Below are 44070 nucleotides of genomic sequence, written 5' to 3'. Positions count from 1 at the left end.
CGGCGCCGGGGAGCTGGCGCGGGAGGGGCGGGGCGGTCAGCCGCGCTGGTCGGCGACGTCCGCTGCGCTCGGGGTGTCGCCGCTGTCCAGGGCGCGGGTGGTCTCCCAGGCGTCGCGGACGATGCCGGTCAGGTCGGTGTGCACCGGGGCCCAGCCGAGGTCGGCGCGGATCCGGTCGCTGCTGGCCACCAGCTGGGCCGGGTCACCGGCCCGCCGCTGGCCGACGACCACCGGCACCGGGTGTCCGGTGACCTCGCGGACGGCGTCGACCACCTGCTGCACGGAGAACCCGGTGCCGTTGCCCAGGTTGTAGACCCGGTGCTCGCCCGGCGCGGGGGCGGGCAGCGCGAGCAGGTGCGCGGCGGCCAGGTCGTGCACGTGCACGTAGTCGCGGATGCAGGTGCCGTCCGGGGTCGGGTAGTCCTGGCCGAAGACGGTCAGCGACTCCCGGGTGCCGGCGGCGACCTGCAGGGCCAGCGGGATCAGGTGCGTCTCGGTGGCGTGCCGCTCGCCGAGGCCGTACGCGGCGCCCGCGACGTTGAAGTAGCGCAGGCTGACCGCGGCGAAGCCGTGGGCCACGGCGTAGGAGGTCAGCATGTGGTCCACGGCGAGCTTGCTGGCGCCGTAGGTGTTGGTCGGCCGGGTGGGCGCGTCCTCCCGGATGGGCACCGACTCGGGCTCGCCGTAGGTGGCCGCGGTGGAGGAGAACACGATGCGCCGGCAGTCGACCGCCCGCATGGCCTCCAGCAGCGCCAGCGAGCCGCCCACGTTGGTGTGCCAGTAGTCCTCCGGCTCGCGCTGGGACACCCCCACCAGGCTCTTCGCCGCGAAGTGCAGCACCGCCTCCGGGCGCACCTCGGCCAGCACCGGGGAGGAGTCGTGCAGCCCCGCCTGCACGAAGCGCGCGCCGTCGGGCACGGCGTCGGCGTGACCGGTGGAGCAGTCGTCCAGCACGGTCACCTCGTGGCCGGCCTCGAGCAGGGCAGCGGTGACTACGCTGCCGATGTAGCCGGCACCACCGGCGACGAGTACGCGCATGGCCGTGAGCGTAGAGAGCGCACCCGGGTTCCGGCGCAGCGCATCGCAGCACCAGCCAGGAGGAGACGATCGCCGTGGTGAGCCCCCGTCCCGCCGTCCAGGCGCTGCCGACCTACCGGCCGGGGCGCAACCCGGCCGACCTGGCCCGAGAGATCGGCGTCGCCCGCGCGGTGAAGCTGGCCAGCAACGAGGTGTCGTTCCCGCCGCTGCCGGCCGTGCTGCAGGCGGTGACCAGCACGATGGCCGAGTCCAACCGGTACCCGGACAACGCGGCGGTGGTGCTCACCGGCGCGCTCGCCGAGCGGTACGGCGTCGACCCCGAGCAGGTGGTGATCGGCTCGGGCGCGGTGACGCTGTGCCAGCAGCTGGCCCAGTCCTTCGCCGACCCGGGCACGAGCATGGCGTTCGCCTGGCGGTCGTTCGAGATGTACCCGCTGCTGGCCCAGGTCGCCGGCGCGCGCGACGTGCGGGTGCCGCTGGTGCCCGGCCGCCCCGGCGGCCCGGCCGACACCCACGACCTGACCGCGCTGGCCGCCGCGGTCGACGACACCACCCGGGTGGTGTTCGTCTGCAACCCCAACAACCCCACCGGGACGGCGGTCCGGGGGCCTGCGCTGGAGCGCTTCCTGGACGCCGTCCCGACCAGCACGCTGGTGGTGCTGGACGAGGCCTACCGGGAGTTCGTCACCGATCCCGAGGTGCCCGACGGCGTGGACGTGATGCGCGGGCGGCCCAACGTGGCGGTGCTGCGCACGTTCAGCAAGGCGTGGGGGCTGGCCGGGCTGCGGGTGGGCTACCTGCTGGCCGAGGACCCCGCGGTGGCCGAGGCCGTGCGCAAGACCAACGTGCCGTTCAGCGTCTCGCTGGTCGCCCAGGCCGCGGCCGTCGCCGCGCTGGACAGCGAGGACGAGGTGCGGGCCCGGTGCGCCACGGTCACCGCCGAGCGCGCCCGGCTCACCGGCGAGCTGCGTGCCCGCGGGCTGGTGGTCGAGGACAGCCAGGCCAACTTCGTGTGGCTGCCGCTGGGGGAGCGGAGCGCCGAGGTGGCCGCGGAACTGGAGGCCCGGGCGGTGATCACCCGGCCGTTCCCGGGCGAGGGCGTGCGGGTGACCGTCGGCTCCGCCGAGGAGGACGACGTCTTCCTCGGCGCGTTGGACGACGTGCTGAGCAGCCGAGACCTGCTGCCTGCCGGAGCCTGACCGGTGGGCGGGGAGGTGCGTGGTTCGATGGCGGGCGTGCCTGCTCCCCGCGTGCTCTCCGGCATCCAGCCGACCGCCGACTCGTTCACCCTCGGGAACTACCTCGGTGCGCTCCGCCAGTGGGTGAGCATGCAGGACGACCACGACGCCTTCTACTGCGTCGTGGACCTGCACGCGATCACCGTCGAGCAGGACCCGGCCGTGCTGCGTCGCCGCACGCTCGTGGCCGCCGCGCAGCTGATCGCACTGGGCGTGGACCCGGCCAGCAGCACGCTGTTCGTGCAGAGCCACGTGCCCGAGCACGCGCAGCTCGGCTGGGTGATGCAGTGCCTGACCGGCTTCGGCGAGGCCAGCCGGATGACCCAGTTCAAGGACAAGAGCCAGCGCCAGGGCGCCGGGAGCACGAGCGTCGGGCTGTTCACCTACCCGGTCCTGCAGGCGGCCGACATCCTGCTGTACCAGGCCGAGCGCGTGCCGGTGGGTGAGGACCAGCGCCAGCACGTGGAGCTGACCCGCGACCTGGCCACCCGGTTCAACGGCCGGTACGGCGCGACCTTCACGTTGCCCGAGGCCTACATCCCGCCGGGCGCGGCCAAGGTGCTGGACCTGCAGACGCCGGAGAAGCAGATGAGCAAGAGCCTGCCGCCGTCGGGTGGCGTGTTCCTGCTCGACGACCCGAAGGTCACCGCGAAGAAGATCCGCTCCGCGGTCACCGACACCGGCCGCGAGGTCGTGGCCGACCCGGTCGGCAAGCCCGGGGTCACCAACCTGCTGGCGATCCACTCGGCGCTGTCCGGCCGCAGCACCGCCGAGCTGGAGGAGCACTTCACCGGCCGCGGCTACGGCGACCTGAAGAAGGAGCTGGCCGAGGTGGTCACCGACCACCTGGCGCCGGTGCAGGCGCGCACCACCGAGCTGCTCGCCGACACCGCGGAGCTGGAGCGGGTGCTCGCCGCGGGTGCCGCTCGGGCCCGAGAGGTGGCCGCGCCTGTCCTGGCCGACGTCTACGCCAAGGTGGGGTTCCTCCCACCGGCGGGGAGCGGTGCGTGAACGACGACACCTTCGTGCACCGGGCGGTCGACCCGGGTGAGCTGGCGGACAGGGCGGGGTCCGGGGGCAGGGCGGGAGACAGGGCGGGGGACACCGTCGTCGTCGGCGTGGTGGTGCCGGTGCCCGAGCCGTGGGCTCAGCTGCTGGTCGACTGGCGGGCCAAGGTGGGCGACCCGCAGGCCAGCATGGTGCCGCCGCACGTGACGCTGCTGCCGCCCACGGCGGTGCCGGTCGCCGAGCGGACGGCGGTGACCGAGCACCTGTGCCGGGTGGCCGCGGCGCACCCCGCCTTCGACGTGCACCTGGCCGGGACGGGCACCTTCCGGCCGATCTCGGAGGTGGTGTTCGTGGCCGTCGCGCTGGGCATCGCCGACTGCGAGCTCATCGCCGCCGACGTGCGCAGCGGCCCGCTGGAGCGCTCCTTGAACTTCCCCTACCACCCGCACGTGACCGTGGCCCAGGACGTGCCGACCGACATGCTGGACCTGGCGTACGCCGGGCTGTCGGAGGTGCAGGCCGAGTTCCGGGTCGACCACTTCCAGGAGTTCGAGCAGCGCCCCGGCGGTGAGTGGACGATCGCGCGCCGGTACCCGCTGACCGGCCCGCCCCGCTGAGCGGCGCCCGCGAGGGCCCCGCAGACTCGTCCCGGTGACCACACCCAGGACCGCGCCCCCGGCGTCGGACGGCGGCAACGTGATCACCCGTGCCGTCGCGGCCGGCACCGGGCTGGTGCACGCCGGACGGCGCCGCTCCCGCGCCTTCGACCACCTGGTGCACGCCGGTGGCCACTACAACCGCGCACAGGCCGACATGCTCGCCGCCGGCGTCACCTACTACGTGTTCCTCGCGCTGTTCCCGGTGCTCCTGCTGCTGGCCGCCGTCGCCGGGTTCGTGCTGTCCGGTGACCAACTCCTGCAGGCCCAGCTCACCCAGGCGGTGCGCGAGGCGGTGCCCGGCAGCACCGGGGTCTCCCTCGCCGAAGAGGTGGCGAGCGCGATCGACAGCCGCGGCCTGGTCGGGGTGATCGGCCTGGTGGGCTTCCTGCTGGTGGGCCTGGGCGCCATGGACAAGGTGCGCACCGGGATGGACGTCATCTGGCGCGGCCGGCCGGACCCGCCGGACTTCCTGCTCGACCGGGTCAAGGACCTCGGCGCGCTGCTCGGGTTCGGTGCGGCCGGGGCGCTGAGCATCGCGCTGACCGCGGCGACCACCGCGGCGTCGTCCCGGGTGCTGGCGGCGCTGGGGCTGGCCGACGTCTCCTGGCTGCCCTACGTGACCGCCGGTCTCGGCCTGCTACTGGCCCTCGCCGGGGACACCTTCGTGTTCCTGTGGCTGCTCAAGGGCGTGCCGGCGACGCCGTTCGGCTTCCGGGAGCTGTTGCCCGGCGCCCTGTTCGGCGCGGTGGGCTTCGAGGTGCTCAAGGCCGTGGGCGCCTACTACCTGGGGATCATCGGTGACAACGTCACCGCGCAGACCCTCGGCGGGTTCGTCGGCCTCGTCGTGTGGATCAACGTCGTCGCCCGGTTCGCCTTCTTCACCGCCTCCTGGACGGCGACCATCCCGCGGATCGAGGCGGCGCTGGAGCCGATCCGCGCCGACCGGCCGCAGCGGGTGGAGGTGCCGGTGCCCGCCGCCCGGGAGCCGCGGACGGCCTCGGTGCGGCTGGTGCGCACGGTGGCCGTGCTGGTCGGCGGGGGAGCCCTGGTCGGTGCGGCCGGCGCCCGGCTGCTGCCCGCCCTGCTGCGCCGGCGCGGCCGCCGCCCCGGCAGCTGACTCCCCCCACGTCTCTGCACAGAGAGCGCAAGCAGTGCGCTTTCTGTACAGAAAGTGCGGACCTCGGCTCTGTGCGCAGAGAGTGGAGGGGGGAAGGCGCTGCTCGTCGGTCAGGGGCGCGGCGGGCCGCTGCCCGGCGGCTGCCGCACCAGCGCCCGGCGCCGCCCGACCACGGTGGCCGCCACGATCGCCAGCGCGCCCACGCCCAGCCCGATCGGCACCAGCGGCGACTCGCCCCGGTCCGGCTGCGCCGCGGCGGCCGGGGTGGGGGCCGCCTGCCGGTCGGCCTCCCGGGAGGTGAGCACGCCGTCCTGGCCCGGGGTGGCCGACGGCACGGGTGCCGCGGTGGCCGTGCTGACCTCGCCCGGCTCGACCAGCCGGCCCACCCCGCCGCCGGCCGGGGTGGCGAAGCCCCAGTCCAGCAGCAGCTCGGCCTGGGTGGTGGTCGGCACCGGGGAGCGCTCGGCCTGCATGAGGCTGACCACCAGGCGCCGCCCGTCCCGCTCGGCAGCGGCCACGAAGGTGTGCCGTGCGGCGTCGGTGAAGCCGTTCTTGGCCCCGATCGTGCCGGGGTACTCGGTGAGCAGCGCGTCCTGGTTCTGGATCTGGTAGCCGGTGGTGATGCCCTCGACGCCCGGCATCTGCGCGGTCGGCGTCTGCATGATGGCCACGATCGCCGGGTCGAGGGCGAGCTGCCGCATGATCAGGGCCAGGTCGTACGGCGAGGACGACTGCCCGGCGACGTCCAGGCCCGAGGGTGTCCCGGCGACGGTGTCCAGGGCGCCGATCCGCTCCGCGGTGGCGTTCATCGCGGCGAGTGTGGGGGTGACCCCGCCGGCGGCCCGGGCCAGCGCGTTGGCGGCGTCGTTGCCCGACTGCATGACCATCGCCTGGAAGAGCAGCTGCACCGGGTACGCGCCGCCGCGCACCAGCCCGACCCGGCTGCCCTCGACGGCCTCGTCCTCGGTGGTGCCCTGCACGACCAGGGCCGGGTCGAGCTGGGGGTGCAGGGTGAGCAGCGTGAGGGTCTTGAGCGTGCTGGCCGGGTAGTAGCGGCCGTGCGGGTCCTGCGCGGCGAGCACCTCCCCGGTGCCGGCGTCGGCGACCAGCCAGCCGTGGGCGTCGATGCCCGGCGGCAGCGGCGGCGCCCCGGGCACGACCACCAGCCCCCGGGTGTCCAGCCCCGCCCCGCCCACGGTGCTGCCGTCCGGCGCGCTGCCCTGCGGGACGGCGGCCGGCGGCGCGGTGGGCGTGGGCGCCGCCGGGTCGACGGTCGGCCGTGCGGCGGCCTCGGCGAGCACCGGTGCGGCGTGGGCCGGCCACAGCGGCAGCGGACCGGCCACCAGCAGGCCGGCTGCCAGGGCCGCGACCAGCGGACGGACCAGGACCGACGGCGCGCGCATGGGTGCCCACGCTATCCGCGCCGCTGCCCGCGCGCGTGCCCGCGGCGGCGGTGTGTGGTGGGCGTTGCCTGTTGGCAACGATCGGGTCTCGGTCCTTGCCCGAGCTCCGATCCACGCCCCCGGCGCGGTTAGCGTGCCGGAGTCGCCGCGGGCGCGCCCCGACGGGCGCGCGACGGCGGACCAGCGTCGACAGACGAACCACACCCGGGCACGGCCGGCGTCCAGCCGCCGTCGCCCGTTGAGAGAGGAGACCCGTCGTGCGCCGAGTGCGTGGGATGAAGGCTGCAGCGCTGCTGCTGGCCGGCAGCGTGGCCCTGGCCGGCTGTGCCAGCGACAGCGACGACGCCGGGAGCGGCGCGAGCGGCTCCGCCGAGAGCGGTGACCTGAAGATCGGGCTCGCCTACGACACCGGCGGCCGGGGCGACAAGTCCTTCAACGACTCGGCCTACGCCGGCGTCGAGGCAGCGATCGCCGACGTCGGCGGCACGGTGCAGGAGGCCTCGCCCAACGCCGACGCCTCCGACCGCGCCGACCTGCTGACCCAGCTGGCCGACCAGGGCTACAACCCGGTCATCGCCGTGGGGTTCGCCTACAGCGACGTGATCGGCGAGGTCGCCGAGCAGTACCCGGACGTGACCTTCGCCCAGGTCGACGGCTCGGTCGACGACGCCGGCAACCCGGACAACATGACCGGCCTGCTGTTCGCGGCCAACCAGGGTTCCTTCCTCGGTGGCGTCGCGGCCGCGCTGAAGAGCGAGACCGGCCAGGTCGGCTTCGTCGGCGGCGTCGAGACCCCGCTGATCCAGAGCTTCCAGGCGGGGTACGAGGCCGGCGCCAAGGCGGTCAAGCCGGACATCGTCGTCACCTCGCAGTACATCTCCCCGGCCGGTGACTTCTCCGGGTTCAACGACCCGGCCCGCGGCCAGATCGTGGCCCAGGGCATCTACGACGGCGGTGCCGACATCGTCTACGCCGCCGCCGGCGGTTCCGGCATCGGTGTCTTCCAGGCCGCCGTGGCCTCCGGCAAGCGGGCCATCGGGGTCGACTCCGACCAGTACGAGTCGGTCGACGACCCGGCGCTCCAGCCGGTGATCATGACCTCGGTGCTGAAGCGGGTCGACCTCGCCGTCCAGGCGTTCATCACCGACTTCGCCGACGGCTCCGTCGAGGGCGGCACCGACGTGGTCAACGACCTCTCCACCGACGGCGTCGGCCTGGCCACCTCCGGTGGCTTCATCGAGGACATCCAGTCCCAGATCGACGACTACAAGCAGCAGATCATCGACGGGGAGATCACCGTCCCCGAGTGACGGCCCGTCGCTGCGACGGGTCGGTCGATCGGCGGGTCCGGGCGGTGTGCACCACGCCCGGGCCCGCCGTTCTGCGTGTGTACCGTCAGCGCGTCCCGCAGCCCCCGAAGGAGATCGAGTGACCGACCCGGCCCCCCTGGCAGTCGAGCTGCGCGGCATCACGAAGCGGTTCCCGGGCGTGGTCGCCAACCGCGACATCGAGCTGCGGGTGCGCCGCGGCGAGGTGCACGCGATCGTGGGCGAGAACGGCGCCGGCAAGTCGACGCTGATGAAGACGCTCTACGGCATGCACCGGCCCGACGAGGGCCAGATCCTGCTGGACGGCCGCGAGGTGTCGTTCAAGAGCCCCGGCGACGCGATCGCCGCCGGCATCGGGATGGTGCACCAGCACTTCATGCTCGCCGACAACCTGACCGTGCTGGAGAACGTGGTGCTGGGCGCGGAGCGGTCGCACGGCATCGGCGCCGGTGCCCGCCGCCGGATCAGCGAGATCTCCGAGGCGTACGCGCTCGGCCTGGACCCCGACGACCTGGTCGAGGACCTCGGCGTCGGGGACCGGCAGCGGGTGGAGATCGCCAAGGTGCTCTACCGCGGCGCCACCACGCTCATCCTGGACGAGCCGACCGCGGTGCTCGTGCCGCAGGAGGTCGACGAGCTGTTCGGCAACCTCGCCGAGCTCAAGCGCGAGGGCCTGACGGTCATCTTCATCTCGCACAAGCTGGACGAGGTGCGCAAGGTCGCCGACGCGATCACCGTCATCCGCCGCGGCACCACCGTCGGCACCGCCGACCCGGCGACGACCACGGCCAAGCAGCTGGCCGAGCTGATGGTCGGCGCCGAGCTGCCCACCCCGCAGACCCGCGCCTCCACCGTCCGGGACACCCCGGTGCTGGAGCTCCTCGGGGTCACGGTGGCCTCGCCGGGCGGCCGGCCGGCCGTCGACGACGTCACGCTCACCGTGCGCGAGGGCGAGGTCGTCGGCATCGCCGGCGTCGAGGGCAACGGCCAGGCCGAGCTGGTCGACGCGGTCATGGGCCTGCGACCGCTGGCCGCGGGCACCATCCGGCTCGGCGGCGAGGACGTCACCGCCTGGACCACCCGGCGCCGCCGCGAGGGCGGCGTGGGCTTCATCCCGGAGGACCGGCACCGGCAGGGCATGCTGCTCGACGCGCCGCTCTGGGAGAACCGCATCCTCGGCCACCAGACCCGGCCGCCGGCCGCCAGCCGACGCGGCCGGGGCCTGTTCATCGACCGCAAGGCCGCCCGGGCCGACACCGCCCGGATCATGAGCGAGTACGACGTGCGCGCCCCCGGACCGGACACCCCGGCGGTGGCCCTGTCCGGCGGCAACCAGCAGAAGCTGATCGTCGGCCGGGAGATGAGCGCGCACCCGCGGGTGCTCATCGCCGCCCACCCGACCCGCGGCGTCGACGTCGGCGCGCAGTCGGTGATCTGGGAGCTGCTCAAGGACGCCCGGGCCGAGGGCATGGGCATCGTGCTGATCTCCGCCGACCTGGACGAGCTGATCGGCCTGTCCGACACCCTGCACGTGATGCTGCGCGGCGCCGTCGTCGCCACGCTGGACCCGGCGCAGGTCACGCCCGAGCAACTCGGCGGGCACATGACCGGCGCCGTCGCCGGGACCGGTGCCCGATGAGCGCGCTGCGCCGCGTCGGGCAGGGCCTGCTGGCCCCCGCCCTCGCCGTGGTGGCCGCCGTGCTGATCTCCGGGCTGGTCATCGCCGCGATCGGTGAGGACCCGTTCCGCGCGCTGGAGGTCATGCTCGACTTCGGGGACACCCCGCAGCAGCAGGTCACCGCCATCGTCGTCGTGCTCAACCGGGCGGTGCCGCTGTTCCTGGCCGGGCTCGCCGTGGCCGTCGCCTTCCGGATGGGCCTGTTCAACATCGGCGTCGAGGGCCAGTACCGGATGGCCACCATCCTGTCCGCCGCCGCCGGCGCCGCGGTCTCGCTGCCCGCCCCGCTGCACGTGCTGTTCATCGTCGTCGTCGCGATGCTGGTCGGCGCGCTCTGGGCCGGCATCGTGGCCGTGCTGAAGGTGACCCGCGGGGTCAGCGAGGTGATCAGCTCGATCATGCTCAACTTCATCGCCGTCGGCTCCGCGTCCTTCCTGCTCACCGGGCCGCTGCGGGGCAGCGAGGAGGGCGCCTCCATCGTCACCACGAAGGAGATCGGCGAGTCGGGCTGGATGCCCAGCCTGAACGGGGTGCTCGACGTCCTCGGCCTGGAGAACCCGCCCCGCCAGCTGTACGGCTTCCTGCTGGTGGCCGTCGTCGTCGGCGTGGTGGTCGCAGTGCTGCTCAAGCGCACGCGGTTCGGCTTCGACCTGCGGGCCAGCGGCCTGTCGCCGTCGGCCGCGTCGGCCAGCGGTGTCGACGCCCGCGCCATGGTGGTCAAGACGATGCTCATCTCCGGTGCGATCGCGGGGATGATCGGCCTGCCCGACCTGCTGGGCAACGACCACCAGTACGGCACGGAGTTCACCTCCGGGCTCGGCTTCCTGGGCATCGCGGTGGCGCTGCTGGGCCGCAACAACCCGGTGGGCATCGCCTTCGGCGCGCTGCTGTTCGCCTTCCTGGACCGGGCCTCGGTGCCCCTGCAGCTGGCCCAGATCCCGTCCTCGGTGGTCACGATCATCCAGGGCACGATCGTGCTCTCGGTGGTCATCGCCAACGAGCTGGCCCGGCGGCTGGCCCGCCGGCAGGCCGAGGGCGGTGCTGCCCCGGCGGTCTCGCCCCCGACGTCGGGTGACGGCAGCACCGGCGGCGGACCCGGTGGCGGTGGGCCCGGTGGCGGGCCCGGCGGCGGCGGCGCCCCACCGGACGGGGCCGGCGGTGGGCTGGGCGCCGACGCAGGGTCGACCGGCACGCGACAGGGAGCACCGGCATGAGCACGTCCACGCACGCCGCCCCGACGGCGACCCGCCGCGGGCCCTTCGCCGAGCTGTTCCTCGGTGGCGGCCGCGCCCGGCGGGTGACCTGGCTGCTGGTCGGCGTCATCGTGCTGGTCTCCGCGGTGCGGGTGATCAGCGGCGAGCAGGCGCTGACGTCGTCCTCCACGTTCGCCGCGGCCCTGCTGCTCACCGTGCCGCTGGCGCTCGCCGGGCTCGGTGGGCTCTTCGCCGAGCGCGCCGGCGTGATCAACATCGGCCTGGACGGGATGATGATCCTGGGCACCTGGGGCGCCGGCTACGGCGGCTACCAGTGGGGCTGGGGCGGGGCGCTGGCCGTCGGCATCCTGATGGGCGCGCTCGGTGGGCTGCTGCACGCGGTGGCCACGGTGGGCTTCGGCGTCGACCACACCATCTCCGGCGTGGCGATCAACATCCTCGCCGCCGGCGTCGTGCGGTTCCTGTCCGAGTCGCTGTACACCGACAACCCCGCCGGGGGCGGGCCCACCCAGTCCCCGGCGCTGAGCAGCCGCCCACCGACGGTGTCGCTGCCGGTGCTGTCGTCCGGGCCGGACCTGCTGGGCGACCTGGAGGCCAAGCGGTGGTTCCTGCTCTCCGACGTCGCCGGCCTGCTGCGCGGGCTGACCAACGACGTCGGCGTGCTGACCATCGTCGCGGTGCTGCTCATCCCGCTGACCTTCCTGCTGCTGTGGCGCACCGCCTTCGGGCTGCGGCTGCGCTCCTGCGGGGAGAACCCGGCGGCCGCGGACTCCCTCGGCGTGCCGGTGTACCGGCTCAAGTACCTCGCCGTGATCGTCTCCGGCGCGCTGGCCGGCATGGGCGGGGTCTTCCTGGTCTTCATCGCCAACATCTACCGCGAAGGCCAGACCAACGGCCGGGGCTACATCGGCCTGGCCGCGCTGATCTTCGGCAACTGGCGGCCCGGGGGCCTGGCCGCGGGCGCGGGCCTGTTCGGCTTCTCCGACGCCCTGCAGCTGCGCAGCCGCACCGCCGTCGTCGCGCTGCTGCTGCTGGTCGCGGTGCTGCTGGCCGGGGTGGCCGCCTACCAGGCCTACCGGGGGCGCGTGCTGCAGGCGGGGCTGGCCGGGGCGTTCGCCGTCGCCTCGCTCGTGGCCTACGTGCTCATCGACGAGCTGCCCCCGGGCATCGTCTCCTTCACCCCCCACCTGACCACGCTGCTGGTGCTGTCGCTGGCCTCGCAACGGCTGCGACCACCCAAGGCCGACGGCCTGGTCTACCGACGAGGAGAGCACTAGTGGACGTCGACTGGGACGCCCTGCGGACCGCTGCCCGCGAGGCCATGACGCACGCCTACGCCCCCTACTCGTCCTTCCCGGTCGGCGTGGCCGGCCTGGTGGACGACGGCCGGGTGGTCACCGGCTGCAACGTGGAGAACGCCAGCTACGGCCTCGGCCTGTGCGCCGAGTGCGGCATGGTGAGCGACCTGGCCCGCAGCGGCGGCGGCCGGCTGGTGGCCGTGGCCTGCGTCGGCGGGGACGGCCGGCCGCTGATGCCCTGCGGGCGCTGCCGGCAGCTGCTGTGGGAGCACGGCGGCGCCACCATGCTCATCGAGACCGTCTCGCTGGGCATCGTGCCGATGAGCGAGGTGCTGCCCGACGCCTTCGGCCCCGAGGACCTCCTGGCGGCTGCCGCCACGCGGCCTGCCGGGGACACGGCCGCGGCCGGGCGGGAGGCCTGATGGACGCCATCGACGTCATCCGCGCCAAGCGGGACGGCGACCGGCTCAGCGCCGAGCAGATCCGCTGGGTGATCGCCGCCTACACCGACGGCCGGGTGCCCGACGAGCAGATGAGCGCCCTGCTGATGGCGGTCTTCTTCCGCGGCATGGACGGCGACGAGCTCGCCGTCTGGACGCAGTCGATGATCGACTCGGGTGTCCGCAAGGACCTCTCCTCCCTCGGCCGGCCCACCGCCGACAAGCACTCCACCGGCGGCGTCGGTGACAAGATCACGCTGCCGCTGGCGCCGCTGGTCGCGGCCTGCGGCGTGGCCGTGCCGCAGCTGTCCGGCCGGGGGCTGGGCCACACCGGCGGCACGCTGGACAAGCTGGAGGCGATCCCCGGCTGGCGGGCCTCGCTCACCGACGCCGAGTACATCGGCCAGCTGCGCGACGTCGGCGCGGTGATCTGCGCCGCCGGCAACGACCTGGCTCCGGCGGACAAGCTGCTCTACGCGCTGCGCGACGTCACCGGCACCGTGGAGTCGATCCCGCTGATCGCCAGCTCGATCATGAGCAAGAAGATCGCCGAGGGCGCCGACGCGCTGGTGCTGGACGTGAAGACCGGCTCCGGGGCGTTCATGCGCGACACCGACGACGCCCGCACGCTGGCCCGCACCATGGTCGGGCTGGGCACGGCCGCCGGGGTGCGCACCGTCGCGCTGGTGACCGCGATGGACCGCCCGCTCGGCCGGGCCGCCGGCAACGCCGTGGAGGTCGCCGAGTCGGTGGAGGTGCTGGCCGGCGGTGGCCCGGCCGACGTGGTGGAGCTGACCCTCGCTCTGGCCCGGGAGATGCTGGCCGGGGTGGGTCGCTCCGACGTCGACCCGGCCGAGGTGCTGGCATCGGGCCGGGCCATGGACGCGTGGCGGGCGATGATCGCCGCCCAGGGCGGCGACCCGGACGCGGCGCTGCCGCAGCCGCGGGAGCGGCACGTGGTCACCGCGCCGGCCACCGGCACGCTGACCCGGCTGGACGCCTACGCGGTCGGGGTGGCCGCCTGGCGCCTGGGCGCGGGCCGGGCGCGCAAGGAGGACCCGGTGTCGGCGTCCGCCGGTGTGGTCTGGCACGCCGGGGTGGGGGAGCAGGTCACCGCCGGGCAGCCCCTGCTGGAGCTGCACACCGACGACGCCGCGCGCCTGCCCCGGGCGCTGGAGGCCCTGGAGGGCGCGGTGGGCGTGGACACCGACGACGTCCTGCTGCCCCTGGTGCTGGAGCGGATCACCGCCTGAAGGAGGGCCCCCGGCCCCCGCCACGCGCGAGCTCGCGGCGGGACCCTGCCGGGGGCCACAGCGAGGGCGTGGACACTGTGACCTCATGACCAGCACGTCGACCTCCGTCGCCCCGGGCCGCAGCCAGCCGCTGGACGACGATGCCGCGATCAGCATCCGGGGTCTGGTGAAGCGCTACGGCGAGCGGCCCGCCGTCGACGGGCTGGACCTGGACATCCGCCGGGGCGAGATCTTCGCGCTGCTCGGGCCGAACGGCGCCGGCAAGACCACCACGGTGGAGATCTGCGAGGGCCACCGCGACCGGGACGGCGGCGAGGTGCGGGTGCTGGGTGTCGACCCGGCCGTCGGCGGCCGGGCGTGGAAGGCGGGCATCGGCATCGTGCTGCAGAGCGGCGCGGGCGACTCGGCGCTCAGCTGCCTGGAGCTGCTCGGCGCCCAGGCCGCCTACTACGCCGACCCGCGGGACCCCGCGGAGGTGCTGGAGCTGGTCGGGCTGGGTGACAAGGCCGGGGCCCGCGGCCGCACCCTGTCCGGCGGCCAGCGCCGCCGGCTCGACGTGGCCCTGGGGATCGTCGGCCGGCCCGCCATGCTGTTCCTGGACGAGCCGACCACCGGCTTCGACCCCGAGGCGCGCCGCCGCTTCTGGGAGCTGATCCGTTCGCTGCGCGACCTCGGCACCACGATCCTGCTCACCACGCACTACCTGGACGAGGCCGAGGCGCTGGCCGACCGGGTCGGGGTGATCACCCGCGGCCGGCTGGTCGAGGTCGCCGTACCGGCTGAGCTGGGCGGCCGGGGACGGGCGCCGGCGGTGGTCCGCTGGAGCGAGGACGGCCGGCGCCGGTCGGCGGACACCGCCACCCCGACGGCGTTCGTGCTGGACCTGGCCGCCCGCCTGGGCGGGGAGGTGCCCGAGCTGTCGGTCGCCCGGCCGACCCTGGAGGACGTGTACCTGACCATGATCGCCGAACCCGCCGCCGAGGAGGTGCCGGCATGAGCGCGCTGCAGCAGCACCCGGCGCTGCCGTCGCTGGGGTCGGTCTACCGCACCCGCGCCGGCGTGGAGGTCAAGGAGTTCTTCCGGCAGCGGGAGTCGGTGGTCTTCACCGTCTTCTTCCCGGTGGTGCTGCTGCTCGGCCTGGGCGCGGTGCTCGACTACGACATCGGCTACGGCGTGACGTTCCCGCAGTACTTCATGGCCGGCGTGGTCACCGCGGGCGTGGTCGGCTCCAGCCTGCAGAACATGGCCATCCACATCGCCGGCGAGCGGTCCGACGGCACGCTCAAGGGCCTGGCCGGCACGCCGATGCCGCCGAGCGCCTACTTCGTGGGCAAGATCGTGCAGGTCCTCGCCGTCACGGTGGTGACCGTCGGCGTCCTGCTGGCGGTGGGGGTGCTGGTCTACGGCATCGACCTGCCCTCGGGCACGCAGTGGCTCACCTTCACCTGGGTCGTGCTGCTCGGGGCGGCGGCCTGCACGCTGGTCGGCATCGCCGTGTCCAGCCTGGCCCGCAGCGGCCGGTCCGCCTCGGCGATGATCACGCCGCTGGCGCTGATGCTGGAGTTCATCTCGGGGGTGTTCATCCAGTTCTCCCAGGTGCCCACCTGGCTGCAGACCGTCGCCTCGCTGTTCCCGGTGAAGTGGATGGCCCAGGGCCTGCGCTCGGTGTTCCTGCCCGCGGAGCTGGCCGCCGAGGAGCCGGCCGGCACCTGGGAGCTGGGCCGGGTCGCCCTCGTCCTGGGCCTGTGGTGCGTGCTGGGCCTGGTGCTCTGCGTGCGCACCTTCCGCTGGGTCGACCGCGCCGACCGCTGACGCCGCCGACCGGCAGCGTCGATCAGCTGAGCTGATCACCGTCCCGCCAAGCTCACCAGCGTTGGTGCACCTGGCCGGACATAGCTGAGCCCGGCCGCCCCGCGCCGGCAACGGGTCCCCGATCGAGTGGGGGCCCGGAGGGTCCCCCGAGGAGGCGGACACGCTCGCCGCCGCCGCGGGAGGGCTCCTGGCCGCGGTCGGAGTCCGGAGGACGACAATCGGACAATGCCCGCCCCACTCACGCACGAGTCGATCGCCCGCGCCCCCAAGGTCCTGCTGCACGACCACCTGGACGGCGGTGTGCGCCCCAGCACGATCCTCGAGCTGGCGGACGAGGCCGGCTACCGCGACCTGCCCGCGTCGGACGCCGACGCACTGGGCCGCTGGTTCCGCGAGTCGGCCGACTCGGGCTCGCTGGTGCGCTACCTGGAGACGTTCGCGCACACCGTCGCGGTGCTGCAGCGCCCGGAGGGCCTGCACCGGGTGGCCCGGGAGTGCGCCCTGGACCTCGCTGCGGACGGCGTCGTCTACGCCGAGGTGCGCTACGCGCCGGAGCTGTCCACCGCCGGGGGCCTGGCGATCGAGGCGGCCGTGGAGGCGATGCTCGACGGGTTCGCCGCCGGCTGCGCGGAGGCCGCGGTCTCCGGCACGCCGGTCCGGGTGACGGCGCTGCTGTGCGCGATGCGCCAGGCCGACCGCTGGGACGAGGTGGCCGGGTTGGTGGTCCGCTACCGCGACGCCGGGGTCGTGGGCTTCGACCTGGCCGGCCCGGAGATCGGCTTCCCGCCGGACCGGCACCCCTCGGCGATCGCGCTGCTGGACGACGCCGGCGCGCACCGCACGATCCACGCCGGTGAGGCCGCCGGCACCGACTCGATCCGGGCCGCGCTGGACGGCGCCCGGGCCGAGCGGCTGGGCCACGGGGTGCGGATCGCCGACGAGGTGTCCGCCGACGGGACGCTTGGGGAGCTGGCCCGGCGGGTCCGCGACGAGGGCGTGGTGCTGGAGCTGGCGCCGTCGTCCAACGTGCAGACCGGGGCGTACCCGAGCCTGGCCGAGCACCCGGTCGACCGGCTGCGCCGGCTCGGCTTCGCGGTGACGGTGAACACCGACAACCGGCTGATGAGCGGGGTCTCGGCGACCAGCGAGCTGGCCGACGTCGCCGCCGTCCACGGGTGGGGCTGGGACGACGTCCAGACGGTCACGGAGCGGGCGCTGGCTGCCGCGTTCGTGGGCGAGGCGGAGCGGGCGGCGCTGCTCGCCGACGTCGTCCGGCCGGGGTTCGCGGCGCTGCGCGAGGCCTCCGTCCGGGGTGGGTGACCGCGCACACCCTGCTCAGGGGAATGCCGAGTGGCACCACGCTGCTAACCTGAGCGAGTCGGCGTCGCCGGCCATCCTCCCGGACGGTCCTGTCCGGGTACATGCGCACCGTGCAGATCCCACGTCACACCGACGCGGCCGATCGCCAGTGAGGGCAGCTCCGTCGACACCGGGCCGCCCCGCACCACGTACGGGACGCACCCCGATACATCGGAGTCCCTCCAGAATGTCCCTGCTCCACCCTGTCGACACCCAGACGAACACCACCCAGGACGCCCCCGAGGTCACCGCCTCGGACGCCCCCGTCACCGAGGCCACCGCCTCCGACGCCCCCACTCCCGCAGCCGAGCCCACCGGGCCGAGCTTCGCCCAGCTGGGCCTGCCCCAGCCGCTGGTGACCGCCCTGGAGCGCAAGGGGATCACCCACCCGTTCGCCATCCAGACCGTGGCCCTGCCGGACGCCCTCGCCGGGCGCGACGTGCTGGGCAAGGCCGCCACCGGTTCCGGCAAGACGCTGGCCTTCGGCCTGCCGCTGCTGGCCCGCCTCGGCGCCGAGCCGCTGCAGGGCCGCCGCGCCCCCCGCGGCCTGGTCCTCGTGCCCACCCGTGAGCTGGCCCAGCAGGTGCACGACGCGCTGGCCCCGCTGGCGCAGTCGATCGGCGTCCAGCTGGCCGCCGTGTACGGCGGTGCCTCGATGTACCGCCAGATCCAGCAGCTGCGCCGCGGCGTGGACGTCGTCATCGCCACCCCGGGCCGGCTGCAGGACCTGATCAACCAGCGCGAGTGCTCCCTCGAGGAGGTCTCGATCGCGATCATCGACGAGGCCGACTTCATGTCCGACCTCGGCTTCCTGCCGGTGGTCAAGGAGCTGCTCGACCAGACCCGCAACGACGGCCAGCGGCTGCTGTTCTCGGCCACGCTGGACGGCGAGGTCGACACCCTGGTCCGCCGCTACCTCAAGGACCCGGCGCGTCACTCGGTGGTCACCGCCGCCGACGCCGCCCCGCCGGCCGAGCACGTCGCCTACAGCGTGTCCTTCCCGGACAAGCTCAAGGTGACCGAGCAGATCGCCGCCCGCCCGGGCCGCACCATCGTCTTCGTGCGCACCCAGCACGGCGCCGACCGGCTCGCCGGCAACCTGCAGGCTCTCGGCATCGGTGCGGAGGCCATCCACGGTGGCCTGCCGCAGGCCGCCCGCCGCCGCGCGCTGGAGGCGTTCACCGACGCCCGCAGCCCGGTGCTCGTGGCCACCGACGTCGCCGCCCGCGGCATCCACGTCGACGACGTCTCGCTGGTCGTGCACTACGACCCGCCGGCCGACCACAAGACCTACCTGCACCGCTCCGGCCGCACGGCCCGCGCGGGTGCCGGCGGCAAGGTCGTCTCGCTGCTGCTGCCCGACCAGGTGGGCCAGGCCAAGCGCCGCTTCCGCCAGGCCGGCATCGACACCGGCGTCAGCCGGATCCGTCCGGGCGACGCCCCGATCGGCGAGCTCGTCGCCAGCGGCGTGCACGTGGAGCCGGTGCAGCGCCCGGTGCGCTCGAGCCGTCCGGCCGGTGCCGGCGGCGGGCGTCCCCGCCGCGACGGTGGCCGCCCGTCCTCGGGTGGTCGCTCCTACGGCGAGCGTTCCTCGAGCTCGTCCTACGGTGAGCGCTCGACCGGTGGCTCCTACGGCGACCGCCGTCCCGCCCCCGACCGCGGTGCCCGCAGCGACCGGCCGTCCTTCGGTGACCGTCGTCCCAGTGGTGACGGCCGCGACCGTCGCCCCGCGGGTCCCCGCCCGCAGGGCGAGGGCTACCGCTCCACCGGCCGGCCCACCAGCCGCCCGGCGCGCTTCAGCGACTGACGAAGGGCCCCGGTGCCCCCGGCCGACGCTCCGCGCCGGCCGGGACCCTGCACCGGGGCCTGACAGCGGCCGGTCCCGGGTACCCCGGGGCCGGCCGCTGTCGTCTGTCCGGGCACCCCCGGCGAGCCCGCTCCGCGGGCCCGCCCCCTCCCGGCCAGCCCTGCTCGCCTGCTGGCTCCTGCGGTGATCATGGACCTGCGTGAGCGACACGCTGGCGCGTCCCTCACGCAGGTCCATGATCACCGGTGACTGGAGCAGCTGGGCTGGCGGGAGCAGGTCAGGTGAGGGCGGGCACGGGGGTGGCCGGGTCGCCGTCGGCGGCGGCGGCCAGGGCGGGCACGACCCGGTCCAGCAGGAACGGCAGCGACAGCGGGCTGCCGAAGCCGAGCGCGGCGGACACGTCACCGGCGTAGCCGCCGAGCAGCACGGTGCGGCGCTGCGTCACGACGTCGAGGGCGGAGAACAGCGCGTCGGCGTCGGCGTCGGCGTGGTCGTAGCCGTTCACGGCGAGCACGTCGGCCTCCAGCAGGTCCAGCCGCTCCGGGCTGACGTCGGTGCTGGCGTCGGGCACGGTGAAGCCGAGGTCGGCGAAGAACTGGGTGCGCAGGTCGTCGGCACCCAGCAGGTAGTGCCCGGAGCCCACCCCGGTCAGGTCCACGGCCATCGAGCTGCCGGTGAAGCCGGGGTTGTCGGCGACCGCCTGCGCGAAGCGGCCCTCGACGTCGTCGACCAGCGCCTGCGCCTCGTCCTCCCGGCCCAGCGCCTGGCCGGTCAGCAGCGTCTGCTCCTGCCAGGGGGTGGCGCCGTCGGGGTGCTCGCCGGTCTGCGCGAGCGTCGGGGCGATCTTCGCCAGCTGGTAGTAGGTGGCCCGGTCGATGAAGGAGTAGACGCCGACGATCAGGTCGGGCTGCAGCGCGGCGACGGCCTCCAGGTCGATCTCCTCGGCGCCGACGGTCGGGATCTCCTCCGCCGGCAGCAGGTCCTGGGCCCAGGGGCGGGCGGTGGCGTCGTAGTCGCCGAGGTTCTCCCGCTCGCCGACCGGGGTCACGCCGAGCGCGAGCACGAAGTCCTGGTCGTTGAAGCCGACGGTGACCACGCGCTCGGGCTCGGCCGGGATCTCCGTGGTGCCGAACTTCGTGTCGATGCTGACCGGGAACGCACCCGACGAGGACGAGCCGGCGGCCGGTGCCGTGTCGTCCGATCCGCCGCAGGCGGTCAGCCCCGCGACGAGGGCGCCGACGACGGCGAGACGGGCGGTGAGACGGGACGAGCGGTGCACGGGGCGGACTCCTCGACAGCAGGGCAGGACGGGCGCTCAGGCTAGCCTGTCCTAAGAACACCCCGGCGTGCTGTCGGCGACCGGGGCGGTCGCGCCTAGTCGCGGAAGACCAGCGCGCTGCCGACCTCGGTGGTCAGCGTCCGCCACGCCGGCGCGAGGACGGCGGCGTCCGCGGCGGTGAGCGTGGCCTGCGGGCTCTGCTCGGCGCGGGTCAGGGCCTGCCCCAGCGGCGTGCTGGGCGCCAGCAGCGGCTCGACGCGGTCCAGGCCGGCGTACTCGGCGAGGTCGCGGACGCCCTCGACCGGCTGCAGCAACGCCTCCAGGGGCACCAGCCCGGCAGCGCCGTCGGCCACCTCCTGCAGCACGTCGCCGAAACCGACCAGGTCGTAGCGGTCCTGGTCGGCGGGCAGCGGGCGGGCGTCGGTGGCCACGACCTCCACCCACGAGGCGATGTCGGAGAGGTCGTGCTGCTCGTCGCCGTCCACGAAGCGGGACAGGTCCTCCGGTGTGGCGAAGAGGAACACCTCGCCGTCCCGGCCGAGGAACCGCGCCTCGTCGTCGACGTAGCAGCGCAGCGTGAGCCCGGCCCCCTCGGGGACGACGACCTCCACGGGCAGGATCCCGACGCCCTCCCAGAACTCGGCGGCCGCGGACACCTCGGCGGTCGTCGCGGTCACCCGGCTGCCGCTGCCCAGCCCGCCGGCGACCGCGGCGGGTGCGCTCGTGGGCGGTCGGGTGGCTGCCGGGGCACTGACGGCGGACGGGGCGTCGTCGTCCTCGTCGTCCAGCTCCTCGGGGTCGTCGTCCCGCTCGGCCTCCTCGGCGGCCGACGGGTAGGCGCCGAGCTCGACGCCGGCGGCGTCGGTCAGGTCCAGGTGGTCCGACAGCTCCTCGAGCACGTCCTCCCACAGCTCGTCCAGCGCCGTGCCCAGGCGGATCCAGGCCTCCTCGCCGGCACGGCCCAGGAACGCCTCGATCCCAAGGGACAGCAGCGCGGTCTCGGGCCGGGACATCAGCTCCGCGAGCGCCTCGAACTCGCCGTCGTCCTCGTCCTCGTCGTCGTCCTCGACAGGTGCGGCGTCGGCGTCGGCGTCGGCGGCCGGGGCGGCCGCGGCAGTGCGCGGGGCGGGGTCGTCCTCGTCGTCCTCGTCGTCCTCGACGTCGAGGCACTCGGCGAGCCGGCCGACGATGTCCAGCGTGGCCGCCAGCTCTTCCACGGCCCAGCGGTCCGGGTTCTCCGCGGCGATGTCGTAGACGGCGTCCAGGTCGTAGCGGTGGTCGTCGTCCGGGGTGAGGTCGGCGGCGCCGAGGCCGACGACGACCGGCCACACCGGGTGGTCGACGAGGTCGTGGTCGCGGGCGGTGCGGCAGAACGCCGCCAGCGCCGCGGGGCTCGGGAACAGGTGCACCCGGGCGACGCCGTCAGCGGTGCTGCCGAGGAAGGCCTGCCACTCCTCGCCGTCCTCGTCCCAGGGTGGGGCCCACAGGGTGTAGCCGGTGCGGTCGTCGATGGTGAGGGCGATCGGGACGATGCTGGGCCTGGCCACGGGGTGATCCTGCCCGATGACCCCGTGTGCCCGCTGCCCGGTTCCTCCGAGGCCGACCGGAGGCCCGGGGGAGGGGCTCGCCTACCCGGGCCCCGGGCGTCACAGACCGATCGGATGCCGGTGGGAGGACCTCGTCCTCCCCACCCTTCGCACGCTCAGGGCGGGACCCGGGACGAGGCCTCACAACCCGATCGGATGCCACACCGTCTTCGTCTCCAGGAACGGTGTCATCCGGGACAGGCCGGGGTCGGCGCTCCAGTCCGGCTCCTCGGCCGTCCCGCGGAGCACCCGCTTCAGCGTGCCCGCAGCCGACCGCTCCAGCTCCATGGCCAGCCGGGTCGGTGCGCCGGTCAGGTCGATGCCGTCGACGTCAGCGTGCTCGGCCAGCCACGGGCCGATCTCGGCGGCGTCCCCGGTGAGCAGGTTCGCCACGCCCCCGGGCACGTCGGAGGTGGCCAGCACCTCACCCAGGGTCACCGCCGGGAGCGGCCGGTCGTGGCTGGTGACCACGACGGCGGTGTTGCCGGTGGCGAGCACCGGGGCCAGCACGCTGACCAGGCCGAGCAGCGAGGAGCGCTGCGGCGCCAGCACGGCGACCACCCCGGACGGCTCCGGGATCGAGAAGTCGAAGTAGGGGCCGGCCACCGGGTTGGTGCCGCCGAGCACGGCGCTGAGCTTGTCGGTCCAGCCCGCGTACCAGACCCACCGGTCGATCGCGGCGTCCACCGACGCGCGGGCGCGGGCGGCGGACAGCCCCTCACCGGCGGCGACCTCATCGGCGAACTGCGCGGCGCGGCCCTCCATGACCTCGGCCACCCGGTAGAGCACCTGGCCGCGGTTGTAGGCGGTGGCCCCGGACCAGCCGGCGACGGCGGCCCGCGCGGCGACGACGGCGTCCCGGGCGTCCTTGCGGGAGGCCCAGGCGGCGTTGGCGACGAACCGGCCGCGGGCGTCGGTCACCGGGTAGGTGCGACCGGACTCCGAGCGGGGGAACTTCCCGCCCAGGTAGAGCTTGTAGGTCTTGCGCACCTCGAGCCGGTCGGTGCTCACTCGGAGGCCCCCTTCAGGTAGGCGGTGAGCCCGTGCCGGCCACCCTCGCGGCCGTACCCGGACTGCTTGTAGCCGCCGAAGGGCGACGTGGGGTCGAACTCGTTGAAGGTGTTGGCCCAGACGACGCCGGCCCGCAGCCTGCTGGCGATGGAGAGGATCCGGGAGCCCTTCTCGCTCCAGATGCCGGCCGACAGCCCGTAGGTCGTGTTGTTCGCCTTGGCGACGGCCTCGTCGGGGGTGCGGAAGGTGAGCACCGACAGCACCGGCCCGAACACCTCGTCGCGGGCGATCCTCATGGCGGGGGAGACGTCGGTGAACACGGTCGGCTTGAACCAGAAGCCCCGGTCGGGCAGCACGCCGTCGGGCTGCCAGCAGGTGGCGCCCTCGGTCTCGCCGATGCCGGTCAGCTCGGTGATCCGGGCCAGCTGTGCCGCGGAGTTGATCGCGCCGATGTCGGTGTTCTTGTCCAGCGGGTCGCCCACCCGCAGCGTGCCGATCCGGCGCTGCAGCGAGGCGACCACCTCGTCGTGCACCGACTCCTGCACCAGCAGCCGGGAACCGGCGCAGCACACGTGGCCCTGGTTGAAGAAGATGCCGCGCACGATGCCCTCGACGGCCTGGTCGACCGGGGCGTCGTCGAAGACGATGTTCGCCGCCTTGCCGCCCAGCTCCAGGGTGACCGACTTGCGGGTGCCGGCCACCGCGCGGGCGATCGACCGGCCCACCTCGGTGGAGCCGGTGAACGCGACCTTGTCGACGTCCGGGTGCTCGACGACGGCCCGGCCGGTGTCACCCGCGCCGGTGACGATGTTGACCACGCCCGGCGGCAGGTCGGCCTGCTGGCAGACCTCGGCGAACAGCAGCGCCGTCAACGGCGTCGTCTCGGCCGGCTTGAGGACGACGGTGTTGCCGGTCGCCAGGGCCGGGGCGACCTTCCACGCCAGCATCAGCATCGGGAAGTTCCACGGGATCACCTGGCCGGCGACCCCGCGCGGGCGGGGGCTGCTGCCCAGGCCCACGTGGTCGAGCTTGTCCGCCCAGCCGGCGTGGTAGAAGAAGTGCGCCGCGGCCAGGGGCAGGTCGACGTCGCGGGACTCCCGGATCGGCTTGCCGTTGTCCAGGGACTCCAGGACGGCGAACTCCCGGGCCCGCTCCTGCAGCAGCCGGGCGATCCGGTACAGGTACTTGCCGCGGTCGGCCGGGCGCATCGGGCCCCAGGTGCGGGTGAAGGCGCGCCGGGCGGCCTTGACCGCGCGGTCGACGTCGGCGTCGGTGCCGGTGGCGACCTCGCTCAGCACCTCCTCGGTGGCCGGGTCGACCGTCTTCAGCGGTGTGCCGCCGCCCTCGGTGAACTCGCCGTCCACGAACAGGCCGTAGCTCGGCCGGATGTCGACGATGGAGCGGGACTCCAGGGCCGGTGCGTACTCGAACAGGCTGGTCATCAGTCGGTCCCCATCAGTCGATGCTCACGTGGTCGGGGCCGGAGTAGTGGCCGGTGCGGAGCTTCTGGCGCTGCAGGAGCAGGTCGTTGAGCAGGCTGGAGGCGCCGAAGCGGAACCACTCCGGGGACAGCCAGTCCGCGCCGACGGTCTCGTTGATCAGCACCAGGTGCTTGACGGCGTCCTTGGTGGTGCGGATGCCGCCGGCGGGCTTGACGCCGATCTGGACGCCGGTGGTGGCGCGGAAGTCGCGGACCGCCTCCAGCATCACCAGGCAGACCGGCAGGGTCGCCGCGGGGGACACCTTGCCGGTGGAGGTCTTGATGAAGTCACCGCCGGCCAGCATCGCCAGCCAGGACGCGCGGCGGGCGTTGTCCAGGGTGACCAGCTCGCCGGTCTCCAGGATGACCTTGAGGTGCGCGGTCCCGCAGGCCTGCTTGACCGCGACGATCTCCTCGTAGACGTCGAGGTAGCGCCCGGCCAGGAACGCCCCGCGGTCGATGACCATGTCGATCTCGTCGGCGCCGTTGCCCACCGCGTCGCGGACGTCGGCCAGCTTCACCTCCCGGCTGGCCCGCCCGCTCGGGAAGGCGGTGGCGACGGCGGCGGTGTGGATGCCCGTGCCGGCCAGCGCCTCGCTGGCCACCCCGGCCAGGTCGCCGTAGACGCAGACCGCGGCGACCGGCGGGCACGTGGGGTCCTCCGGGTCGGGGCGCCGGGCCTTGGCGGCCAGCGAGCGCACCTTGCCCGGGGTGTCCGAGCCCTCCAGCGTGGTCAGGTCGACCATGGAGATGGCGGTGTCGATGGCCCAGGCCTTCGCCGTCGTCTTGATCGATCGGGTGCCGAGCACCGCCGTGCGGGCCTGCGCGCCGACCTGGTCGACGCCGGGCAGGCCGTGCAGGAAGGCGCGGAAGGCGGAGTCGGAGGCGACGACGTCGCGGAACGGGGCGGGAGGGCCGTCACCGGACGGCGTCGGGGACGGCGCGCCGGACAGCGCGTCCGCGTCGAGCACGTGGGTCATGGCGGCCATCATCCCCTGCGCCCCGCGGTGCCGGACGTGGCCGGGCACGGGTGTGCCAGCGTGGTGGGCATGGCCATCTCGACCGGTTCCCCGCTGACGTCCTGGACGACCGCCGCCCCGGTGCTGGCGATGGTGGTCCTGGCGGCGAGCTGGGGCCGCGACCTCGCCGTGCCGGTGGCCGTGGTGGTGGGCGTGGTGCTCATGGGTGCCGTGCTCGCCGCGGTGCACCACGCGGAGGTCGTGGCACTCCGGGTGGGCGAGCCGTTCGGGTCGCTGGTGCTCGCGGTCGCGGTCACCGTCATCGAGGTCGGGCTGATCGTGACGCTGATGGTGTCCGGCGGGCCGGAGACGGCGTCGCTGGCGCGGGACACCGTCTTCGCCGCGGTGATGATCACCTGCAACGGCATCGTCGGCCTGTCCCTGCTGCTCGGGGCGCTGCGGCACGGGCTGGTGTCCTTCAACGCCGAGGGCACCGGTGCGGCGCTGGCGACCGTGGCCACCCTCGCCGTGCTCACCCTCGTGCTGCCCACCTCGACGACGTCGCGCCCCGGACCGGAGTTCTCCCCGGCGCAGTTGGCGTTCGCGGCGGTGGCGTCGCTGGCCGTGTACGGCGCGTTCGTGGTGACCCAGACCGTCCGGCACCGCGACTTCTTCCTGCCGGTGACGCCCGCCGGTGAGGTCCTCGGCGACGACGCGCACGCCGAGCGGCCCTCGCCGCGGACGGCGCTCACCTCGCTGGGGCTGCTGGTCGTGGCGCTGGTGGCGGTGGTCGGCCTGGCGAAGGTGCTCTCGCCGTCCATCGAGGCGGGGGTGGCGGCGGCGGGCGCCCCGCAGTCGTTCGTCGGCGTGGTCATCGCGCTGCTCGTGCTGCTGCCGGAGACCATCTCCGCCGGCCGGTCGGCGGTCCGGGACCGTGTGCAGACCAGCCTCAACCTGGCATTCGGCTCGGCGATGGCCAGCATCGGGCTCACGATCCCCGCGATCGCGTTGGCCACCGTCTGGCTCGACGGCCCGCTGCTGCTGGGGCTGGGCCCGACCCAGACGGTGCTGCTCGCCGTCACCGTCGTCGTCGGCGTGCTCACCGTGGTGCCCGGGCGGGCGACCCGGCTGCAGGGCGCGGTGCACCTGGTGCTGCTGGCGGCCTTCCTCTTCCTCGCCGTCGCCCCCTGATCCCCTGCCGCCGCACCCGGGCGCACCACCCGCTCCCGCCATGACGGCCACTTCTGCGCCGCCTCCATGGCCATGACGGCGGGAGGGTGGTGGCGGATACGGTGTCGCGCGTGCAGCTCACCGTGGTGGACCACCCGCTCGCCCGCGCCCGCCTGTCGACGATGCGGGACGAACGCACCGGCAACGCCGCGTTCCGCGCCGCGCTGCGCGACCTCACCCAGATGCTGGTCTACGAGGCCACCCGGGACCTGGCGCTCGCCGAGTCGACCATCCAGACCCCGGTCACCTCGACGACGGGCTACCGGCTGGCCGCGCCGCCGCTGATCGTGCCGGTGCTGCGGGCCGGCCTCGGCATGGCCGACACCGCGCACGGCATGCTGCCGGAGTCGCAGATGGGCTTCGTCGGCCTGGCCCGCAACGAGGTCACCTTCTCCCCCGAGGCCTACATGGCCTCGCTGCCCGAGACCCTGGTGGACCGGGACGTGTTCCTGCTCGACCCGATGCTGGCCACCGGTGGATCGCTGGTGCACTGCTTCGGTCTGCTCACCTCCCGCGGCGCCACCTCGATCACGGTGCTCTGCGCGCTCGCCGCGCCCGAGGGGCTGCGCCGGCTGGAGGAGAGCGGGGTGCCGCTGCGGGTGTTCACCGCCAGCATCGACGAGGGCCTGAACGAGAACGCCTACATCGTCCCGGGCCTCGGGGACGCCGGCGACCGCCAGTTCGGCGCGGTCTGACCCGGGAGGTCGGGGACAGGGCGGGGGCGGGCATGCGCTTCGGGGTGCTGGGCACCGGTCACTGGGCGCGCACCGTGCACGCCGCGGCGCTGCGCGCCCACCCCACCGCCGAGCTGGTCGCGGTGTGGGGCCGGGACGCTGCCCGCGCCGACGCCGCCGGGGCCGAGTTCGACGTCCCGGGCAGCACCGACCTGGCCGACCTGCTGGACCGGGTCGACGCCGTCTCGATCGCGGTGCCGCCGGACGTGCAGGTACCGCTGGCCGTCCAGGCAGCCGAGGCGGGCCGGCACCTGCTGCTGGAGAAGCCGGTCGCGCTCACCGTCGCCGACGCCGACCGGGTGGCGGACGCCGTGCGCCTCGCCGGCGTAGGGTCCGTCGTCTTCTTCGCCGCCCGCTTCCACGCGGCGACGTCGACCTGGCTGGCGCAGGCGGCGCGCACCCCGCTGGCGGGTGGGGCGGTCAGCTGGCTGGGCTCGGTGGCAGGCACCCCGTTCGGGGACAGTGCCTGGCGGCTGGAGCACGGCGCGCTGTGGGACCTCGGCCCGCACGCCCTGTCGCTGCTGGTGCCGGCGCTCGGTCCGGTCACCTCGGTGCAGGCCGGTGGCGGGCTGGGCGACACCGTGCACCTGGTGCTGCGGCACGAGGGCGGCGCCGCGAGCACCGTGACGCTCTCGTTGACCGCGGCACCGCTGTCCGGCGGCAGCGAGGTCTGGCTGCACGGGGAGGGCGGGCGGCTGGTGCTGCTGCCCGAAGGCGACGACAGCGCCGTAGGCGCGCACCAGGTCGCGGTCGACGAGCTGTCGGCCGCCGCGCTGACCGGCGGCGTGCACCCCTGCGACGTCGGCGTCGGCCGGGAGGTGACCGCGGTGCTCGCCGCGGCGCAGCGCGCACTGGCCAGCGGCTGCCGGGAGCCGGTCCGGTGAGCTGGCTGGTGCCGACCGGCCGGCTGCGGCGCCGCGACTGGTGGCTGCGCTACCTGCTCCTGCTGCTGGTGCTCGGGGTCGTCGCCCCCGCGGTGGACACGGCCTGGTTCCCGGACAGCTACCCGCGTCTGGACCGCGACAGCGGCATCTCGCTGCTCTGGCCCGGCCCGCAGCAGGGCGGCCCGGTGACCGTGGTGAGCGCGCTGGTGCTGCTGGCCCCGGCCGTGGCGGCGATGGTCACCCGGCTGCACGACCGCGACCACTCCGCCTGGTGGCTGCTGTGGAACCTGCTGCCGGGGCTGGGCACGTTCGTCCTGTTCGTGACCGTCGGTCTGCTCGGCAGCCGCCCGGAGCCGAACCGCTACGGCCCGGTCCCGGGCCACGTGGCGGCGCAGTCACGCTAAGGCTCGCCGCCGCAGCCGATCCGCCGGCCCGGGCGGGCCGCTACGGTGCCGGCATGGCCGTCGACCTCGCCCAGGTGAACGTCTCGCGGCTGCTCGCCCCGCTGGAGTCGGCCCTGCTGGCGCCCTTCGTCGCCGCGCTGGACGAGGTGAACGCCGAGGGCGACCGGGCGCCCGGCTTCCTGTGGCGGCTGCAGACCGAGGACGGCAACGCGACCGCGGTCGAGGCATTCGGCTGGGACGTGGCCGGCAGCCACGGCGTCATCGTCAACCTGACCACCTGGACGTCGGTCGAGACGCTCGCCGACTTCGTCTTCGCCGGCCGGCACCTGGACATCATGCGGCGCCGCCGCGAGTGGTTCGCCCGGGCCACCGAGGCCACGACGGCGCTGTGGTGGGTGCCGGCCGGTCACCGGCCGTCGACCGACGAGGCCGAGGACCGCGTCCGCCGGCTGCGCCGGGACGGACCCACCGTCGATGCATTCACCCTGCGCCACCCGTTCGCGGCTCCGGGGCACGTCGGCCCGCCGCCGCGCGCGGGCGACGACCGGCTCTGCCCGGCCTGAGCCGCGGCGTCGGTCGGGCTGACGCCCAGCGGTCGGGCCTCAGCCGCCGGTGACGCCGCGGACGGCGAGCGAGACCGCCAGCGCCACCATGACGACGGCGATGACCGCGTCCAGCACCCGCCAGGCCGCCGGGCGGGCGAACACCGGCCGCAGCAGCCGGGCGCCGTAGCCCAGGCCGCTGAACCACAGCACGCTGCCGAGGGCGGCCCCTCCGCCGAACCACCAGCGCTGCCCGTCGTGCGTGCTGGCCAGCGAGCCGAGCAGCACCACGGTGTCCAGGTAGACGTGCGGGTTGAGCCAGGTCAGCGCCAGCGCGGTGGTCACCGTGGCCGCCAGCCCCGTGCGGGCCCCGGAGGCGTCGGGCAGCAGGGCGGCGGGCCGCAGTGCCCGGCGGGCGGCCATCAGCCCGTAGACCAGCAGGAACGCCGCGCCGGCGAAGCAGACGACGGTCACCACGCCCGGTGCCCGGGTCACCAGCGCCCCGGCGCCGGCCACCCCGGCGGCGATGAGCACGGCGTCGGACAGGGCGCAGACGCCGACGACGGCGGCCACGTGCTCCAGGCGCAGGCCCTGGCGGAGCACGAAGGCGTTCTGCGCGCCGATCGCGACGATCAGCGACAGGCCCAGACCCAGGCCGGAGAGGGCAGCGAGCAGTGCGGGGGACACGGCAGGGACGCTAGGACGGCGACCGCGGCGCCGCCCTGCACGTTCCTCATGCGCCGTCAGTTGATCTGATGCAGCGATGGACCTCGACCAGCTGCGTGCGTTGAGCGCCACCGTCGCCGCCGGCAGCCTGGACGCGGCCGCCCGCGCGCTGCACGTGACGCCGTCGGCGGTCAGCCAGCGGCTCAAGGCACTGGAGACCGCGACCGGGCAGGTCCTGCTGGTGCGTGGCCGGCCCGCGCGCCCGACCGCCTCGGGTGAGGTGCTGCTGCGGCTGGCCCGGCAGGTAGAGCTGCTCACCGCCGACGCCGTCCGGGAGCTCGGCGGTGCGACCGAGAGCCGCCCGGCGACGCTGCCGATCGCGGTCAACGCCGACTCGCTGGCCACCTGGGTGCTGCCGGCGCTGGCACCGCTGGCCGGGGAGGTGGCCCTGGACCTGCACGTCGCCGACCAGGCACGCACCAGCGAGCTGCTGCGCGCCGGCACCGTCATGGCGGCTGTCACCGACACGGCCGACCCGCTCCCCGGGTGCAGCTCCACCCCGCTGGGCTCGATGCGCTACCGCCCTGCGGCGACGGCCGCCTACCTGGCGCGGTGGCTGCCCGACGGTCCCGCGGCCGAGGCGCTGGAACGCGCCCCGGTCGTGGTCTTCGACCGAACCGACGACCTGCAGGCCGCCCAGCTGCGCGCCCGCGGCGTCGACCCGGCGCGGCCGCCGGTGCACCACGTGCCGTCGTCGGCGGACTTCCTGCACGCCGTCCGGCTGGGCATGGGGTGGGGCATGGTGCCCGACCTGCAGGACGTGGAGGGTGACCTGGTCGAGCTGGGCACCGACGGCGCCGTCGACGTCACCCTGTACTGGCAGCAGTGGCGGCTGCGGTCGCCGTCACTGGACCGGGTCGGTGCTGCCGTCCTCGAGGCGGCGGGTCGGGCGCTGCGGCGCTGACGTGCGTCCGCGGGTGGCACGTCGGTGCACGGCCCGGGAGCAGATGAGGCAGGCTGCGCGTCGGGAGTCGGCCGCACGGCCGACGGGGGAGGAGTCTCGTGACCTGGGGCCAGTGGTACCTGCGACGTGGGCGCATCGACCGCGCGACGTTCTGGCTGCACTACTTCCTCCCGATCGCCGGGATCGGTTTCGTGCTGTCGCTGGTCGACCAGTACGTGCTCGGCTTCGAGCCCCTGGTCGCGACGACGGCCGCGGACGGGACGATCTCCCTGAGCGGGTCGTTCTCCGGCCCGCTCGCCGGCATCTTCTCGGTGGCGACGATCGTGCCGTCCGTCTCCTCGGCGGTGACACGGCTGCACGACCGCGGGCACTCGGCCTGGTGGTTGCTGGTCATCCTGGTGCCCTTCGTGGGCGGCATCCTGCTGCTGGTCCAGATCGGGTTCCTGCCGGGCAACGGCGGGCCCAACCGGTACGGGCCGCCCCCCGGTCAGCTGTACGCGGACGCGGGCCCCGGGCAGTACGGGCAGTCGGTCGGTCACGGCGAGCAGCCCGGGTGGGGTCAGCAGCCGGGCTGGGGTCAGCAGCCCGGTCGGGGCCAGGCGCCGGGCGACGGGCAGCAGTGGGGCTACGGGCAGCAGTCCGGCTACGGCCAGGTGCAGGGCCCGCGCGGCCCCGAGGACGACCCGGACTGGGGCCGGCCCCGCAGCTGACCGCACCTCACCCGGACGGGTGGGACCGCCCGCCGGACCCGTGACTCAGCGGCCACACAGGTCCCACACTGGGGCCTGCCGGAAACACCGCCTGTTCCTCCGTGCAGGAGGTGCGCTCCGTCGCTGGACCGGTCTGGCGACGAGCGTCCGTCAACGCCCTCTCGACCCCGTGGTCGAGGGGGCGTTGTGCTGTCCGGGGTTGCTCAGCAGCCGGCCTCGGCCGGCAGTGACCGGCATCGCCCACGTCGGGTGTGTCCCGATCAGAGGCCCAGGGCGGTCGACATCTCCGCCCGCAGCTCGTCCAGCTCGTCCTCCCCACGACCGCGCGCCGCGATCACCCCGGCGTCGTCGTGCACCGGGACGACGCTCTCCAGGTACGCCTTCAGCTTCGGCTCGGTGCCGCTCGGCCGTACGATCACCCGCACCCCGTCGCCCAGCAGCCGGACGGCGTCGACCGGCGGGTCCTCCCCGGCCAGGTCGGTGGCCTGCACCGGGCGGCCGAGCAGCGTGGCAGGCGGCGCCGCCCGCAGCCGCGCCATCGCGTCGGAGATGACCCGCAGGTCCTCCACCCGCACCGACAGCTGACCGGTGGCGAACAGGCCGTGCTCCCGGGCCAGCTCGTCGAGCCGGTCGGTGAGCGTGCGGCCGGTGGTGGCGAGCTCCGCGGCCAGCACGGCGACGGCGAGGGCGGCCGAGATGCCGTCCTTGTCCCGCACCACGTCGGGGGCCACGGCGTAGCCCAGGGCCTCCTCGTAGCCGAAGACCAGCGGCGCCTCGGGCGTGCCGGCGCGGACGATCCACTTGAAGCCGGTCGGCGTCTCGGCCGACGGCCGGCCGTGCGCCTCGGCCAGCGCGTGCATCAGCGAGCCGCTGACCAGCGACGACGCGTAAGTGCCGGCCACGCCGCGGCGCAGCAGCGCGTCGGCCAGCAGCGCCCCGACCTCGTCGCCGGTCAGCTGCCGCCCGCCGGCGACGACCGAGCACCGGTCGGCGTCCGGGTCCTCGGCGATCGCCACGGTGGCACCCACCCGCTCCGCCAGGGCGCTGAGCAGGTCGACGGCGCCGGGCTCCTCCGGGTTGGGGAAGGACACCGTCGGGAAGGCCGGGTCGGGCGCCTCCTGCTCGGCGACCGAGTGCAGGTCGGCGAACCCGGCGGCGGTGAACACCCGGCGGGTCGTCTGCGCGCCGACGCCGTGCATCGCGGTGTAGGCGACGACCAGACCGCGGCGGGCGGCGGCGTCCACCCGGTCCGGGGCGACGGCGGCCACGACCGCGGCGACGTAGTCGTCCTGCACGTCGTCCCCGAGGGTCGTCCAGCCGTCGTCGACCGGCACGTCGCGGGCCGGGCCGGCCGCGGCGATCGCCGCCTCGATGGCCGCGTCCGCGGGCGGCACCAGTTGCGCGCCGCCGTCCAGGTAGACCTTGTAGCCGTTGTCCTGCGGCGGGTTGTGGCTGGCGGTGACCATGACGCCGGCGACCGCCCCGAGGTGTCGCACGGCGTAGGCCAGCACCGGCGTGGGCAGCGCCCGCGGCAGCACCTGGACGGCGAACCCGGCGGCGCTGAGCACCTGCGCGGTCACCCGGGCGAACTCGTCGGAGCGCCGTCGGGCGTCGTAGCCCACGACGATCCCGCCGCCGGCGTGGCCCGCGTCGACCAGGTGCCGGCCCAGACCGGCGGCGGCGCGGGTCACCACGGCGGCGTTCATCCCGGCCGGCCCGGCCCGCAGCGGACCGCGCAGGCCCGCCGTCCCGAACCGGAGCGGCCCGGCGAACCGGGCGGCGAGCTCGGTGGTGTCCCCGGCGTCCAGCAGGGCCTGCAGTTCGGCACGGTCGCCCTCGTGCGGGTCGGCGTCCACCCACGCCCGGACGACGTCGGTGAGGTCCGCGTCCGTCATGCCTGCGCCCGGGCGGCGACGGCGTCCACCGCGAAGTCCGGGCCGGCGTACTCCCCGCCCACCCGGTCGTGCTCGACGGTGCCGGGGACCGGTTCGCCGTGCGCGGCGATGACGGCGGCGGCGTGGGTCTCGGCGTCGTCGACCGGGGCGTAGCCCAGCGCGCGGGCCGAGGTGAGGTCCCACCAGCCGCGGGTGTTGCCCGACACGCCCCACACGACGGCGAAGCCCGGGGACGGCGCGGTGAGCGCGGCGTGCACCAGCCCGACCGTGTCCGCCGGGGACAGCCAGGTGGACAGGTGCCGCGGGGTGACCGGCGCGGGCAGCGCCGACCCGATCCGCAGGCACACCACGTCCAGGCCGTAGCGGTCGGCGTACAGCGAGCCCAGCGCCTCCATCGTCACCTTGGAGACGCCGTAGTAGGTGTCCGGGCGGGGCTGCGCGTCGGTCTGCGCGGAGCTGACCCGGGGTGACATGCCGGTGGCGTGGTTGCTGCTGGCCAGCACGACCCGGCGCACCCCGGCCCGGCGGGCGGCCTCCAGGGCGACGTAGGTGCCCTCGATGTTGGCGTGGCTGATCGCCGCCCACGACGCCTCGGTGGCGATGCCGGCCATGTGCACCAGCGCGTCGGTGCCCTCGGCGGCGGCGGTGACCGCGGCCAGGTCGGTGGCGTCGGCGACCAGGTGCCCCTGCACCGGGACGACGTCCAGGCCACGCACGGTGTGCCCGCGGGCGGGCAGGCCCTCGCGCAGCAGCGTGCCGATGTACCCGGCCACCCCGGTGACCAGCACGACCCCGCTCACCGCCGTCCCACGTTCTGTACCGGAAGTGCGGCACTTTCTGTACAGAAAGCGCGGATCCGGGTCACGGCAGGCGCCGGATCAGCTCGACCAGGAAGCCGCCGAGGCGACCCGCGGCGGCGCGACCGGCGTCGAGGACCTCCAGGTGGTCCAGTGCCTCCCCGGTCACGCCGGCGGCGGCGTTGGTGACCAGCGACAGGCCGAACACCTCCATCCCGGCGGCGCGGGCGGCGATCGCCTCCAGCGCGGTGGACATGCCGGCCAGGTCACCGCCCATCGTGCGCACCATGCGGATCTCGGCCGGGGTTTCGAAGTGCGGGCCGGGGAAGGCGGCGTAGACGCCCTCGACCAGCGACGGGTCGATCTCCCGGGCGATCGTGCGCAGCCGGCTGGAGTACAGGTCGGTGAGGTCGACGAACTGGGCGCCGACCAGTGGTGACCGGGCGGTCAGGTTGATGTGGTCGCTGATCAGCACGGCCTGCCCGACGCGGTGGTCGGGGGACAGGCCGCCGGCGGCGTTGGTGAGCAGCACCGTCCGGACGCCGGCCGCGGCCGCGGTGCGCACGCCGTGCACCACCGGCTCGACGCCGCGGCCCTCGTAGAGGTGGGTGCGGCCGAGGAACAGCAGCACCCTGGTGTCGCCGACGAGCACCGAGCGCACCTCGCCGCCGTGCCCGGTGACGGTGGGGGCAGTGAAGCCGGGCAGGTCGCCGATCGGCACGGCGGCCTGCGTCTCGCCGAACGCGTCGGCCGCGGGCGCCCAGCCCGAGCCCATGACGACGGCGACCTCGTGCCCACCGCCCACGGCCCGGGTCAGTGCGGCGGCGGCCTCGGCGGCCAGGGCGGTCGGATCGGACGGGGCGGCAGCGTCGGTCAGGCTCACCGGTCGACGCTAACGCAGACCAGCACCGTGGCCCCATCGGGCGGTCCAGCTCGGGAGATCACCTCGGGTCAGGCGGGGTGTCACCGCGCAGGTGGCACCGGTGGACCCGAGGTGATCATGGTCGTGGACGTTCCCGCGGAAACGTCCGGTGGTCAGTCGGTGGGGTCGGTGAGGACGGGGCGGGCCTGCAGCACGGTGAAGGTGACCGGTGGGCCGTCGGTGGTGGTGGTGCCGGCGACGTCGGTGACCGCGCCGCCGTCGACGGTGTACGTGCCGCCCCAGGTGGTGGTGAGCCCGGCGGTGTAGGTGCCCGAGGTGTAGTCGTGCGTGACGGTCTCGTCCGGGTACGGGGCGCCGGGGGTGGTGGTGACGAGGGTGCTGCCGTCGCCGGTGGTCCAGGTGTAGGTCGTGATCGCGGCGTCGATGACGACGGTGAAGCCGCGGATGTCGACGGTGAACTCGGCCGTGGCCGGGGTGTCGGTGTAGAAGATCACCGGCAGGCCGACCAGCGCGTTGCCCGGTGGCTGCTGGCGGGTGGTCGGCTCGGGCAGCGGGAGCGTCTGGAAGTAGCGGAACACCTCCTCGGGTGTGGGGCCCGGGTTGAGGTCGGTGATGTCGACGCAGCCGGTGAATACGGTGCGCCAGGTGGCATAGGGCGTGCCGGGAGCGGCGCCATCGGGCGGCGATCGCTCATCGACCTGGCTGCCATCGGCCTGCACCAGAGGTTTCGCCTGCACGATGCGGTAAGTGATCACCCGGCCGTCTTGCTCCGGGCAGAGTTGCTCTCCTGGGATGCAGGCGCCCACCTCTCCGTCGGAGACCTGACACGGCGTCCTCAAGCGGTACGTGTACCTGGCAGCGACCGTCGCCAGGACGTTCGACACCTGAGCACTTCCCCCTGTGATGCTCAATGCTCGCGCCTCGAGCGCCCCGTCATCAGCAGCTACAGATGGCTCGAGCGGATCGCACACGCCAGCGCCGCATGCCAGGGCCCCGCCGGGCGGCTGGATCACCCACGCTGCCGGGAGCATGGTGAGCACCGCGATGGTCCGCCGGATCACTCGTCGCGGTCGATCGTCAGCACGGTCACGACCCAGCAGGTCGACTCGGGGGCCCAGTTGAGCGCCACACCGCCGTTGAGCCCGTAGGCGTCGGAACTCCGACTGGGCACTGTGGCGCCCGACGCATCCACGACCTGCAGAGGCGCTTGCTCGACCAGGAAAGCGACTTCGCTCGTGCCCGCTCCCATGTACGGCGCGCCGGCTGACGTGATGGTGAGCTCGCCTCCGAGAAAGCGCAGGCCCTGCGCGCGGGCAGTGTCCGCGCCGTCGGCCACCTGCTCGCAGTCCTCGCAATCCCGGCTCAACTGCCGGATCCCGGAACTGTCCAACGTGCGCGTCGTGTAGCTGATCAGGTCCACGTAGTACTCGGCGAACGCCGCCGCGCCCTCCGCCGTCTGCTGCCTCGCCTCGACCGGGACCGGGAAGTCCGCCGGCCCCAGCGGGGGCAGGGTCGGCGCCGCGGTCGTCGTCGCGGTGGTGGCGGGCAGGCTCTCGCTGGCCGGCTCGGCCGACGAGCACCCGGCGAGCAGCACACAGCCGAGCACCGTCGTCGTCAGTCGGTCGTGCCGCCGCATGACCCCGCCTCCCGTCGTCCCCGCCTGGACCGTCGGGTCAGGGTACGGAGATCCGGCGCCGGTACCGGGGCGCAGAGCGGGCCTGTGGACGCAGCTCACCCGATCGTGTGCCGGACCAGCGGACCGTCCCTAGACTCGCGGGGTGCAGATCCCCTTCAGCAGCTCCGAGCGGTCCAGCCTGGGCGTGGAGTGGGAGCTGCAGCTCATCGACCGCGACACCCGCCAGCTCACCTCCGGCGCCACCGAGATCCTCGAGCAGCTGCGGCCCGACGGCGCCGAGGAGCACCCCAAGGCCAAGCACGAGCTGCTGCAGTCGACCATCGAGATCATCACCGGCGTCTGCACCACGGTGGGGGAGGCGAAGGCCGACCTGGCCGGCACGCTGGCCGAGGTCGTCGACGTCGCCGACCAGCACGGGCTGGGCCTGATGTGCGCCGGCACCCACCCGATCACCGACTGGCAGACGCAGGCGATCAGCCCCAAGCCGCGCTACCTCGAGCTGGTGGAGAAGATGCAGTGGCTGGCCCGCCGGCTGCAGATCTTCGGCGTCCACGTGCACGTCGGGGTGCAGGCCCCGGACAAGGCCATCCCGATGGTCAACGCGCTGAGCCAGTACATCCCGCACTTCCTCGCGCTGTCGGCGTCCAGCCCGTACTGGGTGGGCGCCGACACCGGCCTGGCCAGTGCCCGCTCGAAGGTCTTCGAGGGCATGCCGACCGCGGGGCTTCCCTACCAGCTGTCCGGCTGGGACGGGTTCGAGACCTACATGGAGACGCTGATCTCCACGCACGCCATCGAGAGCGTCCGGGAGGTGTGGTGGGACATCCGCCCGCACCCGGACTTCGGCACCGTCGAGCTGCGCATCTGCGACGGGCTGCCCACCCTCGACGAGATCGGCGTCGTCGCCGCCATGAGCCAGTGCCTGGTCGAGCAGTTCGACCGTGAGCTGAACCGCGGCTACACCCTGCCCACCCCGGCCAGCTGGGTGCTGCGGGAGAACAAGTGGCGGGCCGCCCGGCACGGCCTGGACGCCGAGATCATCGTCGACGACCGCGGCACCGTGCGCCCGGTGCGCCAGGCCCTGCTCGACCTCGCCGAGGACCTCACGCCGACCGCGCGCCGGCTGGGCTGCGAGGCCGAGCTGGCCGACCTGGAGCGGGTGCTCGCCGCGGGCGCCTCCTACCAGCGGCAGCGTGCGGTGGCGCAGGCGAACGGTGGCCTGCTGGAGCCCGTCGTCGACAGCCTGCTCGCCGAGCTGCGCGACGGTCTCGCCGGGGCGGCACCCCGCCCGGCGTCGGCGTGACGGCCACCGAGCGGACGGGCGCCACGAGCAGGAGCGACGCCGGCCGCGCACTGGACGCCTGGACCGAGGCCCACACCGACGAGCTGGTCGCCGTCCGCCGGCACCTGCACGCGCACCCCGAGCTGGGCTTCGCCGAGCACGAGACCACGGCGTTCATCGAGCACCAGCTGCGCGCGGCCGGCCTGGCCCCGCAGCGCCTGCCCGGGGGCACCGGGGTGGTCTGCGACGTGGGCCGGGGGTCACCGGTCGTCGTCCTGCGCGCCGACATCGACGCCCTGCCGCTGGCCGACCTCAAGGACGTGCCCTACGCGTCGGTCCGCGACGGCATGTGCCACGCCTGCGGGCACGACGTGCACACCACCGTCGTCCTGGGGGCGGCCCGGGCACTGGCCGAGCTGGGGTCGCTGCCCGGCACCGTGCGGGTGGTGTTCCAGCCCGCCGAGGAGCAGGTGCCCGGCGGTGGCCTGGAGGTGCTCCGCTCCGGCGTGCTGGACGGCGCGACGCGGGCCTTCGCCCTGCACTGCGACCCATCGGTGCCGGTGGGCCGGGTCGGCCTGCGCACCGGCTCGATCACCGCCGCCTGCGACCGGATCGACCTCACGCTCACCGGCCCCGGCGGGCACACCGCCCGGCCACAGCTCACCGTCGACCTGGTCGACGCCCTGGGCCGGCTGATCACCGAGCTGCCCGGCCTGCTCAGCCGGCAGGTCGACCCGCGGGCCGGCCTGTCGCTGGTCTGGGGCGCGGTCAGCTCTGGCGTGGCGGCGAACGCGATCCCGCAGGTGGGGCAGCTGCGCGGCACGCTGCGCGTGCTCGACCACGAGTCGTGGGCCTCGGCCGAGGAGCTGGTGCGCTCGCTGGTCGCCCGGGTCGCCGCCGCCACCGGCGCACAGGTGGACGTCGAGTACGTGCGCGGTGTGCCGCCGGTGGTCAACGACCCCGGCTGCGTGGCCATGCTGCGTGCCGGCGCGGTCGAGGTCGTCGGCGGTGAGGGCGTGGAACTGTCGCCGCAGAGCATGGGCGGGGAGGACTTCGGCTGGTTCGCCGAGGCGCTGCCGATCGCCCTGGCGCGGCTGGGCACGCACGGCGGCGGCGCCCCGCTGGACCTGCACCGCGGCACCTTCGACGTCGACGAGCGGGCCATCGGCATCGGGGTCCGGCTGCTCGGCCGCACCGCGCTGGCGGCGCTCGAGGCCGACGCCGAGCAGGGCCCGCCGTCCACCGGGTGATGATGGACACTGCCCCGACCGGTTCCGTACCGCGCGGTCCCGGTGGACGATCTGCCCGACCAGCCAGCGACGACGACGTCCTGACGAGAGCCCGGTGACCCGCGATGAGCCACCCCGAACCCGAGCCGCCCGACGCCGGGCTGCCGCCCGAGCCGGACGCACCCGCGGAGCTCGGGCTGGCCACCGGGTTCCCGCAGGCCACCCGGGACCAGTGGCGCGAGCTCGCCGCCGGGGTGCTGCGCAAGGCCGGCCGCACCGAGCTGCCCGACCCGGTCGAGGACGCGCTGCGCGTCCCGGTCGCCACCGGGGTCGACGTCGCCCCGCTCTACACCGCCGAGGACGCCGGCGACCTGCCGACCGCCGTGGGCGTGCCCGGCTCGCCACCGTTCGTGCGCGGCGGCCGGCCGGTCACCGGCTCGGCGATCGCGCCGGGCACCTGGGACGTGCGGCAGCGGCACGCCGACCCCGACCCGCAGCTCACCCGGGACGCCGTCATGGCCGACCTGGAGAACGGCGTCACCTCGCTGTGGCTGGTGCTGGGGGAGGGCGCCGTGCCGGTCGAGGCGCTGCCCCGCGTGCTCGCCGACGTGTACCTCGACCTGGCGCCGGTCACCGTGCAGGGCGGCACGGCCGCCGCCGAGGCGTTCCTCGCTCTGGTCCACGGCCGCACCGACCTCGCGCCCGGCGGCTCGCTGGGCCTGGACCCGATCGGGGACCAGGCCACCTCCGGGACGCCGCAGGACCTGACCGGGCTGGCCGACCTGGCCCGCCGGGCCGAGGCCGCCGGCCTGCGGGCGGTCGTCGTCGACGGCACGGTGTTCCACGACGCCGGGGCCGGGGTGGTCGAGGAGCTGGGTTGCGCCGTGGCGTCGGGTGTCGCCTACCTGCGGGCGCTCACCGCGGGCGGACTGGACACCGACCAGGCGTTCGGGCAGCTGGAGTTCCGGCTGGCCGCCACCGCCGACCAGTTCACCACCATCGCCGCGCTGCGCGCCGCCCGCCGGCTGTGGGACAGGGTCGGTGAGGTCAGCGGGGCCTCCCCCGAGGCGCGGGCCATGCGCCAGCACGCCGTCACCTCCTCGGTGATGACCACCAGGCGCGACCCGTGGGTCAACATGCTGCGCACCACGCTGGCGTGCTTCGCCGCGGGCGTGGGCGGGGCCGACGCGGTCACCGTGCAGCCCTTCGACGCCGCACTCGGCCTGCCGGACGCCTTCGCCCGCCGGATCGCCCGCAACACGCAGACCCTGCTCGTGGAGGAGGGTCACCTCGCGCGCGTGCTCGACCCGGCCGGCGGTTCCTGGTACGTCGAGTCGCTCACCGACTCCCTCGCCGGGGCGGCCTGGGCCTGGTTCACCGAGATCGAGCGGGCCGGCGGCATCCAGGCCGCGCTGGCGTCCGGGCTGGTCGGCGAGCGCATCGCCGCAGCCTGGAGCGTCCGCGCCGAGCGGCTCGCGCACCGCACCGACCCGGTCACCGGGGTCAGCGAGTTCCCGAACCCGGCCGAGACGCTGCCCGAGCGCCGTCCGGCCGCCGAGGTGCGCCCCGCCGGGCCGGGTGGGCTGCCGCGGGTGCGCGCCGCCGGTGCCTTCGAGGAGCTCCGCGACCGCGCCGACGCCGCCGAGCGCCGTCCGGCGGTGTACCTGGCCACGATCGGCCCGGTCGCCCGGCACACCGCGCGGGCGTCGTTCGCGGCCAACCTGTTCCAGGCCGGCGGCCTGGACACCCCCACCGCCGACGGCGCGAGCGGCCTCGCCGCGGCGTCGACGACGGTGGCGGTGCTGTGCGGCTCGGACAAGGAGTACCCGGACGCCGCCCCGGCGCTGGTCGCCGCGCTGCGCGAGGCCGGCGCGACCCGCGTGCTGGTGGCCGGGAAGCCGTCGCTGGGCATCGAGGGCGCCGACGGCTACGTGCACGCCGGCTGCGACGCCGTCGCCGTCCTCGGCGCGACGCTGGACCACCTCCTGGGGGCACCAGGACCGGCACGGGCAGCCCGCCGTGACGGCCATCTCGGCGTGGTGGGACAGGGAGTGCAGGCATGAGCGGGATCCCCGACTTCGGCGACGTCGAGCTGGGGACGCCGTCACCCGGCGCCTCGGCGGCCGACTGGGCGAAGGCCTTCGAGGAGGCCGGCGGCCGCAGCGTCGCCGAGGCCGGCTGGGAGACCCCGGAGGGCATCACCGTCCCGCCGCTGTACACCCCCGCCGACCTCGCCGACGTCGACTTCCTGGGCACCTACCCGGGCATCGCCCCGTACCTGCGCGGTCCCTACCCGACGATGTACACCACCCAGCCCTGGACGGTGCGCCAGTACGCGGGCTTCTCCACCGCGGCGGCGTCCAACGCGTTCTACCGGCGCAACCTGGCGGCCGGGCAGAAGGGCCTGTCGGTGGCCTTCGACCTGCCCACCCACCGTGGCTACGACTCCGACCACCCCCGGGTGCCCGGCGACGTCGGCATGGCCGGGGTGGCGATCGACTCCATCCTGGACATGCGGCAGCTGTTCGACGGCATCCCGCTGGACCGGATGAGCGTCTCGATGACCATGAACGGCGCCGTGCTGCCGGTGCTGGCGCTCTACATCGTGGCGGCCGAGGAGCAGGGGGTGCCGCCCGAGCAGCTGAGCGGGACCATCCAGAACGACATCCTCAAGGAGTTCATGGTCCGCAACACCTACATCTACCCGCCCGGGCCCTCGATGCAGGTGATCAGCGACATCTTCGCGTACACGTCGCAGAAGATGCCCCGGTACAACTCGATCTCCATCTCCGGGTACCACATCCAGGAGGCCGGGGCGACGGCCGACCTGGAGCTCGCCTACACCCTCGCCGACGGCGTGGAGTACCTGCGGGCCGGTCAGGCGGCGGGCCTGGACATCGACGTGTTCGCCCCGCGGCTGAGCTTCTTCTGGGCGATCGGGATGAACTTCTTCATGGAGGTCGCCAAGATGCGCGCCGGGCGGCTGCTGTGGGCCCGGCTCGTCCGGGACGCCGGGGCCACCAGCCAGAAGGCGATGTCGCTGCGCACGCACTCGCAGACCTCCGGCTGGTCGCTGACCGCGCAGGACGTCTACAACAACGTGGTGCGCACCTGCCTGGAGGCGATGGCCGCCACCCAGGGCCACACGCAGTCGCTGCACACCAACGCCCTGGACGAGGCGCTGGCGCTGCCCACCGACTTCTCCGCCCGGATCGCCCGGAACACCCAGCTGCTGCTGCAGCACGAGTCCGGGACGACGCGGGTCATCGACCCGTGGGGCGGGTCGGCGTACGTGGAGAAGCTGACCTACGACCTGGCGCGGCGGGCCTGGGCGCACATCGAGGAGGTCGCCGCGCACGGCGGCATGGCCCGGGCCATCGACGACGGCATCCCCAAGCTGCGCATCGAGGAGGCCGCCGCCCGCACCCAGGCCCGCATCGACTCCGGCCGGCAGCCGGTGATCGGGGTGAACAAGTACCGGGTGGACGCCGACGAGGCGATCGACGTCCTCAAGGTGGACAACGCCGACGTGCTGGCCCAGCAGAAGGCCAAGCTCGCCGAGCTGCGCGCCTCCCGCTCTTCCGCCGACGTGCAGCACGCGCTGGGCAAGCTGACCGACGCCGCCCGGGCGGCCGCCGAGGGCCGCCGCTCAGGCGGGCTGGACTCCAACCTGCTCGCGCTGGCGGTGGACGCCGCGCGGGCGAAGGCGACCGTCGGGGAGATCTCCGACGCGCTGGAGGCGGTCTACGGCCGGCACGCCGGTCAGGTGCGCACCATCTCCGGGGTGTACCGCGACGAGGCAGGGGGTTCGGCAGCCGTGGAGGAGACCCGCCGGCTGGCCGAGCAGTTCGCCGAGGCCGAGGGGCGCCGCCCGCGCATCCTGGTGGCCAAGATGGGCCAGGACGGGCACGACCGCGGCCAGAAGGTGATCGCCACCGCCTTCGCCGACCTCGGTTTCGACGTCGACGTGGGCCCGCTGTTCCAGACCCCGGACGAGGTGGCGCGGCAGGCAGTGGAGGCCGACGTGCACGTCGTCGGCGTCTCGTCGCTGGCCGCCGGGCACCTCACGCTGGTGCCGGCGCTGCGCGACGCGCTGGCCGGGCTCGGTGCCGAGGACGTGCTGATCGTGGTCGGCGGGGTCATCCCCCCGGGTGACTTCGACGAGCTGCGGGCCGCCGGTGCCGCGGCGATCTTCCCGCCCGGCACGGTCATCGCCGAGGCCGCGCAGGACCTGCTGCGCACCCTGTCCACCCGCCTCGGCCACCCGTGACCGGTTCGACCCCACCAGAACCGACACGAACCCCCCGCCATGATGGCCATCTCGGCGGGGTGGGGATGACGCGGTGAGCCGCGCGGTGGACGTCGGGGCGCTGGCGGCGGGTGTGCTCGCCGGGGACCGGCGGTCGGTGGCGCGCTCCATCACGCTGGTGGAGAGCCGCCGGGCCGACCACCGCGAGCAGGCCCAGGAGCTGCTGGTGGAGCTGCTGCCGCACGCGGGTGGCGCCCAGCGGGTGGGCATCAGCGGGGTGCCCGGCGTCGGGAAGTCGACCTTCATCGACTCCCTCGGCAGCACCCTCACCGCCGCCGGACGACGCGTCGCGGTGCTCGCCGTCGACCCGTCGTCGGCGCGCTCCGGTGGGTCGATCCTGGGTGACAAGACCCGGATGGCCCGGCTGTCGGTCGACCCGAACGCCTTCATCCGGCCCTCGCCGACCGCCGGCACGCTCGGCGGGGTCGCGCAGGCCACGCGGGAGTCGATGGTCGTCGTGGAGGCGGCCGGCCACGACGTGGTGCTGGTGGAGACCGTCGGCGTCGGGCAGTCGGAGATCGCGGTCGCCGACATGGTCGACTCGTTCCTGTTCCTCACCCTGGCCCGCACCGGTGACCAGCTGCAGGGCATCAAGCGCGGCATCCTGGAGATCGCCGACGTGATCGCGGTCAACAAGGCCGACGGCCCCGGAGCCGACGACGCCCGCCGTGCCGCGCGCGAGCTCGCCGGCGCCATCCGCATGCTGCGCGGCGCGGGCGAGGACTGGCAGGTGCCGGTGCTCACCTGTGCCGGGCTGTCCGGCGACGGCCTCGACGAGGTGTGGGCCCAGCTGACCGCGCACACCGACCGGCTGCGCGCCTCCGGCGCCTTCACCGAACGCCGCCGCGCCCAGCAGGTGCGCTGGACCTGGGGCATGGTCCGCGACGGCCTGGACCACCGGCTGCGCGAGCACCCCGGCGTCCGCTCCCTGGCCCCCG

General features: G+C 74.7%; 39 protein-coding genes. 26 read left to right on the top strand and 13 right to left on the bottom strand.

Annotated elements, in window-relative coordinates; translation table 11 throughout:
• Positions 1 to 36: 36 nt before the first annotated feature.
• The gene (gene galE / locus G1H19_RS01460; RefSeq protein ID WP_152731703.1) at positions 37 to 1038 is read right to left on the bottom strand and encodes a UDP-glucose 4-epimerase GalE; all 1002 of its coding nucleotides are present in this window, start codon (positions 1036 to 1038) and stop codon (positions 37 to 39) included.
• A gap of 77 nt (positions 1039 to 1115) precedes the next feature.
• Between galE and hisC the strand changes: the two genes are divergently transcribed.
• From hisC to G1H19_RS01440, 4 genes are read left to right on the top strand one after another with little or no spacing between them, the layout of a single operon-like run.
• Positions 1116 to 2237, top strand: a complete 1122-nt coding sequence (hisC, locus tag G1H19_RS01455) for a histidinol-phosphate transaminase (protein ID WP_235928199.1) — start codon at positions 1116 to 1118, stop codon at positions 2235 to 2237.
• Between the two features lie 27 nt (positions 2238 to 2264).
• On the top strand, positions 2265 to 3287 hold the full coding sequence (gene trpS, locus G1H19_RS01450; RefSeq protein WP_152731704.1) for a tryptophan--tRNA ligase: 1023 nt from the start codon (positions 2265 to 2267) through the stop codon (positions 3285 to 3287).
• Positions 3284 to 3901, top strand: coding sequence for a 2'-5' RNA ligase family protein (locus G1H19_RS01445; protein ID WP_235928200.1), 618 nt, complete (start codon positions 3284 to 3286; stop codon positions 3899 to 3901). Before trpS ends, G1H19_RS01445 begins: the two co-directional genes overlap by 4 nt.
• Before the next feature lie 34 nt (positions 3902 to 3935).
• The gene (locus G1H19_RS01440; protein ID WP_152731705.1) at positions 3936 to 5060 is read left to right on the top strand and encodes a YihY/virulence factor BrkB family protein; all 1125 of its coding nucleotides are present in this window, start codon (positions 3936 to 3938) and stop codon (positions 5058 to 5060) included.
• Between the two features lie 110 nt (positions 5061 to 5170).
• On the opposite strand, the gene G1H19_RS01435 is transcribed toward G1H19_RS01440, so the two are convergent.
• Positions 5171 to 6463, bottom strand: coding sequence for a D-alanyl-D-alanine carboxypeptidase family protein (locus G1H19_RS01435; protein ID WP_152731706.1), 1293 nt, complete (start codon positions 6461 to 6463; stop codon positions 5171 to 5173).
• Between the two features lie 275 nt (positions 6464 to 6738).
• Between G1H19_RS01435 and G1H19_RS01430 the strand changes: the two genes are divergently transcribed.
• From G1H19_RS01430 to G1H19_RS01385, 10 genes are all read left to right on the top strand, one after another.
• Positions 6739 to 7773: a BMP family lipoprotein gene (locus tag G1H19_RS01430; RefSeq protein WP_152731707.1), complete on the top strand. Its 1035-nt coding sequence runs from the start codon at positions 6739 to 6741 to the stop codon at positions 7771 to 7773.
• Positions 7774 to 7891: 118 nt separating this feature from the next.
• Positions 7892 to 9430: an ABC transporter ATP-binding protein gene (locus G1H19_RS01425; protein ID WP_162393234.1), complete on the top strand. Its 1539-nt coding sequence runs from the start codon at positions 7892 to 7894 to the stop codon at positions 9428 to 9430.
• The gene (locus G1H19_RS01420; protein WP_152731708.1) at positions 9427 to 10683 is read left to right on the top strand and encodes an ABC transporter permease; all 1257 of its coding nucleotides are present in this window, start codon (positions 9427 to 9429) and stop codon (positions 10681 to 10683) included. Before G1H19_RS01425 ends, G1H19_RS01420 begins: the two co-directional genes overlap by 4 nt.
• Positions 10680 to 11960 (top strand): ABC transporter permease, encoded by a 1281-nt coding sequence (locus G1H19_RS01415; protein ID WP_152731709.1) that lies wholly within the window; start codon positions 10680 to 10682, stop codon positions 11958 to 11960. The genes G1H19_RS01420 and G1H19_RS01415 overlap by 4 nt, the downstream gene beginning before the upstream one ends.
• Entirely contained in the window at positions 11960 to 12403 is a 444-nt protein-coding gene (locus G1H19_RS01410) for a cytidine deaminase (protein WP_162393235.1), read from the top strand. The genes G1H19_RS01415 and G1H19_RS01410 overlap by 1 nt, the downstream gene beginning before the upstream one ends.
• Positions 12403 to 13674: a thymidine phosphorylase gene (locus G1H19_RS01405; RefSeq protein ID WP_152731710.1), complete on the top strand. Its 1272-nt coding sequence runs from the start codon at positions 12403 to 12405 to the stop codon at positions 13672 to 13674. The genes G1H19_RS01410 and G1H19_RS01405 overlap by 1 nt, the downstream gene beginning before the upstream one ends.
• An 85-nt stretch (positions 13675 to 13759) precedes the next feature.
• Entirely contained in the window at positions 13760 to 14671 is a 912-nt protein-coding gene (locus tag G1H19_RS01400; protein WP_202925955.1) for an ABC transporter ATP-binding protein, read from the top strand.
• Positions 14668 to 15486: an ABC transporter permease gene (locus G1H19_RS01395; RefSeq protein ID WP_152731711.1), complete on the top strand. Its 819-nt coding sequence runs from the start codon at positions 14668 to 14670 to the stop codon at positions 15484 to 15486. Before G1H19_RS01400 ends, G1H19_RS01395 begins: the two co-directional genes overlap by 4 nt.
• A 225-nt stretch (positions 15487 to 15711) precedes the next feature.
• Positions 15712 to 16806, top strand: coding sequence for an adenosine deaminase (locus G1H19_RS01390; RefSeq protein ID WP_152731712.1), 1095 nt, complete (start codon positions 15712 to 15714; stop codon positions 16804 to 16806).
• A gap of 226 nt (positions 16807 to 17032) precedes the next feature.
• Complete coding sequence (locus tag G1H19_RS01385) at positions 17033 to 18652, top strand: DEAD/DEAH box helicase (protein WP_152731713.1); 1620 nt, start codon at positions 17033 to 17035, stop codon at positions 18650 to 18652.
• A gap of 277 nt (positions 18653 to 18929) precedes the next feature.
• On the opposite strand, the gene G1H19_RS01380 is transcribed toward G1H19_RS01385, so the two are convergent.
• From G1H19_RS01380 to deoC, 5 genes are all read right to left on the bottom strand, one after another.
• On the bottom strand, positions 18930 to 19931 hold the full coding sequence (locus G1H19_RS01380; protein ID WP_162393236.1) for an ABC transporter substrate-binding protein: 1002 nt from the start codon (positions 19929 to 19931) through the stop codon (positions 18930 to 18932).
• A gap of 95 nt (positions 19932 to 20026) precedes the next feature.
• Entirely contained in the window at positions 20027 to 21478 is a 1452-nt protein-coding gene (locus tag G1H19_RS01375; protein WP_162393237.1) for a hypothetical protein, read from the bottom strand.
• Positions 21479 to 21658: 180 nt separating this feature from the next.
• A complete protein-coding gene (locus G1H19_RS01370; protein WP_162393238.1) occupies positions 21659 to 22528 on the bottom strand; it encodes an aldehyde dehydrogenase family protein in 870 nt (289 codons plus the stop codon).
• Positions 22525 to 23970, bottom strand: coding sequence for an aldehyde dehydrogenase family protein (locus G1H19_RS01365; RefSeq protein ID WP_202925956.1), 1446 nt, complete (start codon positions 23968 to 23970; stop codon positions 22525 to 22527). Before G1H19_RS01365 ends, G1H19_RS01370 begins: the two co-directional genes overlap by 4 nt.
• 13 nt (positions 23971 to 23983) lie before the next feature.
• On the bottom strand, positions 23984 to 25036 hold the full coding sequence (gene deoC, locus G1H19_RS01360; RefSeq protein WP_235928201.1) for a deoxyribose-phosphate aldolase: 1053 nt from the start codon (positions 25034 to 25036) through the stop codon (positions 23984 to 23986).
• A gap of 21 nt (positions 25037 to 25057) precedes the next feature.
• Between deoC and G1H19_RS01355 the strand changes: the two genes are divergently transcribed.
• The 5 genes from G1H19_RS01355 (at position 25058) to G1H19_RS01335 (ending at position 28782) form a co-directional block, all read left to right on the top strand.
• Positions 25058 to 26158 carry a calcium:cation antiporter gene (locus tag G1H19_RS01355; RefSeq protein WP_152731715.1) on the top strand — a complete coding sequence of 367 codons (1101 nt, stop codon included), beginning with the start codon at positions 25058 to 25060 and terminating at the stop codon, positions 26156 to 26158.
• Between the two features lie 110 nt (positions 26159 to 26268).
• Positions 26269 to 26892, top strand: a complete 624-nt coding sequence (gene upp / locus G1H19_RS01350) for a uracil phosphoribosyltransferase (RefSeq protein ID WP_162393239.1) — start codon at positions 26269 to 26271, stop codon at positions 26890 to 26892.
• 32 nt (positions 26893 to 26924) lie between these two features.
• Entirely contained in the window at positions 26925 to 27815 is an 891-nt protein-coding gene (locus tag G1H19_RS01345; protein WP_152731717.1) for a Gfo/Idh/MocA family protein, read from the top strand.
• A complete protein-coding gene (locus G1H19_RS01340) occupies positions 27812 to 28219 on the top strand; it encodes a DUF805 domain-containing protein (protein WP_162393240.1) in 408 nt (135 codons plus the stop codon). Before G1H19_RS01345 ends, G1H19_RS01340 begins: the two co-directional genes overlap by 4 nt.
• A 53-nt stretch (positions 28220 to 28272) precedes the next feature.
• Positions 28273 to 28782, top strand: coding sequence for a DUF3291 domain-containing protein (locus G1H19_RS01335; protein ID WP_152731718.1), 510 nt, complete (start codon positions 28273 to 28275; stop codon positions 28780 to 28782).
• A gap of 39 nt (positions 28783 to 28821) precedes the next feature.
• On the opposite strand, the gene G1H19_RS01330 is transcribed toward G1H19_RS01335, so the two are convergent.
• Positions 28822 to 29448: a LysE/ArgO family amino acid transporter gene (locus tag G1H19_RS01330; protein ID WP_162393241.1), complete on the bottom strand. Its 627-nt coding sequence runs from the start codon at positions 29446 to 29448 to the stop codon at positions 28822 to 28824.
• Between the two features lie 76 nt (positions 29449 to 29524).
• Here G1H19_RS01330 and G1H19_RS01325 point away from each other — a divergent pair, with 76 nt between their 5' ends.
• Together G1H19_RS01325 and G1H19_RS01320 are read left to right on the top strand one after the other, a co-directional pair.
• Positions 29525 to 30391 carry a LysR family transcriptional regulator ArgP gene (locus G1H19_RS01325; protein ID WP_152731719.1) on the top strand — a complete coding sequence of 289 codons (867 nt, stop codon included), beginning with the start codon at positions 29525 to 29527 and terminating at the stop codon, positions 30389 to 30391.
• A 98-nt stretch (positions 30392 to 30489) separates the two neighbouring features.
• Complete coding sequence (locus tag G1H19_RS01320; protein WP_162393242.1) at positions 30490 to 31101, top strand: DUF805 domain-containing protein; 612 nt, start codon at positions 30490 to 30492, stop codon at positions 31099 to 31101.
• 260 nt (positions 31102 to 31361) lie between these two features.
• Here the strand turns inward: G1H19_RS01320 and G1H19_RS01315 are convergent, their stop codons facing one another.
• From G1H19_RS01315 to G1H19_RS01295, 5 genes are all read right to left on the bottom strand, one after another.
• Positions 31362 to 32996 (bottom strand): phospho-sugar mutase, encoded by a 1635-nt coding sequence (locus G1H19_RS01315; protein ID WP_152731721.1) that lies wholly within the window; start codon positions 32994 to 32996, stop codon positions 31362 to 31364.
• Positions 32993 to 33796: an NAD-dependent epimerase/dehydratase family protein gene (locus G1H19_RS01310; RefSeq protein ID WP_162393243.1), complete on the bottom strand. Its 804-nt coding sequence runs from the start codon at positions 33794 to 33796 to the stop codon at positions 32993 to 32995. Before G1H19_RS01310 ends, G1H19_RS01315 begins: the two co-directional genes overlap by 4 nt.
• A gap of 61 nt (positions 33797 to 33857) precedes the next feature.
• Entirely contained in the window at positions 33858 to 34676 is an 819-nt protein-coding gene (locus G1H19_RS01305) for a purine-nucleoside phosphorylase (protein ID WP_235928202.1), read from the bottom strand.
• A 152-nt stretch (positions 34677 to 34828) separates the two neighbouring features.
• Positions 34829 to 35431 carry a hypothetical protein gene (locus G1H19_RS01300; RefSeq protein WP_152731723.1) on the bottom strand — a complete coding sequence of 201 codons (603 nt, stop codon included), beginning with the start codon at positions 35429 to 35431 and terminating at the stop codon, positions 34829 to 34831.
• Positions 35432 to 35733: 302 nt separating this feature from the next.
• Positions 35734 to 36312, bottom strand: a complete 579-nt coding sequence (locus G1H19_RS01295) for a DUF6318 family protein (RefSeq protein WP_152731724.1) — start codon at positions 36310 to 36312, stop codon at positions 35734 to 35736.
• A 142-nt stretch (positions 36313 to 36454) separates the two neighbouring features.
• Between G1H19_RS01295 and G1H19_RS01290 the strand changes: the two genes are divergently transcribed.
• The 5 genes from G1H19_RS01290 to meaB form a co-directional block, all read left to right on the top strand.
• Positions 36455 to 37615, top strand: a complete 1161-nt coding sequence (locus G1H19_RS01290; protein ID WP_162393244.1) for a glutamate--cysteine ligase — start codon at positions 36455 to 36457, stop codon at positions 37613 to 37615.
• Positions 37612 to 38844, top strand: coding sequence for an amidohydrolase (locus tag G1H19_RS01285; RefSeq protein WP_174277988.1), 1233 nt, complete (start codon positions 37612 to 37614; stop codon positions 38842 to 38844). The genes G1H19_RS01290 and G1H19_RS01285 overlap by 4 nt, the downstream gene beginning before the upstream one ends.
• Positions 38845 to 38948: 104 nt before the next feature.
• Positions 38949 to 40886 carry a methylmalonyl-CoA mutase family protein gene (locus G1H19_RS01280; RefSeq protein ID WP_152731725.1) on the top strand — a complete coding sequence of 646 codons (1938 nt, stop codon included), beginning with the start codon at positions 38949 to 38951 and terminating at the stop codon, positions 40884 to 40886.
• Positions 40883 to 43093, top strand: a complete 2211-nt coding sequence (scpA, locus tag G1H19_RS01275) for a methylmalonyl-CoA mutase (protein WP_152731726.1) — start codon at positions 40883 to 40885, stop codon at positions 43091 to 43093. The genes G1H19_RS01280 and scpA overlap by 4 nt, the downstream gene beginning before the upstream one ends.
• Before the next feature lie 73 nt (positions 43094 to 43166).
• Positions 43167 to 44070, top strand: a 904-nt coding sequence (gene meaB, locus G1H19_RS01270; RefSeq protein WP_163638768.1) for a methylmalonyl Co-A mutase-associated GTPase MeaB, incomplete at its 3' end; no start/stop codon positions are given.

It is taken from the genome of Goekera deserti, from assembly GCF_010685995.1.
GTDB classification, from domain to species: Bacteria; Actinomycetota; Actinomycetes; order Mycobacteriales; family Geodermatophilaceae; genus Goekera; species Goekera deserti.
The sequence above is the reverse complement of the archived record's forward strand: the minus strand, read 5'-3'. Positions and strand labels throughout refer to the sequence as shown.

Excerpts from the sequence above, each read along its gene's own strand:
- galE (WP_152731703.1), bottom strand. The coding sequence starts at position 1,038 with ATGCGCGTACTCGTCGCCGGTGGTGCCGGCTACATCGGCAGCGTAGTC.
- trpS (WP_152731704.1), top strand. The coding sequence starts at position 2,265 with ATGGCGGGCGTGCCTGCTCCCCGCGTGCTCTCCGGCATCCAGCCGACC.
- G1H19_RS01435 (WP_152731706.1), bottom strand. The coding sequence starts at position 6,463 with ATGCGCGCGCCGTCGGTCCTGGTCCGTCCGCTGGTCGCGGCCCTGGCA.
- G1H19_RS01430 (WP_152731707.1), top strand. The coding sequence starts at position 6,739 with ATGAAGGCTGCAGCGCTGCTGCTGGCCGGCAGCGTGGCCCTGGCCGGC.
- G1H19_RS01420 (WP_152731708.1), top strand. The coding sequence starts at position 9,427 with ATGAGCGCGCTGCGCCGCGTCGGGCAGGGCCTGCTGGCCCCCGCCCTC.
- G1H19_RS01415 (WP_152731709.1), top strand. The coding sequence starts at position 10,680 with ATGAGCACGTCCACGCACGCCGCCCCGACGGCGACCCGCCGCGGGCCC.
- G1H19_RS01405 (WP_152731710.1), top strand. The coding sequence starts at position 12,403 with ATGGACGCCATCGACGTCATCCGCGCCAAGCGGGACGGCGACCGGCTC.
- G1H19_RS01400 (WP_202925955.1), top strand. The coding sequence starts at position 13,760 with ATGACCAGCACGTCGACCTCCGTCGCCCCGGGCCGCAGCCAGCCGCTG.
- G1H19_RS01395 (WP_152731711.1), top strand. The coding sequence starts at position 14,668 with ATGAGCGCGCTGCAGCAGCACCCGGCGCTGCCGTCGCTGGGGTCGGTC.
- G1H19_RS01390 (WP_152731712.1), top strand. The coding sequence starts at position 15,712 with ATGCCCGCCCCACTCACGCACGAGTCGATCGCCCGCGCCCCCAAGGTC.
- G1H19_RS01385 (WP_152731713.1), top strand. The coding sequence starts at position 17,033 with ATGTCCCTGCTCCACCCTGTCGACACCCAGACGAACACCACCCAGGAC.
- G1H19_RS01365 (WP_202925956.1), bottom strand. The coding sequence starts at position 23,970 with ATGACCAGCCTGTTCGAGTACGCACCGGCCCTGGAGTCCCGCTCCATC.
- G1H19_RS01355 (WP_152731715.1), top strand. The coding sequence starts at position 25,058 with ATGGCCATCTCGACCGGTTCCCCGCTGACGTCCTGGACGACCGCCGCC.
- G1H19_RS01345 (WP_152731717.1), top strand. The coding sequence starts at position 26,925 with ATGCGCTTCGGGGTGCTGGGCACCGGTCACTGGGCGCGCACCGTGCAC.
- G1H19_RS01335 (WP_152731718.1), top strand. The coding sequence starts at position 28,273 with ATGGCCGTCGACCTCGCCCAGGTGAACGTCTCGCGGCTGCTCGCCCCG.
- G1H19_RS01325 (WP_152731719.1), top strand. The coding sequence starts at position 29,525 with ATGGACCTCGACCAGCTGCGTGCGTTGAGCGCCACCGTCGCCGCCGGC.
- G1H19_RS01315 (WP_152731721.1), bottom strand. The coding sequence starts at position 32,996 with ATGACGGACGCGGACCTCACCGACGTCGTCCGGGCGTGGGTGGACGCC.
- G1H19_RS01295 (WP_152731724.1), bottom strand. The coding sequence starts at position 36,312 with ATGCGGCGGCACGACCGACTGACGACGACGGTGCTCGGCTGTGTGCTG.
- G1H19_RS01280 (WP_152731725.1), top strand. The coding sequence starts at position 38,949 with ATGAGCCACCCCGAACCCGAGCCGCCCGACGCCGGGCTGCCGCCCGAG.
- scpA (WP_152731726.1), top strand. The coding sequence starts at position 40,883 with ATGAGCGGGATCCCCGACTTCGGCGACGTCGAGCTGGGGACGCCGTCA.